The organism is bacterium endosymbiont of Bathymodiolus sp. 5 South (assembly GCF_900128535.1).
GTDB lineage: Bacteria > Pseudomonadota > Gammaproteobacteria > PS1 > Pseudothioglobaceae > Thiodubiliella.
On sequence record NZ_FQTR01000004.1, the window covers coordinates 1 to 47,047 of the forward strand.

A 47,047-nucleotide genomic window follows, 5' to 3' on the forward strand; every position below is an offset into this window, starting at 1 on the left:
GGTGATAATGTGAAAATGGAAGTAGAGCTTCTGTCTCCAATCGCTATGGAAGAAGGTTTGCGATTTGCTATTAGAGAAGGTGGGCGCACTGTTGGTGCGGGTGTTGTTTCTAAGGTGACGGATTAAGGGTAATTTAGTTGCAGAAAGACCGAATATTATTGTATAATGCTCGGTTTTTCGCTAAAAGACACAAGTCAATTATTAATAGGATTTATTAAAGATGAGTAATCAAAACATTAGAATTAAATTAAAGGCATTTGACCATCGTTTAATCGATAAGTCGGCTATTGAAATTGTAGATACTGCTAAGCGTACCGGTGCAAGTGTTAGAGGTCCAATCCCTTTACCGACAAAGAAAGAGCGTTTTACTGTATTGACTTCTCCGCATGTTAACAAGAAGGCGAGAGACCAGTATGAATTAAGAACATATGTTAGATTAATGGATGTTATTAGCCCAACTGATAAAACAGTTGATGCGTTAATGAAACTAGATTTAGCAGCAGGTGTTGACGTAGCGATTAAGCTTAATTAACAAATATAAGTAATAGGAATAGAATCATGGCAATTGGTTTAGTAGGACAAAAATTAGGAATGACGCGTATCTTGTTTGACGATGGTTCGTCAACTGCGGTAAGCGTTATTAAGATTGAGTCCAATCGTGTTGTTCAAACAAAAACAATGGAAGTAGATGGTTACAGTGCTGTACAAGTGACTACTGGCGCTAAAGTCAATAAGAAAGGCGAAGCAAAATTGCGTCGTGTTTCATCAGCGACTAAAGGTCATTACGCTAAGGCTTCACAAGATATCGGTTTAGGCCTTTGGGAATTTAGCGCAGATGCCGATGAAATTTCTGGCAGCACAAGTTTTGATTTGTCTATTTTTGGTGCAGGTCAATATGTTGATGTTACTGGACAATCTAAAGGTAAAGGTTTTCAAGGTGGTGTAAAGCGTCATAATTTTTCGATGCAAGATGCAACACACGGTAACTCAATTTCTCACAGAGCAATTGGTTCTACTGGACAGTGTCAAGATCCTGGTCGTGTATTTAAAGGCAAGAAAATGGCGGGTCACATGGGCGATGAGCAAGTGACTGAAGAATGCCTAGAGATTATTAGAGTGGATAGCAACAGAAATTTATTATTAGTTAAAGGTGCAATTCCTGGTTCTAAGAGTGGCTTTGTTAAAGTAAAGTTGTCTGCCAAGAAAGACAAAGTGAATGCTGGCATTAGTAAGCAACTCCAAGAGCAAAAAGATGCAGCAGTAGCAGCAAAAGAAGCAGAAAGCATAGCGTCAACTGAAGATAACACTGCAGAAGAAACTAAGGCAGAAGAATAAGGTTTAAGATGAAATTACAAGTATTAAACATAAGCACAAACAAATCTAGCGCTACTGAAGTTGCAGAGTCTGTTTTTGCAAGAGATTATAACCCATCATTGGTTCACCAAGTGACAACAGCCTATATGGCTACTGGTCGTCAAGGCTCTAAAGCGCAAAAAAATCGCAGCGCTGTTAGCGGTGGCGGTAAGAAACCTTGGGCGCAGAAAGGTACAGGTCGTGCTCGTGCTGGTACTTCTCGTGGACCTATTTGGCGCTCAGGTGGCGTAACATTTGCTGCGCAACCAAGAAGTTACGCACAGAAAGTTAACAAGAAAATGTACAAAGGTGCCATTAGTGTTATCTTTTCTGAATTAGTGCGCACTGATCGCTTAAAAGTGGTTGCGGCCTTTGATGTTAAAGATGCAAAAACAAAGAATATAACTGCCTTGCTTAAAGCATTAGATGTAAAGGATGCTTTATTAATGACTGATGAGTTAGATGAGAATTTATATCTTTCTTCACGCAATTTATACCATGTTGGTGTTTGTGACACACAGAGCATTGACCCAGTTAGTTTGATTGGTTATGAGAATGTTGTTATTACTGAAGCAGCATTAAAGAAAGTGGAAGGTATGTTATGAATCAAGAAAAAATATTAAAAACCTTATTGGCGCCAATTGTCTCTGAAAAGGCATCGATATTGTCAGCACAAAATCAATATGCATTTAAAGTGCGTGTTGATAGTAATAAGAAAGAAATTAAAGCAGCTATTGAGTCACTATTTGGTGTGACGGTAGAAAATGTAACAACTTCTATTGTGAAAGGCAAGAAGAAAGTATTTAAAGGTAAGATTGGTCGTCGTGTCAATTGGAAGAAGGCAATGGTAAAAGTGTCTGAAGGTCAAATGATTGATGTGACGGCATCTTAAAGAGAGAGATTATGGCACAAGTAATTAAAAGAAAACCAACCTCACCTGGCAGAAGATTTGTTGTTAGTGTTGTTGATAAAGACTTACACAATGGCGCACCTTATGCACCATTGACACAAAGCAAGAACAGAATTAGCGGTCGCAATAACCGAGGTAAGATTACAGTTCGCCATAAAGGTGGTGGACACAAGCGTCGTTACCGCATTATTGATTTTAGACGCAACAAAGATGATATTACTGCAAAGGTTGAGCGCCTAGAATACGATCCAAATCGTAGTGCTAATATTGCTTTGGTTTTGTATGCAGATGGTGAGCGCAAATATATTATTGCACCAAACGGTTTGAAAGTAGGTGATGAGATTATTTCAGGCAGTAGCGTTGCTATTAAAGCAGGCAATGTAATGCCTTGTGCAAACATCCCGTTAGGTAGTGTTATTCACTGTATTGAGCTTAAGCCAGGTAAGGGTGCACAAATGGCACGCAGTGCCGGCACCTCAGCGCAATTAATTGCAAAAGAAGGTATGTATGTCACTTTAAGATTGCGTTCTGGTGAAGTGCGTAAAGTTTTGGCAGAATGTCGCGCAACGATTGGCGAAGTGTCTAAGAAAGAACACAGTTTAAGAAAATTAGGTAAAGCGGGTGCAACACGCTGGAGAGGTGTTAGACCTACTGTTCGTGGTGTTGTTATGAATCCAGTTGATCACCCACATGGTGGTGGTGAAGGTAAAACCAGTGGTGGTCGTCATCCAGTTTCTCCTTGGGGTACACCAACTAAGGGTTATAAAACACGCAGTAATAAACGCACTGATAAGCTTATCGTGCGTCGTAGAAATAAATAAGGGTAATTATGGCTAGATCATTAAGAAAGGGTCCATTTGTTGACGAGCATTTAATCAAGAAAGTATTAACAGCTCAAGAAAATAAAGATAGAAAACCAATTAAAACTTGGTCTAGGCGTTCGGTAATTGTGCCTGAAATGATTGGGTTAACAATCGCAGTACACAATGGCAGAGCACATGTGCCAGTGTCAATTAACGAACAAATGATTGGTCATAAATTAGGTGAGTTTGCAGCAACCAGAACATTTGTTGCACATTCAGGCGACCGTAAAGCATAATACAAGGGTGATTGAGAAAATGAAAGAAGTTAAAGCAGTGCATAAATATGCAAAAACCTCGGCTTTTAAAGCACGATTGGTAGCGGATCAAATTCGTTCAAAGTCGGTAGAAGAGGCACTCAACATTTTATCGTTTAGTAACAAGAAAGCGTCAGTACTTGTTAAGAAAGTATTAAATTCAGCGATTTCAAATGCTGAGAACAACGATGGTTTAGATATCGATGAATTAAAAGTGAGTAGTGTTTATATTGATGAAGGCTCAACAATGAAAAGAATTCGCCCTAGAGCAAAAGGTAGAGCGAATCGTATTTTAAAAAGAACAAGCCATATTACAGTTGGCGTAAGTGCAGGATAGGGTATAAATTATGGGTCAAAAAGTAAATCCAAAAGGTATTAGATTAGGCATCGTTAAAGATTGGGATTCTAAGTGGTATGCGAATTCTCAAGATTATTCTAAGTACTTGTTATCTGATATTGAAGTGAGAGATTTCTTATTTGAGAAGCTAAAATCTGCTTCTGTTAGTCGCGTTCAAATTGAGCGTCTAGCCAACAACGCTAAGATAACTATCCACACTGCCCGCCCAGGTATTGTGATTGGTAAAAAAGGGGCTGATATTGAAGCGTTGAAATCTATTGTTACTAAAATGATGGGTATGTCAGCACATATTAATATTGAAGAAATTAAAAAGCCAGAGTTAGATTCACGTCTAGTGGCAGAAAATATTGCACAACAGTTAGAAAAGCGTGTAATGTATCGTCGTGCAGTTAAGCGTGTATTGGGTAATGCAACGCGTTTGGGTGCACAGGGTATTAAGATTATGGTTAGTGGTCGCTTAAATGGTGCGGAAATTGCACGCTCTGAATGGTATCGTGAAGGTCGTGTGCCATTACATACATTTAGAGCAGATATTGATTATGCACATTATGGTGCAAACACACAATATGGTGTGATTGGTATCAAAGTTTGGATTTTCAAAGGTGAAATTCTAGACCATAAGAAAGGCACATTAGATGAGGTTGCTCGTCGTGGTGCTACTAACCAAATCGCTAAGAAATAAAGGATTGACAAATGTTACAACCTAAACGTACAAAATTTAGAAAAATGATGAAAGGTCGCAACCGTGGTTTAGCAACGGGTCATAAGGTGAGCTTTGGTGAAATTGGCTTGCAAGCTGTCGGCAGATGTCGCATGACTGCAAGACAAATTGAATCTGCTCGTAGAGCGATGACGCGTCATGTAAAGCGTCAGGGTAAGATTTGGATTCGTGTATTTCCAGACAAACCTATTACTAAGAAGCCACTAGAAGTGCGTATGGGTAAAGGTAAAGGTAGTGTTGAATATTGGGTTGCACAAATCAAGCCGGGTCAAATGTTGTTTGAAATGCAAGGGGTTGATGAGACCATTGCAAGAGAAGCATTCCAACTTGCCGCAGCGAAATTACCAGTAAAGACAAAAGTTATTAAAAGGATGGCAATGTAATGGATGTAAAAGAATTAAGAGGGCAAGACGCCCCTGCGCTTAACGACACTTTAATGCGTCTTCTAAAAGAGCACTTTGAGTTGCGTATGCAGCATAAAAGTGCACAGTTAGAGGACGGTTCAAAGTTGAGAAAAGTTAAAAAATCAATTGCACAAGTTAAAACTATTATTAAAGAGAAACAAGCATGAGCGAGAATAAAGTAGAACGCGTATTGACAGGCAAAGTTGTTAGCAACAGTCGTAACAAAACCATTGCCGTTATGATTGAGCGTAAAGTTCGTCATCCCATTTACAAGAAATATATTAAGCGTAGCACTAAGGTTCATGCGCATGATGAAAAGAATGAATGTAGTGTAGGCGACACAGTAAGAGTCGTAGAAGCGAAGCCGTTTTCTAAGACTAAGTGTTGGGCATTGCTAGAAGTCCTTGAGAAATCAGCGGCTGTTGATTCCATAGCATAATTAAAAGAGAATAAGATATGATTCAAATGCAAACAAAACTTCATATTGCTGACAACAGTGGTGGTGTCAAAGCAATGTGTATTAAAGTATTAGGTGGTTCTAAGCGTCGCTATGCAAACATTGGCGATGTGATTAAAGTCAGCATCAAAGAAGCTGCACCGCGTGCTAAAGTAAAAAAAGGTGATGTATATGACGCTGTTGTTGTTCGCACAGCACAAGGCGTTCGTCGTGCTGATGGTTCGCGTATTCGTTTTGATGGCAATGCCGTTGTATTATTAAATACAAAGCTTGAGCCAGTAGGCACACGCATCTTCGGACCTGTGACTCGTGAATTACGCAGCGCACAATTTATGAAGATTGTTTCACTAGCCCCAGAGGTGTTATGATGAATAAAATCAAAGTAAAAGATGAAGTCATTTTGATTGCTGGCAAGGATAAAGGATCTATAGGTACAGTAACGAAAATCACTAATAATAAAGTTGTAGTTGAGGGTTTAAATATTGCTAAGAAGCATGTTAAGCCAAACCCAAATGCTGGCGTAACAGGCGGTATTATTGATACAGAAATGCCAGTGGCAATTTCAAATGTAGCAATCTACAATGCAAAAACAAAAAAAGCAGACAGAGTTGGACTGCGCAGTGACAAAGAAGGCAACAAAGAAAGATTTTTTAAATCAAACGGCGATTCAATCGTTTGAGACAGTTAAAGGAAAAGAACCGTGGCTAGATTACAAGAACAATATAGAAAAGAAATTTTACCCGCTCTACAAAAAGCGTTAAATCAGAAAAATCCAATGGCAGTGCCTAAGATTGAAAAGATTACTATTAATATGGGTTTGGGTAGTGCATTAGGTGATAAGAAAATTTTGCAAAGTGCTCTAGAAGAGATGAGTTTAATTGCGGGTCAAAAACCAATGACATGTATGGCGCGTAAATCGGTGGCGAGTTTCAAATTAAGAGAGGGCAGTGCAATTGGTTGCAAAGTAACACTTCGCAAGGAAAAGATGTATGAATTTTTAGACCGTTTGGTTAATATTGCAATCCCCCGTATTCGTGATTTCCGTGGTTTAAACCCGAAGTCATTTGATGGTCGTGGTAACTATAATATGGGTTTAACCGAGCAAATCGTATTCCCTGAAATTGATTTTGAAAAGGTAACAAGAGTGCGTGGTATGGATATTGCTATCACGACCACCGCACAAAATAATGAAGACGCTAAGAAACTATTGGCAATGTTTAATTTCCCATTTAAGGATAAAGAAAATGGCTAAAAAGTCTATGATAAATAGAGACATCAAGCGCACTAAGGTGGTTGAAAAATACCGCACTAAACGCCTTGAGTTAAAGAAAATTATTAAGAGTGTAAACTCTTCTGATGAAGAGCGCTTCCAAGCAACGATTAAGTTGCAAGCGTTACCGCGTGATGCTTCACCGACAAGACAACGTTCTCGTTGTGGTTTGACGGGTCGTCCACATGGTTTTTACCGTAAGTTTGGTTTGTCTAGAATCAAATTGAGAGAGCGCACCATGAACGGCGAAGTTCCTGGTTTATCTAAAGCAAGTTGGTAGGAGGTAGTAGATTATGAGTATGTCTGATCCAGTGGCTGATATGTTAACCCGCATTCGTAATGCACACATGGTTGAAAAGAAAGAAGTTAACATTCCAGCGTCAAATTTAAAATCTGCTATTGCAAGCGTGATGCAGCAAGAAGGTTATATTGAATCATTTAGTGTGGCAGGCGAAAAAGCTACTAAAACTTTAACACTTAAGCTGAAGTATTATGATGACAAACCTGTGATTGATTCATTAAAAAGAATTTCAAAACCAAGTTTGCGTGTGTATGTCAAAAGTACTGAAATGCCAAGTATCATGAATGGTTTAGGTATCGTTATTGTTTCAACACCCAAAGGTGTCATGACTGGACAAAATGCAGCCACCCAAAATGTGGGTGGTGAAGTTTTGTGTAGCATTTCTTAAAGGAGTTATAAGATGTCTAGAGTTGCAAAAGCACCAATCGAAATTCCAGCTGGCGTTGAAGTCTCAATAAATGATTCCACAATGGCAGTTAAAGGTAAATTAGGTCAAATGGAAATGGAAATCCACCCCTCAGTTGTTATCGCTAATACAGAAAATGTTTTGACATTTGATGTTATTAAAGTTAATAAAAAAGAGGAAAAGAAAGCCTGGGCACAAGCAGGTACTGCAAGAGCAAATACCGCTAATTTGATTAAAGGTGTGGCAGAGGGTTGGGAGAAAAAATTAACCCTTATCGGTGTTGGTTATCGTGCAAAAGCAATGGGCAAAGCCCTAGATTTAACACTGGGTTTTTCTCATCCAGTTAAGTATAACTTGCCAGAGGGTGTTAGCGCTGAGACGCCATCACAAACTGAGATTGTTGTCAAAGGCATGGATAAGCAAAAAGTAGGTCAAGTGGCCGCTGAGATTCGTGCTTATCGTCCGCCAGAGCCTTATAAAGGCAAAGGTGTGCGTTACACTGATGAATATGTGGTTCGCAAAGAAGCGAAAAAGAAATAGAGCGAAATAATTAAGGTAATAGTATGAAACTTTCAAAAAAACAAGCTCGTTTAAGAAGAGCAACTAAATTTAGAGCTAAGCATGCAGAGAAAGGCGTTGAGCGTTTATGTGTTCATAAGACATCTCAGCATATCTATGCACAAATCATTAGTGCCTGTGGCACCAAGACTTTGGTCAGCGCATCCAGCTTAAAAGAAAAGAATGGCGGTAATATAGCAGCAGCAACTAAGATTGGTGCTGAGATTGCCAAAGCAGCAAAGAAAGCAAAAGTAACAAAAATTGCTTTTGATCGTTCTGGTTTTAAATACCATGGTCGTGTGAAAGCATTAGCTGAAGCAGCACGAGATGGTGGTTTAGACTTTTAATAAAAAAATTATAAAAATAGGCGTAGAAAATGGCAGATTTTAGAAAAAATAATAAAGACGATGATGACGGCTTCATTGAAAAGTTGGTTAATATTCGTCGTGTTGTAAAAGTAGTTAAAGGGGGTCGTATTTTTGGTTTCTCTGCATTGGTTGTTGTCGGTGACGGCAATGGCAAAGTGGGTTACGGTACGGGTAAAGCGCGTGAGGTGCCTGCTGCTATTCAAAAAGCAATGGACAAAGCAAGAAAAGCAATGAAAAGTGTTCCATTAAAAGACGGTACACTTTATTATCCTATCACTTCAAGTGTGGGTGCTGCTAAAGTTTATATGCAACCTGCATCAGAAGGTACAGGTGTGATTGCTGGTGGTCCAATGCGTAGTGTATTAGAAGCGGTTGGTGTGCATAATATCTTGGCGAAATGTAACGGTACGCGTAATCCTATTAGTGTTGTTCGCGCAACAATTGAAGGCTTGACATCAATGTCATCTCCACAATTAGTGGCTAGTAAGCGTGGCAAAACTGTTGAAGAGATTACTGGAGAAGTATAATGGCTGAAGAGAGAAAAGTGGCATCTGAAAAGCCTGTGGCAAAAAAGACGCCTGTTAAGAAGGGAGCAGTTAAAAAATCACCGACTAAAGTGACAGCTACAAAAGTAGCATCTGCTAAAAAGCCTGCTGCTAAGAAAGTAGCAGCAAAGAAAAACACGGTAAGTGTGACATTGGTTAAGAGTTTTTATGGTCGTCTTCCATCACATCGTGCAACGATAACAGGCCTTGGTTTAAAGCGTATTAATCACACAGTAGAGTTACTTGATACACCTGAAGTGAGGGGTATGATTAATAAGGTTTCTTACCTACTTAAAGTAGAGGGTTAAGATTATGAATATTATGCAATTAAATACATTAGCACCTGCAGAAGGTGAAAAAAGAACCAGAAGACGCGTTGGTCGTGGTATCGGTAGTGGTTTTGGTAAAACTTGTGGTCGTGGTCATAAGGGCCAGAAAGCTCGTTCAGGTGGTTTTACTAAAATCGGTTTTGAAGGTGGTCAAATGCCCCTTCAGCGTCGCCTGCCCAAGGTTGGTTTTTCATCGCGTGTTTCGATTATTACTTCTCAAGTAACTTTATCTGAGATTGATAAGTTAGAAGAAAAAGAAATCACGCTTGAGGTGTTAAAGCAACACAACTTGGTGACAAAAAATATTAAGCGCGTTAAGGTAATGCTTTCTGGTGAGATTAATAGAGCAGTAACATTAACAGGTATCAAGGCAACTAAAGGCGCAAAAGTAGCCATTGAAGCTGCCAAAGGAACCATTAACGAGTAATAAGATGAGTCAAACACCCTCCCTAGGCCTTTCTCAAGATTTATTAAAGCGTATCCTTTTTTTATTGGGGGCGTTGATTGTTTTTAGAATGGGTACACATATTACCATTCCATTTATTTCGCCAACTGCACTGGCTTCATTAGTGCAAGACCAGCAGGGTACGATTTTGGATATGTTTAATATGTTTTCTGGTGGCGCACTAGAGAGGTTGTCTATTTTTACTTTGGGCATTATGCCTTATATTTCGGCATCAATTATCGTACAGTTGATGACATCAATAGTACCAAAGTTTGAACAACTTAAGAAAGAAGGTGAGAGTGGTAAGCGCAAGATTACACAATACACGCGTTTGGGTACTGTCGTTTTGGCAGTGTTTCAATCTTACGGTATTTCAATTGCCTTACAATCACAAAATGCTGGCGGTGTGGCATTGGTAACAAACGCTGGCTTCACTTTTAGTTTGGTAACGGTAATAACATTAACCACAGGCACATTGTTTTTGATGTGGTTGGGTGAGCAAATTACAGAAAAAGGTATTGGTAATGGTATCTCGATGATTATTTTTGCTGGTATTGTTTCAGGTTTGCCATCGGCAGTAGGTTCAACATTATCGTTAGTCTCCACGGGTGAATTGGCGGTTATTTTGCTTGTCATATTGTTGGCAATGACTTTGTTAGTGACTGCTTTTGTGGTGTTTATGGAGCGTGGACAACGCCGTATTACGGTGAATTACGCCAAGCGTCAGCAAGGTCGTAAGATGGTTGGCGGTCAGAGTTCATACTTGCCACTTAAAATTAATATGGCAGGTGTGATTCCACCAATTTTTGCCTCTTCGATTATTTTATTTCCAGCAACATTAGGTGGCTGGTTTTCACAATCAGAAGGCATGGGTTGGTTGGCTGATTTGACTGCGGGTATTTCTCCAGGTCAGCCATTATATGTATTGTTTTATGGTTTGGCGATTGTATTTTTTACATTTTTCTATACAGCACTCACTTTTGATTCAAAAGACACAGCAGATAAGCTGCGTAAGTCTGGTGGTTTTATTCCGGGTATTCGTCCAGGTAAGAACTCAGCAGATTATATTGACTCTGTTGTGTCGCGTTTGACAGCCTCAGGTGCGCTTTATATTACCGCAGTTTGTTTGTTGCCAGAGTTTTTGATTTTGTATTGGAATGTGCCATTTTATTTTGGCGGTACCAGTTTATTAATTATCGTTGTTGTGGTGATGGACTTCATTGCACAAGCGCAATCACATTTAATGTCTAATCAGTATGAGTCATTAATGAAAAAATCAGGTTTAAATTAGAAGGGTAGTATTATGAAAGTAAGAGCATCAGTTAAAAAGATTTGTAACAATTGTAAAATTATTAAGCGCCATGGTGTGGTGCGTGTAATTTGTAAAGAGCCTAGACATAAACAAAGACAAGGTTAATTGACATTGACATTGCACGACCAGCAAAGTATAATTGCTCGTTTTGCAAATTTTAAAGTTGTGAATTTAAGTAAGAGAAAGACAAACATTCATGATTGATTTTATAGAAATAAAGGATATATAGATGGCTAGAATAGCGGGAATAAATATTCCAACACATAAACATATTGTTATTGGCTTGCAGTCAATTTTTGGTATTGGCGATACGCGCGCAAAAGCAATTTGCAACGAGCTTAAATTAGATCCAGCAACAAAAGTATCAGATTTAGCTGAAGACCAGTTAGAGTTAATTCGTAGTGCGATTGCTCAGTTTGAAGTTGAAGGTGACCTTCGTCGTCAAATCGCAATGGATATTAAACGCTTGAGGGATTTAGGTTGTTATCGTGGTATCCGTCATAGAAAATCATTACCACTTCGTGGTCAAAGAACCAAAACAAATGCTAGAACTCGCAAGGGTCCTCGTCGTTTAATTAAATAATCATAGGTAGATATTATGGCTCAAGCACCAACAAAGAAAAAATCAAAAAAAGTCGTTACTGACGGTATTGCGCATATTCATGCAACATTTAACAATACCATAGTGATGATTACAGACCGTCATGGCAATGCAGTTTGCTGGGCCACTTCAGGCGGCTCTGGTTTTAGAGGTTCAAGAAAATCTACCCCATTTGCAGCACAAGTAGCAGCAGGAAATTGTGGTGAAAAAGCATTGGCTTTTGGCATGAAGAATTTAGAAGTTCGTGTTAAAGGTCCCGGTCCCGGTAGAGATTCAGCCATTCGTGGTTTAAATGCACAGGGCTTAAAAATTCAATCAATCACAGATGTAACGCCAATCCCTCACAATGGTTGTCGTCCTTCTAAAAAACGCAGAGTATAAGGATAAATTATGGCTAGATATACTGGACCTACTTGTAAATTAGCCCGTCGCGAAGGCACGGACCTATTTCTAAAAAGTGGCATTAGATCATTAGATTCTAAATGTAAAGTGTCGCAACTACCAGGTATGCACGGTGCAACTGCCCGTCAACAGAAAGGTACTGAATATGGCTTACAATTGCGTGAAAAGCAAAAAGTTAGGCGTATTTACGGTATTTTAGAAAAGCAATTCCGCTCATATTATAAAAAAGCCTCTCAAAAGAAAGGTTCAACAGGTGAAAACCTATTGTCTTTATTGGAGTGTCGTCTTGATAATGTTGTTTACCGTATGGGTTTTGGTTCTACGCGCGCTGAAGCGAGACAATTGGTTTCTCACAAGGCTATCTTGGTGAATGGTTCGGCGGTTAATATCCCTTCTTACCAGGTTGGCGCTAATGATGAAATTTCTATTAGAGAAAAAGCAAAAAAACAAAGCCGCATTCAATTAGCAATGGAATTAGCTGAGCAAGGCAACTTGCCAGAGTGGGTTGAAGTTGATAGTAAAGCACTAAAAGGTGTATTTAAGAATGTTCCTGCACGCGATGACTTGTCATCTGATATTGCAGAGCATTTAATTGTTGAATTGTATTCAAAATAAAGGACATATTATGCAAGGAAATGCAAGAGATTTTTTAAAGCCAAAGTTGGTTGAATCAAAAGAAACAGCGAATAATGAGTATAGAGTTATTCTTGAGCCTTTAGAAAAAGGCTTTGGACATACACTGGGTAATGCCTTAAGAAGAACATTGTTGTCTTCTGTTTCAGGATCTGCAATTACAGAAGTAGCAATTGACGGTGTGATGCACGAGTTTTCAACGATTGAAGGCGTTCAGGAAGATGTACTAGACATCTTGTTAAACCTTAAAGAAGTTTCAGTTGCGCTAAATACTTCTGATTCAGCAGAAGTTGTTATTGACAAGAAAGGCCCTTGTGAAATCACAGTCGCTGATATTGAAGCAAATGCAACAGATGTGTCAGTATTCAACAAAGATAAAGTGATTGCAACGGTAAATGCCGGTGGTCATATGCGACTAACGCTTAAGATCAGCACAGGTATTGGTTATGATGCAGCAGTTGCACGCGACGATGAAGCAACAACAATTGGCGGTATGCAACTAGATGCAAGTTTCTCACCTATTAGGCGTGTGAGCTTCACAGTTGATGCAGCGCGTGTTAATCAAAAAGTGAACCTTGATAAATTAAACATTGTCATGGAGACAAATGGCTCGGTTAATGCTGAAGAAGCGATTAAGCGTGCAGCAACAATCTTACAAGACCAATTGTCTTCATTTGTTGAATTAGAGTTGGTTGAAGAAGAAGAGGCTTTGCCAACTTCAGATGATTTTGACCCGCAATTATTAACAGCAGTAGATGAGTTGGAATTAACGGTTCGTAGTGCAAACTGCTTGAAAGCTGAACAAATCTACTACATTGGTGATTTAATTGGGAAGTCTGAGCAAGACTTGTTGAGAACACCTAATTTAGGTCGTAAGTCGTTGAACGAAATTAAAGAAGCATTAACTGAGAAGGGTCTAGATTTAGGCACAGCCATTGAGAACTGGCCACCAGTTGATTTAATGAGTGAATAAGGAAATATCATGAGACATAGAAAGTCAGGTAGACAACTAAACCGTAATTCTTCTCATCGTAAGGCGATGTTTAAGAACATGGCAAATTCATTGTTTGAGCACGAGACAATCAGAACCACTTTACCAAAAGCAAAAGAGCTTCGTCGTGTTGTTGAGCCATTAATTACTAAAGCCAAAACAGACAGCGTTGCTAATCGTCGTAATGCATTTTCAAAATTACGCGATGATGCATCAGTGGCTAAATTATTCACTCAGTTAGGTCCCTTCTACAAAGACCGCCCTGGTGGTTACATTCGTATTCTTAAAGCTGGTTTTCGTACTGGTGATAAAGCGCCAATGGCGATTGTTCAATTGGTTGATTTCGATAGCACACCCGCTGACGATTCTACAGATTCATAAAGGAAAAAAACTATGCCTTCAATTAAAGTAAGAGAGAATGAACCCTTTGATATTGCACTTAGACGCTTTCGTCGTACTTGTGACAGAGCGGGTGTTATTACCGATGTTCGCAAGAAAGAATTTTACGAGAAGCCAACATGGGTTAACAAGCGCATGAAAGCAGCAGCCGTCAAACGCACCCATAAGGAAATGGCTAAGAATCGTATTCATCGCAAGAGAATGTATTAAAGTAGTCTCATTTGATCATTCATATACAATGAGACCTTTGCATAAATAGGAATAATCATCAAAAACCCACTTTTCACCCACTTGGCGATTTTTTAAACCCAGCCTTAGCCCTGCCAGGACAAGGTTTAAAGAAATCACCAATTGGGCAAAAATTGGATTTTGTTAATCATCCCTATTTATGCAAAGGTCTCACAATAATAAAATCTCAGTTTTTACTGAGATTTTTTAATTTAGGAGTAGCTTAACAATGTCAAAACTAAAACAACGCATTATCGAAGATATGAAATCGGCAATGAAAGCCAAAGATAAAGAGGGGTTAAAAGCCATTCGTATGATTTTAGGCGCTATCAAGCAAAGAGAAGTTGATGAGCGTATTGAGCTTGTTGATGAGCAAGTATTAGCCGTCATCCAGAAGATGGTTAAGCAACGCAAAGACTCTATTTCACAATTCAAAGACGCAGGTCGCACTGACCTTATCGAAATTGAAGAAGCAGAGTTGGTGGTCATCAACAACTATATGCCTGCACAACTTTCAGAAAATGATATAACCAAAGTTGTTGATAAAGCAATTGCTGAGTCTGGCGCATCTTCTATGCAAGATATGGGCAAGTTAATGGGGTTACTCAAGGCTCAACTTGAAGGTAAGGCTGATATGGGTGTTGTCTCTACTATTATCCGCTCTAGACTTTCTTAAAAAGAAGTTTACATGAAGCTCGCATTAATTTTATTACTGATCAGTAATTTTGCATTTGCACAGGTTGTGCTAAATTACGCTAAAGAAAAACGCTGGGCAGCACAAGTTGAAGATGGCTTAATGGATGGTGAGGTAGTTTGGTTAAGTGCTAATAAACAACAGTTTATGTCGCTTTATACACCTAGTGAAACCAACACCAAGCGTGTAGCGGTGATTGTTCATGGTTTAGGGCTACACCCTGATTGGGCGCAAGTTATTCAACCTTTGCGCGTTGCACTTAGTGAAAAAGGCTGGCATACTTTATCCATTCAAATGCCAGTATTGGCAAATGATAAAGATGCAGTTCAATACATGTCTTTACTGGCTCAAGCTGATAATCGTATTAAAGCTGCAATTAATTATTTACAGCAACAAGGATTAAGTGCAGATGCCATTGTATCTCATAGTTTAGGTAGTGTGATGAGTGCGCATTATTTAGACAATCAGCAGCACCCATTCAAATATTTTGTTGCGGTTGGAATGCCAGATTTGGCGGTTAAATACTTGGGTAAAATTCGTATCCCAATACTGGATTTGTATGGTGTGGATGATATTGAACCCGTGCTTAAATCCGTTAAAGAGCGAGCACAAGCCGCTAAAGAAAATATACATTACACACAAAAAAAAGTGAATGCCGATCATTTTTTTAATGACAAGGATGCCTTGTTAATCAATGAGGTCGGCAGCTGGTTGAAATAGCGCCCTTATTATTACTCGGTGCATTTTCTGGCTTTATTGCTGGATTACTGGGTGTAGGCGGCGGTTTGATTATTGTGCCAGTATTGTTGTATATATTGGCATTTGAGGTTCAGGAAGCGGTGTTAATGCATACAGCAATTGGCACTGCACTTGCAGTGATTGTTTTTACCTCTATATCCAGTGTTTGGGCACATCACCATCATGGTGCCATTCAATGGCAATATTTTACAAAACTCACCCCGACTATTTTATTAGGTGCTTTTAGCGGAGCGATTATTACCCAATATTTGAGTTTTGATTTCTTGCGAATTTTATTTGCAATCTTTGAAATAATGGTGGCAATGATTATCTGGTTTGGCATCAGTGCTTCTGGACATGCAGATAATTTAAACAAAGGGGTTTGGTTAATAGCAGGCTATATTATTGGATTGGTTTCAGCCATAGTTGGTATTGGTGGTGGCACAATGACCACACCATTTCTAACTTACAATAAGGTTGATATTAAAAACGCTATTGCCACTTCAGCGGCTGTGGGTATGCCGATTGCGATTGCAGGCAGTGTGGGTTTTATTATGATTGGCACTGAGATTGAAGGCGCTACTAGTGGGTTAGGCTTTATCCATATAAAGGCATTACTCAGTATTGTTATGACCAGTATTTTTTTTGCACCACTCGGTGCTAAGGTTGCGCATAATATTAATGGCAAGAGATTAAAAAAAGGCTTTGCTTTATTTTTGCTTTTATTAGGTGCGTTTGTTTTAAGTTTCTAGTGTTATAATTTGGCGATGATTTTGTTAAAAATATCATCAAAATCAGCGTTGGACATGACGACAAAATGCCCTTGTTGGATGCGGCTGAGCTCGGCAACAATGTCCTCAACACAGACAAATAAACTATCCTTGCTAAACAAGGTGTCAATATCCCAATCTTGATTTTCTGGTTTTAGAATTAATATTTGGTTGGCCTCACTTAGCGCATCAACCAAACTTTGTTGATGTACGCCAGATTTCATCGTGTTAGAACGCAGTTCTAAAATTGCAACGATATTTTTATTGCCGACTTTAGCACGCAAACCACAAAGTGTGGTCTGAATGGCGGTTGGATGATGAGCAAAATCATCATATAGCGTGATATTATTGGTTTGGTACTTGATCTCTAAACGACGCTTCACCCCTTGAAATGTATTAAGCGCCTCGCAAGCAGTTTTAATTTCTACGCCAATATGGTGTGCAGCATAAATGGCACAAAGTCCATTTTGCATATTGTGCTCACCCAATAGATTCCAATTAACGGTATTATCTTCAACATCAAAGGTAGTGCCAATATCACTGATTTCCAATTTGGAAGTAGGTAAGGTTTGTTGTTGTGAGTATAACCCCATCTCAATGACTTGTTCAATCGCTGCTACATTTTGTGGATGGATAATAAGCCCATCATTTGGCAGAGTGCGAAGTAAATAATGGAATTGTTTTTGAATGTCTTTGAGAGAGTCAAAGATATCAGCATGGTCAAACTCAAGATTATTAATCACCAAAGTTTTAGGGTGGTAATGCACAAATTTTGAGCGTTTGTCAAAAAAGGCAGTGTCATATTCATCGGCTTCAATCACAAAGAAGTTAGAGTCAGTTAGACGCGATGATACGCCAAAGCCTTCAACCACACCACCAATTAAGAAACTTGGGTTATAGCCTGCAACTTCTAAAATCCAAGCTAACATACTTGCAGTGGTCGTTTTCCCATGCGTGCCACTAATAGCAAGCACCCATTTGTCGTGTAATACATTTTCACTGAGCCACTGTGCCCCTGAAGTGTAGGCGTATTGTTTGTTTAAAATTTCTTCCACACATTCATTACCACGCGGTAAGGCATTGCCAATAATATAAACATCAGCCTTAGGTAAGTCTTTAGCGTGATAGCCCTGTGTATAACTGATACTTTGCTTATCAAGCTGGGTGCTCATGGGTGGATAAACGCCTTGGTCTTGCCCAGTAACGCTGTGTCCAAGTTGTTTGGCGATTAAGGCGAGTGAGCCCATAAAAGTGCCAGCGATACCTAAAATATGAATGTGCATTTACTTAGTGAGAGCTGTTATTTTAAATAAGGTCATTCGTGTATTATAGATTTATTTATTCTAGTTTGTAACGACTATGAAAATATACTTGGTTGGTGGTGCTGTTCGAGACCAATTATTGGGCATTGCTGATGAAAACACCGAAAGAGATTGGGTGGTCGTTGATTCATCGCCTGATGAAATGTTGGATTTGGGTTATCGTCAAGTAGGGCAATCCTTTCCTGTGTTTCTACACCCTGGCACACAAGAGGAATATGCGCTTGCTAGGGTTGAGCGAAAAATTAGCAAAGGCTATAAAGGTTTTGAATTTGATACGGCTAACACGGTTACCCTTGAGCAAGATTTGTCTCGTCGAGATTTAACCATTAATGCTATTGCGCAAACAAAAGACGGTGATTTGGTTGACCCGTTCAATGGACAACAAGATTTAGACAATGGATTACTTAGACATGTATCTGATGCGTTTAGCGAAGACCCTGTGCGTGTATTGCGTGTGGCGCGTTTTGCTGCACGGTTTAAGCCCTTTGGCTTTAAGGTGGCACATACAACGCATCAGTTAATGAAACAAATGGTGATCTCTGGCGAGGTAGATGCGCTCATCTCTGAACGAGTTTTTAAAGAATTAGAACAATCCCTATCTTACGAAATGCCGTCAGCATTTTTTAAAGTATTGTTGGCTTGTGGTGCTTATGACAGAGTTTTTGCTGGGCTTAAAACTGGTGACAAGCAAAGCCACAAAACTACATTTGAGATTTTAGATAATTTAAAAACCGATGCGATGCCTATCAAGTTTGCCATATGGTTAAAAGACGAAAAGGCAGAGGCAATCATTGAGTTATGCAATCGTATTAAGTGTCCAAAAAAATACGAACAATTGGCAAAACTGGTGAACAAAACTTATCAGTTTGCCACAAACTTTGATACCCAGTCTAGCGATGCAGTGTTTAACTTTTTTGCTAAAACTGATGCGCTTAGACGACAAGAGCGATTTGCAGAGTTACTGATGACTTTTGAGTTATTGGGTATTGATGTGAGTCGCATCATTGAACTTAGAGACCTACTAGATATGATGGATATCTCTAGGTTGAATAAAGAGAATATTGGTGCTGAGATTCAAATTGAGAAACAACGCATTATCGAGTCATTTCTCAACGCGACATAGCGAATCAAATTCGCAATATTGACAAGCGGTTTTATTTGGCAAAACTTGAGCCTTGCCCTGCTGAAAATCCTGACTGGCAGTGTTTAGTATTTTCTCCCAACTGATAATTTGTTCATCCCATTCCTTGCAGAAACTTCTAGCAGATTGCTTGGGTAATGACGCTTTGTTTTTTGATAAGCCTTTAATGCTAACTTTATTGGCGTTTAGTTGGATGAATGCTGTGCCTTGAGCAGTATTGCTGATAGCGTAGATAGGCAGTTGCGGCTCTTTAATTGCTTCGCTACACCAATCGTTAATAGAAGGGTTTCCAATTTTATAATCAAAAATAATCTGATCACCCCCTACTGTCTCATCAAGTCTATCTAGACGGGTATTGAATTTAAGCCCAGCAATATTAACATCAACACTTTGTTCGGTTGATAATACGGTGAATGGCTGTCTTTGTTTTTCGATTTCAACCAACGAACGAATAATTCTTGAAATTCTTTTTTTCTCATTTTTTGTAAAGCCAGTATCGGCGTAATATTTGATGGCAGTATTTATATTTTTTTCAATTAGAGACGCTAATTTTTCTTTGCTAAGAGACAATAGTTTGTCTTGTGAGGTGATTTCTTGGTAGAAGTATTGTAAGGTGGTGTGAATAATAGTGCCCTGCTCCATTCTGTCTAAACCGATATGTGGGCCATTAAATGATTGAATGTTTAATCGGCGTGCAAAACCACTAAAGGCACATGCCATTTGATTTTTCAAGATACCTACACCACCATGCACTTGTGTGTGTTTTAATGGATTGGCTTTTGCGTCATCCACAGTTTCTAATGCTGTGTTTTGATAGCTATGTGTGAGTGTGGGTGTTTTGTGATTAAATGTCAGTAAAGGAGAGGGTCGCTGTTCGCTACTCAAATGTACTTTGGCGTAGGAGAAAACAACCTCAGTAGATAGATTAACAAGGTTGTTGAGCGTGTCTTGCGCATCTGTGGCAATTAATTCAAAACTTGTTCGTGGAATTTGGTGTGTTATAGCGATATCATGAGGAATAAAGCGCGGCACATTGAGCATGGCAGGTAAGAATCCATCCGTCATCCCCAATACCCAGGCGGCATCAAAGTACAAGCCCTCTGCTTCTAAGCTACCCAATATTTGAATTGGGGTTTTGGCAGATTGTGCTTGAAAAACAACTTGCGAGAGCCAATCTTGCAAATCCTTGGCGGCACGAGTGGCACTCACTTGAGTATTTATTTGTGCCAGTTGATTAAGTCCAGCAGCAGCACTTTGATATTTGTTGAACAATTGATATTCGGTGCTGGATAATGTTCTGTCAGTAGCGAAACCCCAAATTTGTAAGTAGGCATTGAAATCTAATAACCATGCATCGTGTGTTTGTTGTCTTTTTGTTGCCTGTGCTATGGTTGTTTCAAGCAGTGTTTTTATCTGCAGTGTGTTGTTGAGGTGTTTCTCTAAATGGGAAAATTTAAAATGTGTTTTTGAAAAATCTAAGGTGCGGTTAACTAGCAAAGCACGAGCCGATTGTTCTTTTTGTGCATGGGCAATATAAGGCGAAGTGATAACAGTGTTAAAGGTTTCAGTCTTGATGCGATTGCTTTTTAGTTGTTGACAGAGATCCAATAGTGTAATAATATGGCGAATCAACGGATACTCAGTTAATGAAAAACCCAAGGAAATATTATAAGATTTTTGCCCAGTTTCCATGAGTGTATCGGCAAATACTTGGTCAAAAACAGATTGAATTTGATAATGCTCATTATTCAATGTTGGACAGATAATGGCAATGTGTTTATTGGGATGTTGCGCATTCAAATCCTTTGCCCAATGGGCAGCAGACAAGAGTTCATTTTGAGTAGTTTGAAAAACTTGATTGTTGCTTTGTGTATTTTCTTGTTCAGACTCCAGTACTTGATACCCAGTCTTATCAAATAATGACGATTGCACGGGTGTGAGTGTTTTAAAGCCATAAATATAAGGTTTTGCTAGCTTAGTAGAGTGTGCAATAATTAACCCAGATAAGTCATTGGCGTCCAATAAGTTGTAGGCTGATTTGGTCTTTTGATAATCTTTCAGCCAAGTGGCAAATAGCCTGTAATTTTCAACACCTGATTTTGATAATTGCGTGTACTTAATGAGATGGGCGCAACAATAATCGTTATTTTTTATGACTTCATCTAGCAAGCGATTATCAACTTTTTGCCCTGATTTCTGTATTGATTGCTTAATCAATGTGCGAGATTCAATATTTGAAATTAAGCGTTTTTCTGTATTGGCTTCAAGCGATTGCCAAGTTTCTTGTAAATATTGATCCCAAGATAGGATTTTTGGTAGCGCAGCATTGCCTTTTTGTACGCCCCAAGTTTTTTTAAATGCTAATACTTGACGATTGTTTGCCAAGATAATTGAGTCATCTTTAGTAATTGTCTTTAATTGGGCATTAATCCACATAACCAAAAAAAGTATCAAGTCTTGAACCTAATGCCTCTAAGCCTTGTTTTTTTAAACTGGAAAATAATTGCACATCAACATAAGGATATTGCCCAACTTCGCGTTTGACTTTAAGTAATGCATTGCTGGCAGCGCCTTTTTTGAGTTTGTCAGATTTGGTTAGGATGATTTGCGTGGGTAAGTTTGCACCCACACACCAATCTAACATCATTTGATCAAACTTGGTTAGTGGACGACGCGTATCCATGACCAATACTGCACCTGCTAAGCATCGGCGTTGTGCGAAGTATTCACCCATATCTTTTTGCCATTGTTGTTTGATGTGCTCAGGAACTTTGGCATAACCATAGCCAGGCAGGTCCACCAAACGACGATTTTCATCTAATTCAAAGAATACCAAATGTTGCGTTCTGCCTGGTGTGCGAGATACTTTTGCCAATTTTTTTTGCAAGGTAATGGTGTTGATCGCACTTGACTTACCCGCATTAGAGCGTCCAGCAAAAACCACTTCATAGCCTTGGTCTTCTGGGCACCCTTTGAGTGATGGACAAGAGAGTAAAAATTTTGCTTGATGATAAATATTGCTCATTTAGTTCAAAAAAAGGTATAATTCCAACCCATGGTTAAAGTGACCATTATATATTTTTTTAAAAATTTAAGGAGCAGAGTATGTTTTCAACAGGAAAAAAAGTTTTAGTAGTAGCGGCAGCAGTAATGTCATTGAGTTCTTTGGTTCAAGCAGACGGTAAGGCGGCTTTTACTGCTGGTGGTTGTGGTGGGTGTCATGGTGCTAATGGTAAATCAGCCATTCCAACTTACCCTCACCTTGCTGGACAACAAGCCGCTTATATTGTTAAACAATTGAAAGACTTCCAATCTGGTGCACGCAAAGACCCAACAATGAGTGCAATGGCTGCTTTGGCTGCTGGTAAAGAGCAAGCAATTGCTGACTGGTTAGCTAAGCAGTAAAGCTGGCATCTGCCATTTCAATATAGAATTTAATGTTTAAATTCTATATGATGATAAGCCAATATTAAACCTATTTATTTAGGTATAATATTGGCTTATTTTTTTGTAAAAAAGGAAAACCTTATGAATAAATTAGTGCTAATCTTTGCCACAGTATTAACTTTAATCTCAACCCATACTTTGGCTACAGGCGATGCAGCAAAAGGCAAAATTAAAGCAGCAACTTGTATAGGCTGTCATGGTGCTAATGGTAATTCAATGGTACCTACTTTTCCAAAATTAGCCGGACAAGATGAAGGTTACTTATTAAAACAACTTAAAGACTTTAAATCAGGTGCTCGTGTTGATGGCATAATGAAAGGCTTGGTTGCATCATTAACAGAAAAAGAGATGGCTAATTTAGCGGCATATTATGCGACTCAAAAAGTTTCTAAAGGCGTGGCTGTGCAAGGCGCTAATCTAGCACTGGGTGAAAAAATCTATCGTGGTGGCAAGAAAGAAACAGGCGTTACTGCCTGTATTGCCTGCCATGGTCCAACAGGTCAAGGCATCCCATCAGCAGGCTTCCCAGCATTAGCATCACAGCATTCAATGTATACTGTTAAGCAGCTTAAAGCTTTCCGCCAGCATTCAATCAATGCACAAACGGGTGCAGTTAAGCCTAGTAGAACAAACGATTATGAAGGCATGATGATTAACTTTACTAAGAGCCTAACTAACCCAGAGATTGACGCAGTTTCCGCTTATATTTCTACCTTATAAAACTTAAATATTTATGCAAAAGGCAGTGTTTACTGCCTTTTTTATTGCCTATTAAAATGCCACCCTATCAGGTATAATTTACTCCTTTTTAAAGTATAGAATCGGATTTACAAACAATGAAAACTTCACTAGAAAAATTAGACGGTCTAAAAAGAGCACTAGCAGTTGACTTATCTATTGACATATTTAGACAAAAAACAGACAAAATCCTGAGGGGTATGGCGTCTAAGGTAACCGTTGATGGTTTTAGAAAAGGCAAGGTGCCTTTATCTATTATGCGTAAACAGTTTGGCGATCGGGCTAGCTCAGAGGCAGTCAATGAAATTGTCAATGATACTTTGGTTGAAGCATTAGCAGATGCGAAAGCAACACCCGCCTCACGACCAGCGATTACCAAGATTGACTCACAAGACAAAGATACTTTCTCATATACGGTAACATTTGAAGTTTTTCCAGACGTTAAAGTTGAGGACTTTTCTAAGTTAAAAGTTGAACAAATAGAAGCTAAAATTACCCAGGAAGATGAAGAAAAAACTTTGGAGGGGTTGATCAATCAGGCAACTGAATATAAAGCAGTTGAACGCAAGTCTAAAGCAGGCGATCAAGTTACCATTGATTTTAAAGGTATGCTGAATGGCGAAGTCTTTGAAGGTGGTATTGCTAGTGATTTTAAGATGGTATTGGGTAAAGGCTCAATGATTGCTGGTTTTGAGGATGGGCTTTTGGATATTGCTGCTGGAAAGTCCGTCACTTTGAATTTGACTTTCCCGAAAGAATACCATGCGCCTCAACTGGCAGGCAAAGATGTGGTGTTTGAAGTTGAGATGAAGGAAGTAGCAGCTCCTCAATCACCAAAATTAGATGATGAGTTTGCAAAGAAATTTGGTGAAAAAGATATAGATAGTTTGAAGAAGAGCATGAAGGTACGAATGCAAGTTGAACTTGATAATCGTTTGGCTAATCAAAATAAAGACGATTTATTTGGTGCATTATTAGCAGCGAATAACTTTGAAGTACCACAAGCAAGTATTGATGACGAAGCACAAAGTTTAAAACAAGAAATGGAGCAGCGCTTACAACAACAAGGCATGCCTGCTCAAGGCAATATGCCTGCCGCTACTTTTAATCCTGAAGCGCAGCGTCGTGTTAAATTAGGTCTATTGGTTGATCAAATTTCTAGTGATCATAAATTTAACGCTAGCAAAGAACAGATTGATATAAAGCTTAATGAAATGGCAGCAACTTATGGCGAGGAAGCGCAACAGCTGTTAGATTACTATAAGGCTGATCCTTCTAGATTGGCAGCGATTGAGTTGATGGTGGTGGAACAAATGGTACAGGATTTGATTTTAGCAAGTGCCAAAGTTACCATCAAGAAAAAGACATTCGAAGAAATCACTCAACAGCAATCATGATAGAAAATCTAAATCAAATACCAATGGTCATTGAGCAATCTGCTCGGGGCGAGCGTGCTTATGATATTTATTCGCGCCTTTTAAAAGAACGGGTTATTTTTATGGTGGGTCCAGTTGAAGATTATATGGCCAATGTCATTGTTGCACAAATGCTATTCTTAGAATCTGAAAATCCTGATAAAGACATTCACTTATATATCAACTCCCCAGGGGGGTCAGTTTCTGCAGGTTTGGCAATTTATGACACCATGCAGTTTATCAAGCCTGATGTTTCAACATTGTGTATTGGTCAAGCAGCAAGCATGGGTGCTTTGTTATTGACTGCTGGTGCTAAGGATAAGCGTTATGCATTGCCAAACGCCAGATGTATGATTCATCAGCCATTGGGTGGTTTTTCTGGTCAGGCAAGTGATATTGATATTCATGCGCAAGAAATCCTTAAAGTTAGGGAAAAACTTAACACTATTCTTAAATCACACACAGGTCAATCTATTAAAACCATTCAAAAAGATACCGATAGAGATAACTTTATGTCGGCGGATGAAGCCGCTAAATATGGTTTGATTGATAAAGTTTTAAAACAACGCTAGAAATTAGACTTATTATGGCAAAAAATCCAGAAGAGCTCCACTGTTCATTTTGCGGCAAAGCAAAATCTGAAGTTGATCGCCTTATTGCAGGTCCTGGCGTCTATATCTGTAACGAGTGTATTGAATCGTGTTATGGTTTGCTTGAAGAACAAGCGCTAAAAGAAATTGACGATACTTATCAAGATTGGGACTACACGCCTAAGCAATTGCGTGATTTTTTAAATGAGTATGTGATTGGTCAGGAGCATGCAAAGAAAGTTTTATCGGTTGCTGTTTATAACCACTACAAGCGTTTGCAGAGTGGATACATATCAAATAATGTAGAATTGGATAAATCCAATATTCTCATGATTGGACCCACAGGTTCGGGAAAAACCTTATTAGCACAAACCTTAGCACGACTTTTGGATGTGCCATTTACCGTAGCAGACGCAACCACTTTGACTGAGGCAGGTTATGTCGGTGATGATGTTGAGAATGTGATTAAGAGTTTGTTGTCAAAATGTGATTTTGATGCGGATCGTGCAGAGCGAGGCATTATCTTTATTGATGAAATTGATAAAATTTCTAGGCGTTCAGACTCCCCTTCAATTACTCGCGATGTGTCTGGCGAAGGTGTGCAACAAGCCATGTTGAAATTGATTGAAGGTACCATCGCATCAGTGCCACCACAAGGCGGACGCAAGCACCCTAATCAAGAAACCATTGATGTGGACACTTCAAAAATTTTATTCATTTGTGGCGGTGCATTTGATGGTTTGGATAAAGTCATTGGTAGGCGTGTTGAAAAAGCCACAGGTATTGGCTTTAGTGCCGATGTTAAAGATTTAAGCGAAGAGAAAAATCTAACAGAGTTATTCAACCTTATTGAGCCGGAAGACTTGATTGGATATGGTCTAATCCCAGAATTAGTGGGTCGTTTGCCAGTACAAACTGCACTGAGTGAGTTAGATGAAGAGGCGCTTATTCAAATTTTAACCAAGCCAAAAAATTCAGTGGTTAAACAATTTCAAGAAATTTTTGCAATGGAGGGTGTTAAATTAAGTTTTAGAAAACCTGCCTTATCAGCGATTGCTAAGTTGGCCATTAAGCGCAAAACAGGCGCCAGAGGATTACGCTCTATCTTGGAAGATATGTTATTAGATACCATGTTTGAGTTGCCATCGCTTAGCGATATCAAAGAAGTTGTGATTGATAAGTCCGTCGTTGAAAAGAAGAAATCACCATTAATGGTGTATAAAACAACTCAGAAACAAAAAACGATTAACAAAAGTAAAAAAGCCTCTTAGTCACCATGCAAGCCCTTGGAATTATTTGACCGTCAAAAAGCTGCAGTTGGGCAAGGCGAGCGAACACTATTAGTCTATATAGACCTCCCCACCAATCGACACATCCAAAACGGCGCAGATGAATTTGGCGAATTGGCAAAATCCTCTGGACTAAATGTTGTACAGAATCTAAGAGTTTCTCGCAATAATGTGAATGCCAAATATTTTATTGGCTCGGGCAAGGTGGAGGAAATAGTAGCGCTGGTTAAAGAGACGAATTTAGAGTTGGTTATTTTTTCCTCGGAGTTGTCGCCTTCGCAAGAACGCAATCTAGAGCAACAATTGGAATGCCAAGTGATGGACCGCACTGGCTTGATTTTGGATATTTTTTCACTTAGGGCACGCTCATTTGAGGGTAAGTTACAAGTAGAATTGGCACAACTTAGACATTTATCTACACGATTAGTAAGAGGCTGGACGCACCTTGAGCGCCAAAAAGGTGGTATTGGTCTTCGAGGTCCAGGTGAAACGCAATTAGAAACGGATAAACGCTTGATTGCCATACGCATTAAAAACATTAGTAAGCGTTTAGAAAAAGTCCATAAACAACGCGATTTGGGCAGAAAATCACGCCTTAAAAATGAGCTGCCAATGATTGCTTTGGCAGGCTATACCAATGCTGGTAAATCCACACTGTTTAACACTTTAACACAGGCAGAAGTGTTTGCCGATGAGCAATTATTTGCCACGCTTGATGCGACCATTAGGCGGGTGATATTGCCTGCCTCTGGAGAGGCAGTCATTGCCGATACAGTGGGTTTCATTCAAGACCTACCCCATGATTTGGTGGCTGCCTTTAAATCAACTTTGGAAGAAACTCGACGCGCTAATGTATTGCTACATATTGTTGATGCAGCTGATGAATACAATCTAGAAAAAATTGAGCAAGTACAAGATATTATTTTTGATATTGAGGCTCACCAAGTCCCGAGTATTTTGGTCATGAACAAAATTGATTGTTTGGCAGATTTCAAACCAAGATTTGACAGGGATAAAGAGGGTAGAATTTTCCGTGTATGGATTTCAGCACAATCGGGTGATGGCATTGATTTTCTTTATCAGGCATTAGCAGAGCAACTCAGTGGTATGATGACGCGTGCTAAAATACAACTGGATGTGACCAGTGCCTATATTCGCAGTGAAATTCATAATATTGGCTACATTCACAATGAAAAAGTGAATGATTTTGGACAATGGGTACTTGAAATTAATGTAACTCATCACTATCTATCTAAATTACTAAGTTTAAAAGGTGTAACACTATTATGGGAACAGAAGTCACAGCAGAAGTAATTGATCTTGAGCGGGAATTAGTGCCGTTATTGCCACTACGAGATGTGGTGGTTTTTCCACATACAGTGATGCCACTTTTTATCGGTAGAAAAAGTTCTGTTAATGCAATTACTCAAGCGATGGGTACGAATAAATATATATTCTTAGTGGCACAAAAAGATGAAAAAACCGAAGACCCAAAGAACGAAGACTTACATAGTATTGGTACTTTAGCGACGATTTTGCAAATGCTTAAATTACCTGATGGCACTATCAAGGTGTTGGTTGAGGGAGTGAAGCGTGCCAAGATTGAAGAATTTTTTCAGGCAGATGACTATACCGAAGTTAAAGTTAGCGAGTTTGTACTAGAATCGGGTCAAGACACTGAGATTAAAGCAATGATGCGCTTAGCATTAGAAAGCTTTGAATCCTATATCAAGCTCAATAAAAAAATTCCTGAAGAGGTGCTTGGTATATTGAAAGAGGTGAGTGATGTTGAGCGTTTTAGTGATATTATTATTGCTAACCTATCGCTTAAAACCGCTGAAAAACAAGAGCTTCTAGGGGGTATTAATGCACAAACGCGACTGGATAAAATTCTATCAGTGATTCAAGGTGAGATTGATGTTTTAGGCACTGAGAGAAAAATCCAATCACGCGTACGCAAGCAAATGGAATCCAATCAAAGAGATTATTATTTGAACGAGCAAATGAAATCCATTCAAAAAGAATTGGGTCAGGCAGAAGACGAAGATGAAATTGAAGATTTACAGGCAAGCATTAAAAAAGCAAAAATGCCAAAAGCCGCTAAGGAAAAAGCCGAGTCTGAACTAAAAAAACTCTCGCGTATGTCATCACAATCTTCCGATGCATCAATTATTCGTACTTATATTGAAAATCTATGCGATGTACCATGGAAAAAACAAACACATATCAATAAGGATTTAGCAAAAGCACAGCAGATCTTAGATGATGACCATTATGGTTTAAATAAGGTGAAAGAGCGTATTTTAGAGCATCTTGCAGTGCAAACACGCGTTACCCATAATAAGGCTAATATTTTGTGTTTGGTGGGGCCTCCAGGTGTGGGTAAAACCTCGCTTGGCGAGTCAATTGCCAAAGCGGTTAATCGTAAGTATGTGCGTATGGCACTTGGCGGTGTTAGAGATGAAGCGGAAATTCGTGGGCATAGGCGTACTTATATTGGCGCAATGCCAGGCTCTATTATCCAAAAAATGCAAAAAATTAAGGTTAAAAATCCACTTTTTTTATTAGATGAAATTGAAAAAATGGCATCTGATTATCGGGGCGATCCTTCTTCGGCAATGTTGGAGGTGTTAGACCCTGAGCAAAATCATACCTTTAATGATCACTATTTAGAGGTTGATTACGACCTTTCACAAGTGATGTTTGTAGCAACCGCTAACTCACTAGACTTGCCACAGCCGTTATTAGACAGAATGGAAATTATTGAATTGGCTGGTTACACCGAAGATGAAAAGCTGCAGATTGCTAAGCGTCATTTAATTAAAAAAGCAATGGAAAACAACGGCATTAAAACCAGTGAAATCTCATTCAAAGACTCAGCTATTCTCGATATTATTCGTTACTATACGCGTGAAGCAGGTGTGCGGGGTTTGAGCAGAACGATCAGCACCATTTGCCGTAAAGTGGTCAAAGAAGTGGTATTGAAAAAACGCAAAACCAAAGCTATGATTAGTGATAAAACATTAGAAAAATACCTTGGTGTGCGCAAACACCGCTTTGGCTTAGCAGAAGAAGAAAACCAAGTTGGCGAAGTAACAGGTTTGGCGTGGACATCAGTAGGCGGTGACTTACTAACGATTGAGGCCACTGCTTATAAAGGCAAGGGCAAACTTAACTACACGGGGCAACTTGGCGATGTGATGAAGGAATCTATTCAAGCAGCCATGAGTGTTACTCGCACGCGTGCAAAGGCGCTTAAAATTGCGAATGATTTTCAAGAAAAATTAGACATCCATATCCATGTTCCTGATGGCTCTACCCCGAAAGACGGACCCAGTGCAGGTGCAGCAATGTGCACTGCATTAGTGTCAGTACTAACAGGGCGTAAAGTCAAAGCCGATGTAGCCATGACAGGTGAGATCACCCTTCGTGGAGAAATTACCCCAATCGGTGGCTTAAAAGAAAAAATGCTTGCCGCATTACGCGGCGGCATCAAAACTGTTATTATTCCTAATGACAACGAACGAGAACTCTCCGAAGTGCCTGAAATAATCAAAGGTAAGCTTAATGTGATTAAAGTTAAGTGGATTGATGAAGTATTGGATATCGCCTTAGAAAAGTAAAAAAAATAATCACTCACTCAATAAAATAGGCACTTTAAGCGCCTATTTTATTGGACAGTTTACTATTTTTTAAGGTCGGATATATGCATAACCTTGTTGTTGTAATTCGCCAATTCGAACGACGCCAGCAGGTGTTTTATCAACACCATCAGTTAATGTTGGGAAATGACCCGTCCTTTTCTTAAAACCACGCATGGTATTTTGACAAGCGCTAAATTTAATATTATTTAACGCCATTTCCTCTACGCGACTGGAATTTTTATTGCCTGTTGTTAAGATGCCCAAACCTGGACCAAAAGCAACAATTTCAATATCTACCTTGTCTGCACCACCATAGTACTTTTGTAAGTTAGCTGCATTATTAAGTGCAATTTTTTGTGTTCTGGCATTATCCGTGCTGATTTGAATGACATATTTTGGATTAGCCGCTTCGACATTGAGTGTTAGTAATATTAAGGTAGTAATACTTAGTAGTATTTTTTTCATTTTCTTCCCCGAGAGTTATATAAAAATACCCTTCAAATAAAAGGTATTGAGTTATTCTACATCAATTTTTTGAGTGTAGCATAATAAAAGCCATCAAATTCATAACAAGGTATTTGCTGTTTGCCATGAGTGGCATCAAGCCCCCAATCAAGCGTGATTTTCTCTTCTATTGCATCTAAGTGGTTGTGTAAAAACTGCGCAATTTGGTCTTCATTTTCATTTTTTAGGATGGAGCAGGTGGCGTAGAGCAATGTGCCACCTGGTTTAAGCATTGTCCATAAATTATTTAAAATGTCTTTTTGTAGGGCAACTAAAGCACTAATATCTTTGGGCTTGCGTAGTAATTTGATATCAGGATGACGACGAATAACGCCAGTGGCTGAACAAGGTGCATCCAGCAAAATTTTGTCAAAATGTTGACCACCCCACCAATCTTGTGTTTGTGCTTTGCCCTGAAAAAGCGTGATATTCTTAATGTTAAATCGTTCAATATTTTCTTGCACGCGTTTGAGTCTATCAGCGTCACTGTCTAATGCAACAATCTTAGATAAAGGCGCTAACTCACTTAGGTGTGTGGTCTTTCCACCTGGCGCACAGCAGGCATCTAAAATTAAGTCGGTGTTTTTTGGATTGAGTAGTGGTGCGGCTAATTGCGCTGAGCCATCTTGTACAAAACACGAGCCTTTATCAAAATCTTGAATGTGATAAACATCAATGGCTTGATTTAACACTCGCGCCTGTGGTGCAACTTTAAGGTTAGTGGCATCTAGGTATGTATCAATATTATGCTGTGGATGCAAGCGAAGTGTCATGGGTGCTTGGGTGTTATTTTGGGTAAATATTTGCTCAAAATTATCAGGGTAAGTTTGCTTGATTTTTTTGAGTAGCCAAGTTGGGTGTGAATAATGTGTTTGCGTTAATATTGTATCTTTATCACGCTGGATTTGTCGAAGGACGGCGTTGACTAATTTTTTTGCCCAAGGCTTGTCAAGCCCATCAGCAATATTAACAGTTTCATAAATGCTGGCGTGCTGCGCAATATTAGAATGAAGTATTTGGTAAGCACCAAGTAACATTAGACAATGGATATCTAAGTCTTGTTTTTCAAGTGAATGTTTTAATAATCCAGAGACAACATCGTTAAGTTGATGATAAAAACGAATGGTGCCAAAAACCAAAGACTTGGTTAGTGCACTAACCTCTTGCGGATAAGCAAAAGCAGAGAGTGATTTTTTTTCTAAAACAACCCAAATAATCGCCTTTAAAGCGAGTACTCGGGTGTTATTTTCCAAGTCTTTGTTTGATTGTTTTTAAGAGTTTAGTGGCGGATAAATAGCCTGGCAGATGCGTGCCGTCAGACAAAAAGATAGCGGGCGTGCCTCGGACACCTAATTGCTGTGATAATTTCAATTGCTGTTTAATAGGATTGGCGCAGTCGCTTGAATTAGGCACAATATTCTTGGCTTGGTAGTCATCCATTGCCTTGACTTTGTCTTTTGCACACCAGATTTTTTCCATTTTTCCTTGCGCTTTTGGGTGTAGCGACGCTATTGGTGAAGCAAGATATTTGACCGTAATACCCAGTTCGTTCATTTTTGGGACTTGTGCGTGGAGTCTTTTACAAAATGGACAATCTACATCGGTAAATACATGTACCACATATTTTTCCTTGTTTGCTGGGTAGATAATCTTATCTTTGTCAGCAATAGCGTTAATTAAAGATTGTTTGAGCGTATTAACGCGAGTGCTAGGCTTTAAGAGAGCAAGTGTCTCTAAGTTAAGAACATCACCTTTAATTAAGTATTTTCCGTCAGCTGAAACAAACAGTGAATCAATAGGGTTATGGAGGATTACCTCATATACGCCATTAAAAGGTGTTTTCACAATGTCTTCGTGTTTGACCTCTCCAAAAAAACGCTTGAGTCCATCTGCGATATCAGCCTTATTAGCAAAAGAAGTGTTGGTAATTAGGAGTGAAACAATGAATAATAATTTAAACATACAATTAAGGAGGGTGTGAAAATGATAAAATTATACGCACTTTATAAAACGGATTACAATAATAATGAAATTTAATATTAATAAATTGACGACAAACACACAAACACAAGTTATCTTTGACAAGATGCTGACATTAAACAAAGTAGAATTTGAGAGTGCCAATCAACTAAAAATTGGACTAGGGGAGCAGACGCTTAACGGAAAAATGGTGCAAAAGTTGGCAACAACTTTGGCAAATACTGCCAATCAATTTAATTTAAAAGCGTTATTTTTACCTGTGCTTATCTCTGAAATTGAAGTTGATGATTTTGTTTATATCGTCACGCAAGCAATCGCGAATAATGATTATCAAGTACAAAAAATTGAGATAGAGGCACCTGAGGAAAACGCACTGCAAAGCGTAACCTTTGAGCGTGGCGCGCAAAGTAGTATTGATAAGGCGTTGGCAGTGGTCAATGGGACAGCACTTGCTCGTACATTGGGTGATATGCCTTCTAATATTTGTACCCCAACTTATTTAGCACAAACAGCGCAGGCATTGGCAAAAGAATTTAGGCTTGACTGTGTGGTTTTGGAAGAATCTGATATGTCAGCATTTGGCATGGGTTCGTTGTTGTCAGTTTCTAAGGGTTCAATTGAACCGCCAAAATTGATTAGTTTGAGTTATCAAGCTAACGGTAATGCTAAGCCAATTGTTTTGGTGGGTAAGGGGGTAACTTTTGACAGTGGCGGCATTTCTTTAAAACCTGGCACAGGTATGGACGAGATGAAATACGATATGTGTGGTGCAGCTTCTGTACTTGGGGCGATGCGTGCGGTGGCTGAGATGAAACTTCAAGTTAATTTAACCATCGTGGTGCCAGCGGTTGAGAATATGCCAGCGCACAATGCATCAAAACCAGGGGATGTGGTTAAAAGTATGTCAGGGCAAACCATTGAAATTCTCAATACCGATGCCGAAGGGCGTTTAATCTTGTGTGATGCGCTCACTTACGCACAAAAATTTGACCCAGCAGTGGTGATTGATGTTGCAACTTTAACAGGGGCAGTCATTATGGCACTAGGTAAGCATCACTCAGGTGTGATGGCGAATGACCAGAGCTTGGCTGATGATTTGATTGCAGCAGGTGAGAGTGCGATGGACACCGCGTGGCAGTTGCCCCTTGATGATGAGTATGATGAATTATTAAAATCTAACTTTGCTGATATGGCAAATATCGGCGGGCGTGAAGCAGGCAGTGTGACCGCTGCTTGTTTCTTGTCTAGATTTACCAAAGATTATCGTTGGGCACACTTAGATATTGCAGGCACTGCATGGGTGAGCGGCGCTAAAAAAGGCGCAACAGGCAGACCCGTTGCTTTATTAACGCAATTTGTTTTAGATTATGTTTGGCAGGCAGGTGTCAAAAAATGAGATGGCTTGAGCGGCGGCGTAAGCTCGGATAAAAATTATTTCAACTTGTTGAAAATCGCAATAAAGGGAAGCCGATGAGTAAAAAAACCATGGTTAAGATGGTTAAGGATGCCCTGCTTTTTTTGGTGTTAAATTGTATAAAAGTTGTTTGAGATTTTTTTGGTAATGTAGTGTGTTATTAAGAAGTGTTTGGTAATAACGGTGTTTTACAAAAAAAATGTCGAAAAAGTGCATTAAGTCTGTTTTGAAAATAATTTTGATTGGTAATTGTATATAATTAAGAATTGCCTAAGTTTTTTGTTTTTTTTGTTTCTTGTTTTCACGCATCTCCTTATGGCGTAAGTCACGCTTTACTTCTTTTACTTTAGCTGGACATTTATGCTGATCTTTGTATAATACTTGGCAATGCAAACATTGCATACATTCATTGTCATTAATATTGCCTTCAGGGTGAATGGCGTCTACCATACATTCATTGGCACAAGTTTGACAAGGTGTGCCGCAATCTTTTGGGTATCTTTTTAGCCAATCAAATATTCTTAATTTAGCGGGAATTGCTAATGCTACACCAAGTGGACATAAGTATCGACAGTAGAAACGCTCAATAAATAGCCCAATAAATAATAGAATTAAAGCGTAGACAACAAATGGCCATGTGCGATTAAAATTTAAAATAACAACTGTTTTAAATGGTTCAATTTCACTAAAGTGTTCTGCCAATTCAAGAGAATAAAAAGAAATGCCAAGCAATCCTAAGAATACTAAATATTTAATCGCCCATGACCTTTCATGTAATCCCCAAGGGAGTTTAACTTGTGGTACTTTGAAATATTTTGCAACCTTATTTAAAAGTTCTTGTAGTGCACCAAAAGGACATAGCCAGCCACAATATACACCTCGTCCCCACAATAGTACAATAGCAGCAACGGATGCCCATGAAATAAATATTAACGGATCAAGTAAAAAGAAATCCCAATTAAATTTATGCATAAGCACATTGATAAAAGTTAAAACATTAACAACTGATAACTGATCATTTGATATAAAACCAATCCATATCAATGTAAATACAAGAAATGAATTGCGAACAATAGAGGTTGCTCTAGCAGATGAGGTTAATCTATCTTGTTCAAAAAATATAACTGTCAGCGCTAATAAGGCGATAAATAAGATGATGATGTCCACTTTTCTATCTTTCCATATGTCTTTAATTAAACTATTTTTATTGGATTTTATGTCGTTTCTAGTTTTCTGAATATTGGTTTTTTCATAGTAATATTCAGGCAGCTGATATTTGACAATATGATTGTAGAATTTCTTTTCATCAACATTGATTGCACGATTAATCAATAAGTTGAATTTCCAAGATGCACTCGGATCAAAATTAGATTTTTTAGGAAATCTGAATAACCCAATTTCAGTAAATTTTGGCGATCCATCGGCATAGGATTTGGCTAGTCGTTTATATTGCATATCTCTAAATCTAAAGATATTTGTACCTTGTTCAACTGCAAACCTATCAAACAGACCACCACGAACAAACCCTGTTCCTCTAAATGAGTATAAACCACTTGCCATAACTAAAATGGCATGCTGATCTTTTGATAGCTTACTAATTAAATTTTTATATTCTGCCTTACCTAAAATATTTTGACCAATTTCTTTTATACTAACCAATGCAAGGTTGAGATCAATAAAGGTATCTTTTAAATTATTTGATTCTGTAATATTTGCTGCAATATTGTAATTATTTTTTAAATATTGTGCATTAACATCTCCAACACTAATTGCGCTATGGGAAATAGCGCCAGAAGATAGCAGTTGCTGCCAACTTTTTTTCTGGATAGGTAAATTTTTATTAATTGTTCCAACCTTGCTATTAGAAAAATTATTTGCAAAACCAGATAAATTAATTTTCTTTGCAAATTTTAATACCGTGTGTAAAACACTGTCGTCAATTATTCGATCAGTTACTGTTGCTCCACTAACAGCATCAATTTTCCGATTATCAAATTGATCTTTGAGCCAAGTTTTAATTACATTAAAATTTTTATATCGAATGAATTTATCTGTTAATCTTTTTTCTGGAATGCCAGTTAGAACAATAGGCTCTGAATGTTTTAAAATTTGAACACCTTGGATTTGACCATTATTATCAATGCCAATAGCGATATGAATGGGTTTGCCAGAATAACCAATTGTTTCGTTAAAATCAGTGTTGATAATTATATAACCAATAGGTTTCTGACCTTGAAAGATACGCAATGCAGGAACATTGCTCATTTTTTGAGTAGTTATCAAACCTGAATAGAAAATAGATAAGTCAATTTTATTTCTAAATTTATCTAGTTGAACATCTCCATGAACAATAAAAGATAGCGACATGAATAATGTAAGAAATAATTTTTTTATTGTATTTTCTATTAACATGTATTTGTATTAAAAAAATTTAAATATGACACAATTTTATATTAACCTGTGTATATTTAATTGACCTATGTCAATGATTATTGTGATTAATCCATTTAAAATTGGCATTTCTTTATAACTTAAGAGGGCGGGAACAATGAAAAAAACAGAAAAAACAGAGGGTTGCGTTCAAACTAGCGTTAGTCGCCGTAATTTTTTAAAAGGTGGTGCTGTGATTGGTGCCAGTGCTGCGGTCGTTCCTGTAGTTGGTGGATTGAGCATGCTAGGTTCAACTAGCACGCAAGCCTCCTCAGGTAAAGGTTCTGTTGCACCAGGCGAATTAGATGATTATTATGGTTTTTGGAGTAGTGGTCAAGCGGGTGAAATTCGTATTATTGGCGTCCCCTCTATGCGCGAACTTTCGCGTATTCCTGTATTTAACAGATGCAGTGCAACGGGTTGGGGGCAAACCAACGAAAGTTTAAAAATTCTAACAGAAGGGTTGACAGAAAAAAGTAAAAAAATGCTTAAAAAGCGAGGTGTGAAATCTTGGGATAATGGCGATCTTCATCATCCCCATATGTCTTTTACTGACGGCACTTATGATGGCAGGTATATTTTTGCTAATGATAAATTAAATTCAAGAGTTGCTAGAATTCGTTGTGATATTATGAAAACTGATAAGATTATTGAGATTCCTAATGCCGCTGATATTCATGGACTTAGACCACAAAAATATCCTAGAACAGGTTATGTGTTCGCTAATGGCGAGCACAGGGTTCCACTGCCTAATGATGGGTCAATCCTAGATGAGCCAGAAAAATATCATGCCATTTTTACTGGCATTGATGGTGACACTATGAAGATTGAATGGCAAGTTATTGTTGATGGAAACTTAGATAATAATGATGCTGATTACCAGGGTTTGTATGCCTTTTCAACCAGTTACAACTCTGAAGAAGGTGTTACATTAGCTGAAATGACATCAGGTGAGCAAGATCATGTTGTTGTATTTGACATTAAAGCCATTGAAAAGGGTGTAAAGAATGGCGACTATAAAATTATGAATGGCGTTAAAGTATTGGACGGCAGAAAGGGATCTAAATATACGCGTTATATTCCTATTTCTAAATCACCACACGGCATTAACACGGCGCCAGATAAGAAACATGTTGTAATTAATGGTAAATTGTCTCCTACAGTGTCAGTAATGGATGTAAGAAAACTACCCGATTTGTTTAAAGACAATATCAAGCCAAGAGATGTTATTGTTGCAGAACCAAAATTAGGTCTAGGTCCATTACATACTTCATTTGATAACCGTGGTAATGCATATACAACGTTGTTTCTTGATAGTCAAGCGTGTAAATGGAATATTAAAAAGGCAATTAGACAATATAATGGTGAAAATGTTAATCCCATTATTCACAAGATTGATACAGCTTATCAGCCAGGACACAACCATACTTCCATGGGGGAGACGGTAAATGCTGATGGAAAGTGGCTGGTGTCTCTTAACAAATTCTCTAAAGATCGATTTATTAATGTTGGACCACTAAAACCTGAAAATGATCAATTAATTGATATTTCAGGTCCAAAAATGAAACTTGTACACGATGGTCCTACTTTTGCTGAGCCACACGATTGTATTATGGTAGACACTTCAATTGTCAACCCTTCAAATATTTATAAGCGCGACGATCCAATGTTTGCTGATGCAGTGGCACAGGCGAAAAAAGATGGCGTTAAATTAGAAGGGGACAGTAAAATTATTCGTGATGGGAACAAGGTTCGTGTTTATATGTGGTCTGTTGCTCCCACTTATAGTATGAATAAATTTACTGTTAATGAAGGCGATGAAGTGACAATCTATGTGACAAATTTAGACAAAGTTGACGACCTAACACATGGTTTTGCAATGGGTAAATATGGTATTGCTATGGAGGTAGCGGCACAAGCAACTTCATCAGTCACTTTCATTGCTGATGACCCAGGTGTGCATTGGTGGTATTGCCAATGGTTTTGCCATGCACTGCATATGGAAATGCGTGGTAGAATGTTAGTGAAACCGGCATAATAAATACTGCATATGTTATTTTCAGGAATAATCACATTAACCAAGTGTTCATCTTTATGATATTTTGACTGATAAAAAGTATCCGTTTTATCGGTTAATAAAGTTAAATTTTTTACCAACTGATTGTTCGTTGAAAATGGTTTTAATTAGAATGGCATTAAGATTATCGGTGTGTGCTTATAGTAGTTTTTTATATGCACAGCCTATTATTATCACGCCAGATAAAAATCTATCCAGTATTATTACCAGTGCTTCTGATGGTGATGTCTATCTATTAAAACCTGGTGAGTATCTAGGTAATTTTGTTGTGAACAAGGAAATTACCATTAGAGGTGAAGATAGTGTAAAAATAATAGGATCTAAAAAAGGCAGTGTTATTACGGTTAACGCCTCTAATGTTACGATAGAAAATCTTATTATCGTTAATTCAGGTATAAATTTAGCCTCCCAAGACAGCGCTATTTTTGTAAACAAAAATGTAAACAATACTTTAATTCAAAACAATACTCTAATAAACAATTTGATTGGCGTATATCTTTGGGGCTCAACAAACTCAAGTGTTATTAATAATAAAATTGTTGGCAAGAAAGATTTGCGTGAAAATGAGCGTGGGAACGGTATACAACTTTGGAATTCCCCTGGTTCAAAGGTAAGTTTTAACGATATTAGTTATGGAAGGGATGGAATTTTTGTAACGACTAGTAAAGACAATATTTTTAATAATAATATTTTTCACAATTTGCGTTACAGTATCCATTATATGTACACCAATAATAGTAGTGTAAAAAATAATGTCTCTATTGGTAACGATATAGGGTATGCATTAATGAGTTCCAATAAGCTTAATATTAATAACAATATATCTATCAACGACAAAGAACACGGTCTATTTTTTAATTATTTGAACGACTCCAAAATCAATGGCAATGTGGTAATTAACGGAAAACATAAATGCTTATTTGTCTATAATTCTAACTTCAATATTATTATTAATAATTATTTTCGAGGGTGCTTAATTGGTGTCAATTGGACTGCAGGATCTGATGAAAATGAGTTTTATGATAATGCCTTTATTGGTAACTACAAGCAAGTTAAGTATATCAGCACAAAGAATATAGAATGGTCGTATAAGGGGAAGGGCAATTATTGGAGTAATCACCATTCTTATGACATGAATAATAATGGCATTGCCGATAGCGCTTATAAACCTAATGATATTACTGATAAAATTTTATGGAATTACCCAAATGCAGCTATTTTATTAAATAGCCCTATTATGCAATTACTTAAATATTCTAGTCGACATTTTCCATCGTTATTACCAGGAGGAATTCTTGACTCATACCCATTGATGAGCGCATCTAAAATCGCAATAGGAACATTAAAAAATGCCAAAAAATATATTGATTAACTATAAAAATATAAATTTTTCCTATAAGGATGTGCAAATACTTTTTGATATTAATATAACCATCAAAAAAGGAGAAAGTGTTGCTATTGTTGGGCATAATGGTGCGGGTAAAACCACATTAATTAAACTACTGATTGGTGTATTAGAGCCAAACTCAGGCACGATTAATTCAACACACTATATTCAGACTAATAAACTGAGTTTTATGCCAGAACATAGTGCGTTGTATGGTCATTTAAGTGGTATTGAATTAATGCATTATTTTGCAGAACTTAAAGGCGTTGGCTTTAAGGATATTGATAAAATACTTAAATTAGTGAAAATAGATTTTGCCATGTATAAAAAAATATCGCAATATTCAAAGGGCATGAAACAACGATTAATGCTTGCGCAGGCGTTATTGTCCGACCCTGAAATACTGATTCTTGATGAGCCTTATTCTGGACTTGATCCTAGTAGCAGACGCTTATTTAGTTATATTTTGCAAGACTTGAGTGCCAAAGGTAAGAGTATTATTTTATCTTCACATACATTAGAAGGCTTGACAGATATTGTTGATAATGTTATTTTTATGAAAAAAGGCAGAGTTGCTCTTTCGGGTAAAATTAAGACAGTTATTGATAATTTAGATCTGAATGATAAAATAAAACTAACTCTCGATAAAGAATCTTCAGCAGATAAAATTATAAAATCTATACAGCATTTAATTACATCGCACATGCTATCTCACAATAAGCTAACTCTATTTTACAAAACAACCAACAATATAGAAATATTGAGAACCATTGTTAATATTGCATCTATTCAAGATATTGATATTAATAAAGCAAATGTCAATGATGCTTATTATCTTATATACGATAAATTATAATGTCTAATCCAATTTTAACTATCTGCGTAAGAGAAATAAAAAATACGATAAATAATCACTACCTACTTGGTATGACGCTACTATTGGCTACTTTGTCATTATTTCTTGTATTGCTCAGCGATACATCCTTTAGTGGTTCAGGTGTTAACAACCTTAGTATGCAAATTACCAGTTTGTCTAGCTTAAGCATTTTTTTTATTCCGCTTATGGCACTATTTTTAAGTTACGACTCAATTGTTGGAGAGAGTGAACAGGGGAGCTTGTTGTTAATGTTGTCTTATCCAATCAAGCGTCATCAGTTTATTCTTGGAAAATTTTTTGCTAATTGGATAAGTCTATCTATTGCTATTGTATTAGGGTACTGTTCTATTCTCTTGCTATTGTCATTTGGTAGCAATTTAACAATAAAGTTCACTTATGCATCATTTGGTTTGATTTATACTTCTATTTTATTAGGCGGTATATTCACAGCAATGGCACTATTGGTTAGTGTGGTTGTGGTGCAACGAAGTACAGCAATTATATACTGTATTGCAATTTGGCTATTTTTTGTAATATTCTTTGATATGCTGTTATTAATTGTTTTAACAAGTGAATACGGTTATATTATTAGTGCTGATATGCTGAGTAATATACTGCTATTTAATCCAATTGATATGTTTAGAATTATTAGTGTTGGCGATCAAGGTAATAATCTTTTACCTTTGCATTCCCTGTCTAATGTAGTTGTATTTTCTCAGTTCATACTCACATTATCAATGCTGATTTGGATAATTGCACCACTAATATATGCTATTTATTTACTGAGGGGGAAAAATTTGTAATATTGTATCTATCTCCAGAATGGATAAATGGAAAAATAATTTTCCAAATACCCGCATCAGTATGGATCATGAAATTGGCAGTCCATTTTGTTTTTTGCAGCGTGCATAATGACAAAAATATTTTTCCATTAAATTTTTTATCGCTAATTCTGCTCAAATGAATCTTTGGTGGGCTGTAATCTAGGTCTGTCGCTATAAAGGTTGCTTCAATTTTTTTTACTTGTGTGTTACTTAACTTGACTGTGATTGTTGCCTCTTTAGTTGGAGGTAAGCCCTTGGGGTTAATATCAAAAGAAAGGTTAAATAAATCGTCAATTTGAACATTACAAGCGCTCAACATTATAGAACAATCGTCAACAATGATCACTCCTTTTTTTATCGGATCATCCTTGTTAAGGAAAATAAAAAATAGAGTTGCGAGCACAACTAAAAGTGTGATTATCTTTTTCAAAGCTTTTTTATTATACATCGTCCTAAAACCTCAAATAACTTTTAAAAATTTCTTATAGCAAACCTCAAGAAGCCCTTGCTGGTGTATTGGCAAGAGAATAGGGTTGCTTTAGTGACAGAGTATTTAAGTTTAAATAAAAAATATCTGACCTTGTTAAAGATAGCAATCAAGGGTGATCTTTGAGTAAACAAGTTGCCAATCAGAGTGTCTTGCTTTTGAAGGCGTTTGATTGACACGCTGCATTTTTAATCTGTATCTAACCAAACACCCAAGCCTTGGGCACAGATTTCTAAATCACCTTTAAAAATCTTAATTTTCTGTGTTTTGTCTAAAGTAACACCATGTTGCCCCGCAATCTCTAATAAGTAATCAAGCAAAGCTTCTTTAATGGCTTTATGGCGACTGACATGGCCTTGCATTTGTTTGGCAATGTTAGTAAAGCCATCAATATGTGTTGCCAACATAGCAGCAGATTTTTGCGTGAATTCAATGCGGTTAAAATGCGTTAAGTAAGCGTATTTTGGTTGTAATGTCATCAGTTGTTGAATAGTATTTTTCCAAGCATCAGGGTCAAATTGAATCGGTGTGGTAGGCGGGAAAATCAACACACCTTGCTCAGTGTCAAACTCTCTGTAACTCACGCCCAAGGTATCACCACTAAAAATACCGCGCGATTTTTCATCCCAAATGCACACATGATGGCGAGCGTGCCCAGGGGTGTCAATAAATTTTAAGACTCGGCTTCCCAGTGTGATTTCATCTTTGTCTTTAGCGATGATAATTTTATCTTTAGCGATTGGGATTAAATCGCCTAAAAATTGCTTAAAAAACAATTCGCCATATACGCCAATCACACCAGCACGCAGTTTAGAGGGATCAATTAAGTGATTTGCTCCATATTCATGCACATAAACTTTAGCATTGGGCAGGTGTTTAATAAGCGCACCCGCACCTCCTGCGTGGTCTAGGTGAATATGTGTCAAAATAATATAATCTACTTGTTCTCGTTTAATATTCTTTTCATCAAGCGTTGCAAGTAGCGTTGGCACAGATAAATAACAGCCAGTATCAACAAAGGCGACACATCCGTTGTCTTCAATTAAATAAGCAGCAACAAAATCATCACGCATATGCCGTGTGTCAATGCAAGTAATGCCAAAATCAAGGTCGAAGTAAATAGGTTTCATAAGCGACTCCTTAAGCGATAAAAAACCACTCAGAAGAGTGGTTTTTTGTATAACACGGTGAGAATAAATTTATTCGTCATCCACCTCTTTGCCCGCGCCTGCTTTTTGGATGGCAGTCATGGTTGATTTTACCTCTAATGCTAATTTAAGTAACTCTGGTGGGAGTGGTGCGCCACCGTAAATCATCATATCCATATTTAAAGAATACAGCCATTTTTCACCTTTTTGGTCTTCAATCAAAGCGATGCGACAAGGCAAGTAAGCAGAAAATGCATCTGAATGATCAACCATTACCATTGCAGTTGTTGGTTTGCAGTATTGGTAAATCTTGAGGAACCGTTGTTTTTTGTCAAGTTGCAGTTCAACCTGTTCAGAAAGAGGCAATTGACCTACATCTTTAATATTTCTTTCAATAGCAACTTCTGCCATTGCCTCTTCAATATCTTCAATGGACATTTCAGGATCAACTTTATCACGCACAATAGATGCCATGGTAATATCATGTGTATCAAGCAGTATGTTGGTCATTGGCATATAGACTTTTTCCATTGCTTCTGGATGCAGCTTCGGAGAAATCATTTCACTGATAACCTTGGTGGTTACGCCGTATTGCACTTGCAATGACACCATATAATAAGCTGCGATTGCACCGATAATTATTAGTATGTTTTTAATTATTTTCATCTTATTTCCTCTCGTTAAAGTTAAAACAGTGGTAAATTTTAACAGTTTGCCTATATAGTGCAAATGTATCACTATATGATAATTCTCTTATATTAACTCGGTATTTTAATGCCGAGTTAATACAGATAACCTTAAAACTATACTATATGCAAGCCATTTAGCACAATATTAGTCAAACTCACCACCCCAACTATTTTCCCGTTGTCTAACACTGGACAACGCGATAATCCAAGGCGAGTCAACAGTCTTGCACAATAACGAATATCCATATCAGGATGGACAGAAATAATAGGTTTGGTCATAATTTCATAGACATTAACACGCTCAAGCGCTCGGTCTTTAGCAATAACTTTAGAGGCAATGTCAGCAATTAAGACGACACCATATTCATCGTAATCATGAGATTTATCAACTAAAAGCATTTTGGTTTTTTTGTGTTGCATATCATTTAGTGCATTTTGTACACTACATTTTGAATCAACAATATCGACTTGCGTCCACATAATATCTTTGACTAAGGTGGGTGTTGTATTATTCATCATTATATTTTCTCCTTTACTGTGTGTGTTAGTGCTTGAATTTGATGCGCCACGCCAAGTGCATCCTCTACATCAATTTGAAAGGCAATGCCTTCTTGAGCATTACGCTCAAAATCTCCCGCTTGTGCAATAGTCTCTAAAATATCTCTGGCGAGATGTTGCTCAACCAATAGCAATAAAACATCTCTTGGCGTTTCTAGGCTTAAGCCTAGAAATGTTTTATTATGTTTTAAGCCCTCACCTCGCGCTTGAGAAATGATGGTTGACCCTGTGGCGCCCTTGTCTCTCGCTGATTCAAGGATCAAGTCAGTTTTGTTGCTATCAACAAAGGCAATAATCAGTTTAAAGTGCATTATTTTTTCCTCCTAGTTAAAAAATCTGTTATTTGTGCATATGCCAGCACGCTCATAATCGGGAACAATGAAGCAAAGGCAATCAGTCCAAAGCCATCAATAATTGGGTTTCTCCCCTCAATTGTACTCGCCAAACCCAAACCTAGGGCGGCAACCAAAGGTACAGTAACGGTAGAGGTGGTAACGCCTCCTGAGTCATACGCTAAGGCAATAATACTTTTTGGTGCAAAATAAGTTTGTATTAGCACAACAGCGTAGCCGGTGATAATAAAATAGTGGATGGGTATGCCAGTTACAATGCGATAGCTACCTAGAGAAATACCAACAGCCACACCGACAGCCACGGTAATACGCAACGACCAAGTCTTGATAGAGCCACCTGATACTTGGTGCGCCTTGATTGCCACTGCTAACAACGAAGGCTCGGCAATGGTGGTGGAGAATCCAACAGCAAAGGCGAAAATATACACCCAATAGTAATCTTCCCAACTGGCATTACTACCGATAAAATCAGGACTGGTAAGCTGGTTTGCCATGAGTTTTCCTAGTGGAAAAAGTGCTTTTTCTAATCCAGCAATAAATAAAGTCAGCCCAATCCATACCAAAACAAAGCCAATAATAACCTGCTTCAAATGCGGAATTTTCTGTTTAAGGATAAGCAGTTGAAAGCCAAATAATACCGAAGCAATGGGCGCTACATCCCAAAGCATATCAACAAAGGGTTGAAATAAATCTACCACAACATTCCAAAAATCATCACAGCAACAATCGGTAATAATGAGGCAATGGCAATCATACCAAAGCCATCAGTCATTGGATTTCTGCCACGAATTGAGCTTGCCAAACCCACGCCCAATGCAGTAACGAGTGGCACGGTAATGGTGCTAGTGGTAACACCGCCAGAATCATAAGCGATACCAATAATATTGTCAGGTGCAAAAGCGGTGGTAATAATAACCAGCAAATAGCCGCCAATAATTAAAGTGGTTAGTGGCCACCCCTTGATGATGCGTAGCACCCCTAATAATACCGAGAGTCCAACGGATATTGCCACTGTGTAACGAAGTATTTGTGCATAAGGTTGTAATTCTATTTCTTGTATTAAGCCACCGAGTTGTGCAACACTGGCAGCTTCATTGGCAACGGCAATGAGTGCGGGCTCTGCTATCGTGGTACCAAAGCCTAGGGCAAAGGAAAATATCAGTAACCATATTATTGAGCCTTTTTTAACCAATGCAAATGCCAAGACCTCACCCATTGGAAAGAGTCCTAAATTCAAACCATAAACAAACAGGGTTAAGCCAAGTAGCACAAAGCCTGTGCCAAGGACGATGTCAAACAGGTTAGGAATGCTTTGTTGTAGCACAATGAGTTGAAAAAAACCAATAACCAACACAATCGGTGCTAAATCTTTAGCACTGTCCAGCAAGTTGTGACCAAACACTTTGAGTATTTTTTTCATGAAGGTCTCATTATAATACAAGGTATGAAAGAAGTCGTTTTAATTAATGGAAAGCAACAATCTACGCTGAGCGTTTTTAATCGCCTGACCCAGTTCGGTGATGGTTTGTTTGAAACCTGTCTCGCTGAAAATACCCACTTATTATTTTGGTCACAACATTTTGAGCGATTAGAAAAAGGGCGCATGCAGCTAAAAATCAATCCCGTGAGTGAAAAAGTATGGCTAGAAGATGTTAGTACAGCACTGAGAATTGCCAAGATGACCCATGCAGTGGTAAAAATCATCCTGTCTCGTGGTGAAAGCATGAGGGGTTATGGATTTGAAAACAATATTGAGCCAACACGACTTGTTATGGTCTCTATGATGCCAAAAATACCGAGTGAATATACACTGAGTATTTGTCACAGTGGTTATGCCAACAATCAATTATTGGCTAATATCAAGCATTGTAATCGTCTTGAGCAAATATTGGCGCGCAGTGAATTGCACTGTGATGAGTGCATTATGTTAGATGATAATGATTGTGTTATTTCAGTGACGCAAGGCAATATTTTTGCCGTGAAGCATCGTGTATTATTAACACCGAATTTAGACAAATGTGGTATTGCAGGTACGCGTCGTGCTAGGGTGTTAAAAATTGCCAAGGAAATAGGTTTGCAGGTGAGAGTAGAGACATTAATGTTGCAAAAATTACTAGAATGTGACGAGGTGTTTATTACCAATAGCGTGATTGGCATTCAACCAGTTATCTCTATTGGTGAAAAGATTTTTACACAACAAGTCATCACGCAAAAATTAAGACAAACTTTTAAAAAAGTCAGGTGAGACCTTTGCATAAATAGGGATGATTAGCAAAATCCAATTTTTGCCCAATGGGTGATTTTTTTAAACCTTGTCCTAGCAGGGCTAAGGCTGGGTTTAAAAAATCGCCAAGTGGGTGAAAAGTGGGTTTCTGATGATTGTTCCTATTTATGCAAAGGTCTCTATTAAAAGGTCTCTATTA

At 38.1% G+C, this 47,047-nt stretch carries 60 protein-coding genes and 1 pseudogene; 47 read left to right on the top strand and 14 right to left on the bottom strand.

What is annotated here, in order from left to right; all coding sequences use genetic code 11:
- The 33 genes and pseudogenes from tuf to BBROOKSOX_RS01095 all read left to right on the top strand — a co-directional run.
- A pseudogene (tuf, locus tag BBROOKSOX_RS00935) lies at positions 1-126 on the top strand (elongation factor Tu); the annotation flags it as partial.
- A 94-nt stretch (positions 127-220) separates the two neighbouring features.
- Positions 221-532 (top strand): 30S ribosomal protein S10, encoded by a 312-nt coding sequence (gene rpsJ, locus BBROOKSOX_RS00940; RefSeq protein ID WP_010646263.1) that lies wholly within the window; start codon positions 221-223, stop codon positions 530-532.
- Between the two features lie 26 nt (positions 533-558).
- Positions 559-1,335, top strand: coding sequence for a 50S ribosomal protein L3 (gene rplC / locus BBROOKSOX_RS00945; RefSeq protein ID WP_139659288.1), 777 nt, complete (start codon positions 559-561; stop codon positions 1,333-1,335).
- 8 nt (positions 1,336-1,343) lie between these two features.
- Positions 1,344-1,958 (top strand): 50S ribosomal protein L4, encoded by a 615-nt coding sequence (rplD, locus tag BBROOKSOX_RS00950; protein WP_139659289.1) that lies wholly within the window; start codon positions 1,344-1,346, stop codon positions 1,956-1,958.
- Positions 1,955-2,245, top strand: a complete 291-nt coding sequence (gene rplW, locus BBROOKSOX_RS00955) for a 50S ribosomal protein L23 (protein WP_139659290.1) — start codon at positions 1,955-1,957, stop codon at positions 2,243-2,245. The genes rplD and rplW overlap by 4 nt, the downstream gene beginning before the upstream one ends.
- 11 nt (positions 2,246-2,256) lie before the next feature.
- The gene (gene rplB / locus BBROOKSOX_RS00960; RefSeq protein WP_139659291.1) at positions 2,257-3,084 is read left to right on the top strand and encodes a 50S ribosomal protein L2; all 828 of its coding nucleotides are present in this window, start codon (positions 2,257-2,259) and stop codon (positions 3,082-3,084) included.
- Between the two features lie 8 nt (positions 3,085-3,092).
- Entirely contained in the window at positions 3,093-3,362 is a 270-nt protein-coding gene (rpsS, locus tag BBROOKSOX_RS00965) for a 30S ribosomal protein S19 (RefSeq protein WP_010646258.1), read from the top strand.
- A gap of 19 nt (positions 3,363-3,381) precedes the next feature.
- Positions 3,382-3,717 (top strand): 50S ribosomal protein L22, encoded by a 336-nt coding sequence (gene rplV / locus BBROOKSOX_RS00970; RefSeq protein WP_010646257.1) that lies wholly within the window; start codon positions 3,382-3,384, stop codon positions 3,715-3,717.
- 10 nt (positions 3,718-3,727) lie between these two features.
- Entirely contained in the window at positions 3,728-4,420 is a 693-nt protein-coding gene (gene rpsC, locus BBROOKSOX_RS00975; protein ID WP_139659292.1) for a 30S ribosomal protein S3, read from the top strand.
- 11 nt (positions 4,421-4,431) lie between these two features.
- On the top strand, positions 4,432-4,842 hold the full coding sequence (gene rplP / locus BBROOKSOX_RS00980; protein ID WP_010646255.1) for a 50S ribosomal protein L16: 411 nt from the start codon (positions 4,432-4,434) through the stop codon (positions 4,840-4,842).
- Complete coding sequence (rpmC, locus tag BBROOKSOX_RS00985; protein WP_139659293.1) at positions 4,842-5,030, top strand: 50S ribosomal protein L29; 189 nt, start codon at positions 4,842-4,844, stop codon at positions 5,028-5,030. The genes rplP and rpmC overlap by 1 nt, the downstream gene beginning before the upstream one ends.
- Positions 5,027-5,302: a 30S ribosomal protein S17 gene (rpsQ, locus tag BBROOKSOX_RS00990; protein ID WP_139659294.1), complete on the top strand. Its 276-nt coding sequence runs from the start codon at positions 5,027-5,029 to the stop codon at positions 5,300-5,302. The genes rpmC and rpsQ overlap by 4 nt, the downstream gene beginning before the upstream one ends.
- A 17-nt stretch (positions 5,303-5,319) precedes the next feature.
- Entirely contained in the window at positions 5,320-5,688 is a 369-nt protein-coding gene (gene rplN / locus BBROOKSOX_RS00995) for a 50S ribosomal protein L14 (protein WP_139659295.1), read from the top strand.
- On the top strand, positions 5,688-5,999 hold the full coding sequence (gene rplX, locus BBROOKSOX_RS01000) for a 50S ribosomal protein L24 (protein ID WP_139659334.1): 312 nt from the start codon (positions 5,688-5,690) through the stop codon (positions 5,997-5,999). The genes rplN and rplX overlap by 1 nt, the downstream gene beginning before the upstream one ends.
- A gap of 21 nt (positions 6,000-6,020) precedes the next feature.
- Positions 6,021-6,572, top strand: coding sequence for a 50S ribosomal protein L5 (gene rplE / locus BBROOKSOX_RS01005; protein ID WP_139659296.1), 552 nt, complete (start codon positions 6,021-6,023; stop codon positions 6,570-6,572).
- Positions 6,565-6,870, top strand: coding sequence for a 30S ribosomal protein S14 (rpsN, locus tag BBROOKSOX_RS01010; protein ID WP_139659297.1), 306 nt, complete (start codon positions 6,565-6,567; stop codon positions 6,868-6,870). The genes rplE and rpsN overlap by 8 nt, the downstream gene beginning before the upstream one ends.
- Before the next feature lie 13 nt (positions 6,871-6,883).
- Positions 6,884-7,279 (top strand): 30S ribosomal protein S8, encoded by a 396-nt coding sequence (rpsH, locus tag BBROOKSOX_RS01015; RefSeq protein WP_139659298.1) that lies wholly within the window; start codon positions 6,884-6,886, stop codon positions 7,277-7,279.
- 12 nt (positions 7,280-7,291) lie between these two features.
- Entirely contained in the window at positions 7,292-7,837 is a 546-nt protein-coding gene (gene rplF, locus BBROOKSOX_RS01020) for a 50S ribosomal protein L6 (protein WP_139659299.1), read from the top strand.
- A gap of 23 nt (positions 7,838-7,860) precedes the next feature.
- Positions 7,861-8,202 carry a 50S ribosomal protein L18 gene (rplR, locus tag BBROOKSOX_RS01025; protein WP_139659300.1) on the top strand — a complete coding sequence of 114 codons (342 nt, stop codon included), beginning with the start codon at positions 7,861-7,863 and terminating at the stop codon, positions 8,200-8,202.
- A gap of 29 nt (positions 8,203-8,231) precedes the next feature.
- The gene (rpsE, locus tag BBROOKSOX_RS01030) at positions 8,232-8,750 is read left to right on the top strand and encodes a 30S ribosomal protein S5 (protein ID WP_139659301.1); all 519 of its coding nucleotides are present in this window, start codon (positions 8,232-8,234) and stop codon (positions 8,748-8,750) included.
- Positions 8,750-9,076 carry a 50S ribosomal protein L30 gene (gene rpmD, locus BBROOKSOX_RS01035; protein ID WP_257607714.1) on the top strand — a complete coding sequence of 109 codons (327 nt, stop codon included), beginning with the start codon at positions 8,750-8,752 and terminating at the stop codon, positions 9,074-9,076. Before rpsE ends, rpmD begins: the two co-directional genes overlap by 1 nt.
- A gap of 13 nt (positions 9,077-9,089) precedes the next feature.
- A complete protein-coding gene (gene rplO / locus BBROOKSOX_RS01040) occupies positions 9,090-9,524 on the top strand; it encodes a 50S ribosomal protein L15 (protein ID WP_139659336.1) in 435 nt (144 codons plus the stop codon).
- Between the two features lie 4 nt (positions 9,525-9,528).
- Complete coding sequence (secY, locus tag BBROOKSOX_RS01045; protein ID WP_139659302.1) at positions 9,529-10,833, top strand: preprotein translocase subunit SecY; 1,305 nt, start codon at positions 9,529-9,531, stop codon at positions 10,831-10,833.
- Positions 10,834-10,845: 12 nt separating this feature from the next.
- Positions 10,846-10,959, top strand: coding sequence for a 50S ribosomal protein L36 (gene rpmJ / locus BBROOKSOX_RS01050; protein ID WP_010646235.1), 114 nt, complete (start codon positions 10,846-10,848; stop codon positions 10,957-10,959).
- A 124-nt stretch (positions 10,960-11,083) separates the two neighbouring features.
- Positions 11,084-11,437 (top strand): 30S ribosomal protein S13, encoded by a 354-nt coding sequence (gene rpsM / locus BBROOKSOX_RS01055; RefSeq protein ID WP_010646232.1) that lies wholly within the window; start codon positions 11,084-11,086, stop codon positions 11,435-11,437.
- A 15-nt stretch (positions 11,438-11,452) separates the two neighbouring features.
- A complete protein-coding gene (gene rpsK / locus BBROOKSOX_RS01060) occupies positions 11,453-11,836 on the top strand; it encodes a 30S ribosomal protein S11 (RefSeq protein WP_010646231.1) in 384 nt (127 codons plus the stop codon).
- 9 nt (positions 11,837-11,845) lie between these two features.
- Positions 11,846-12,472, top strand: coding sequence for a 30S ribosomal protein S4 (rpsD, locus tag BBROOKSOX_RS01065; protein ID WP_139659303.1), 627 nt, complete (start codon positions 11,846-11,848; stop codon positions 12,470-12,472).
- Between the two features lie 10 nt (positions 12,473-12,482).
- Positions 12,483-13,463 carry a DNA-directed RNA polymerase subunit alpha gene (locus BBROOKSOX_RS01070; protein WP_139659304.1) on the top strand — a complete coding sequence of 327 codons (981 nt, stop codon included), beginning with the start codon at positions 12,483-12,485 and terminating at the stop codon, positions 13,461-13,463.
- Positions 13,464-13,472: 9 nt separating this feature from the next.
- The gene (gene rplQ / locus BBROOKSOX_RS01075; RefSeq protein WP_010646225.1) at positions 13,473-13,862 is read left to right on the top strand and encodes a 50S ribosomal protein L17; all 390 of its coding nucleotides are present in this window, start codon (positions 13,473-13,475) and stop codon (positions 13,860-13,862) included.
- 12 nt (positions 13,863-13,874) lie between these two features.
- A complete protein-coding gene (rpsU, locus tag BBROOKSOX_RS01080) occupies positions 13,875-14,090 on the top strand; it encodes a 30S ribosomal protein S21 (protein ID WP_010646224.1) in 216 nt (71 codons plus the stop codon).
- Between the two features lie 247 nt (positions 14,091-14,337).
- On the top strand, positions 14,338-14,784 hold the full coding sequence (locus BBROOKSOX_RS01085; protein WP_139659305.1) for a GatB/YqeY domain-containing protein: 447 nt from the start codon (positions 14,338-14,340) through the stop codon (positions 14,782-14,784).
- 12 nt (positions 14,785-14,796) lie between these two features.
- A complete protein-coding gene (locus BBROOKSOX_RS01090; protein WP_139659306.1) occupies positions 14,797-15,522 on the top strand; it encodes a DUF3530 family protein in 726 nt (241 codons plus the stop codon).
- Positions 15,519-16,292 (top strand): sulfite exporter TauE/SafE family protein, encoded by a 774-nt coding sequence (locus BBROOKSOX_RS01095; protein WP_257607719.1) that lies wholly within the window; start codon positions 15,519-15,521, stop codon positions 16,290-16,292. The genes BBROOKSOX_RS01090 and BBROOKSOX_RS01095 overlap by 4 nt, the downstream gene beginning before the upstream one ends.
- Positions 16,293-16,294: 2 nt before the next feature.
- Here BBROOKSOX_RS01095 and mpl read toward each other — a convergent pair whose 3' ends face one another.
- On the bottom strand, positions 16,295-17,593 hold the full coding sequence (mpl, locus tag BBROOKSOX_RS01100; RefSeq protein ID WP_139659308.1) for a UDP-N-acetylmuramate:L-alanyl-gamma-D-glutamyl-meso-diaminopimelate ligase: 1,299 nt from the start codon (positions 17,591-17,593) through the stop codon (positions 16,295-16,297).
- Between the two features lie 76 nt (positions 17,594-17,669).
- Here mpl and BBROOKSOX_RS01105 point away from each other — a divergent pair, with 76 nt between their 5' ends.
- Positions 17,670-18,755 carry a polynucleotide adenylyltransferase gene (locus BBROOKSOX_RS01105; RefSeq protein ID WP_139659309.1) on the top strand — a complete coding sequence of 362 codons (1,086 nt, stop codon included), beginning with the start codon at positions 17,670-17,672 and terminating at the stop codon, positions 18,753-18,755.
- Here the strand turns inward: BBROOKSOX_RS01105 and BBROOKSOX_RS01110 are convergent.
- The gene (locus tag BBROOKSOX_RS01110; protein WP_139659310.1) at positions 18,735-21,209 is read right to left on the bottom strand and encodes a PD-(D/E)XK nuclease family protein; all 2,475 of its coding nucleotides are present in this window, start codon (positions 21,207-21,209) and stop codon (positions 18,735-18,737) included. The two genes, BBROOKSOX_RS01105 and BBROOKSOX_RS01110, sit on opposite strands and share 21 nt — an antisense overlap.
- Positions 21,199-21,798 (bottom strand): ribosome biogenesis GTP-binding protein YihA/YsxC, encoded by a 600-nt coding sequence (gene yihA / locus BBROOKSOX_RS01115; RefSeq protein ID WP_139659311.1) that lies wholly within the window; start codon positions 21,796-21,798, stop codon positions 21,199-21,201. The genes BBROOKSOX_RS01110 and yihA overlap by 11 nt, the downstream gene beginning before the upstream one ends.
- Before the next feature lie 80 nt (positions 21,799-21,878).
- Between yihA and BBROOKSOX_RS01120 the strand changes: the two genes are divergently transcribed.
- The 7 genes from BBROOKSOX_RS01120 (at position 21,879) to lon (ending at position 29,875) form a co-directional block, all read left to right on the top strand.
- Entirely contained in the window at positions 21,879-22,178 is a 300-nt protein-coding gene (locus BBROOKSOX_RS01120; protein WP_139659312.1) for a c-type cytochrome, read from the top strand.
- Positions 22,179-22,301: 123 nt separating this feature from the next.
- Entirely contained in the window at positions 22,302-22,940 is a 639-nt protein-coding gene (locus BBROOKSOX_RS01125; RefSeq protein WP_139659313.1) for a c-type cytochrome, read from the top strand.
- A 116-nt stretch (positions 22,941-23,056) separates the two neighbouring features.
- On the top strand, positions 23,057-24,355 hold the full coding sequence (gene tig / locus BBROOKSOX_RS01130; RefSeq protein ID WP_139659314.1) for a trigger factor: 1,299 nt from the start codon (positions 23,057-23,059) through the stop codon (positions 24,353-24,355).
- Positions 24,352-24,945: an ATP-dependent Clp endopeptidase proteolytic subunit ClpP gene (gene clpP, locus BBROOKSOX_RS01135; protein ID WP_010646207.1), complete on the top strand. Its 594-nt coding sequence runs from the start codon at positions 24,352-24,354 to the stop codon at positions 24,943-24,945. The genes tig and clpP overlap by 4 nt, the downstream gene beginning before the upstream one ends.
- Before the next feature lie 14 nt (positions 24,946-24,959).
- A complete protein-coding gene (gene clpX, locus BBROOKSOX_RS01140; RefSeq protein WP_139659315.1) occupies positions 24,960-26,234 on the top strand; it encodes an ATP-dependent Clp protease ATP-binding subunit ClpX in 1,275 nt (424 codons plus the stop codon).
- A gap of 15 nt (positions 26,235-26,249) precedes the next feature.
- A complete protein-coding gene (hflX, locus tag BBROOKSOX_RS01145) occupies positions 26,250-27,566 on the top strand; it encodes a ribosome rescue GTPase HflX (RefSeq protein ID WP_139659316.1) in 1,317 nt (438 codons plus the stop codon).
- Positions 27,539-29,875, top strand: a complete 2,337-nt coding sequence (gene lon / locus BBROOKSOX_RS01150; RefSeq protein WP_139659317.1) for an endopeptidase La — start codon at positions 27,539-27,541, stop codon at positions 29,873-29,875. Before hflX ends, lon begins: the two co-directional genes overlap by 28 nt.
- Positions 29,876-29,944: 69 nt before the next feature.
- Here the strand turns inward: lon and BBROOKSOX_RS01155 are convergent, their stop codons facing one another.
- Genes BBROOKSOX_RS01155 through BBROOKSOX_RS01165 form a run of 3 tightly spaced genes read right to left on the bottom strand, consistent with a single transcriptional unit; the run spans position 29,945 to position 32,362 of the window.
- Complete coding sequence (locus BBROOKSOX_RS01155) at positions 29,945-30,361, bottom strand: DsrE family protein (RefSeq protein WP_139659318.1); 417 nt, start codon at positions 30,359-30,361, stop codon at positions 29,945-29,947.
- Positions 30,362-30,417: 56 nt separating this feature from the next.
- Positions 30,418-31,653: a 16S rRNA (cytosine(967)-C(5))-methyltransferase RsmB gene (gene rsmB, locus BBROOKSOX_RS01160; RefSeq protein WP_139659319.1), complete on the bottom strand. Its 1,236-nt coding sequence runs from the start codon at positions 31,651-31,653 to the stop codon at positions 30,418-30,420.
- Entirely contained in the window at positions 31,643-32,362 is a 720-nt protein-coding gene (locus BBROOKSOX_RS01165; RefSeq protein ID WP_139659320.1) for a DsbC family protein, read from the bottom strand. Before BBROOKSOX_RS01165 ends, rsmB begins: the two co-directional genes overlap by 11 nt.
- Before the next feature lie 64 nt (positions 32,363-32,426).
- Here BBROOKSOX_RS01165 and BBROOKSOX_RS01170 point away from each other — a divergent pair, with 64 nt between their 5' ends.
- A complete protein-coding gene (locus BBROOKSOX_RS01170) occupies positions 32,427-33,776 on the top strand; it encodes a leucyl aminopeptidase (protein ID WP_139659321.1) in 1,350 nt (449 codons plus the stop codon).
- A 288-nt stretch (positions 33,777-34,064) separates the two neighbouring features.
- Here the strand turns inward: BBROOKSOX_RS01170 and BBROOKSOX_RS01175 are convergent, their stop codons facing one another.
- Entirely contained in the window at positions 34,065-36,206 is a 2,142-nt protein-coding gene (locus BBROOKSOX_RS01175) for a NosR/NirI family protein (RefSeq protein WP_139659322.1), read from the bottom strand.
- 136 nt (positions 36,207-36,342) lie between these two features.
- Between BBROOKSOX_RS01175 and nosZ the strand changes: the two genes are divergently transcribed.
- From nosZ to BBROOKSOX_RS01195, 4 genes are all read left to right on the top strand, one after another.
- Positions 36,343-38,262, top strand: a complete 1,920-nt coding sequence (gene nosZ, locus BBROOKSOX_RS01180) for a TAT-dependent nitrous-oxide reductase (RefSeq protein WP_139659323.1) — start codon at positions 36,343-36,345, stop codon at positions 38,260-38,262.
- A gap of 136 nt (positions 38,263-38,398) precedes the next feature.
- A complete protein-coding gene (gene nosD, locus BBROOKSOX_RS01185; protein WP_139659324.1) occupies positions 38,399-39,673 on the top strand; it encodes a nitrous oxide reductase family maturation protein NosD in 1,275 nt (424 codons plus the stop codon).
- Complete coding sequence (locus tag BBROOKSOX_RS01190) at positions 39,651-40,544, top strand: ABC transporter ATP-binding protein (protein ID WP_139659325.1); 894 nt, start codon at positions 39,651-39,653, stop codon at positions 40,542-40,544. Before nosD ends, BBROOKSOX_RS01190 begins: the two co-directional genes overlap by 23 nt.
- Positions 40,545-40,615: 71 nt before the next feature.
- Positions 40,616-41,368, top strand: a complete 753-nt coding sequence (locus BBROOKSOX_RS01195; protein WP_257607718.1) for an ABC transporter permease — start codon at positions 40,616-40,618, stop codon at positions 41,366-41,368.
- Here BBROOKSOX_RS01195 and BBROOKSOX_RS01200 read toward each other — a convergent pair.
- From BBROOKSOX_RS01200 to BBROOKSOX_RS01230, 7 genes are all read right to left on the bottom strand, one after another.
- A complete protein-coding gene (locus BBROOKSOX_RS01200; RefSeq protein WP_139659327.1) occupies positions 41,337-41,837 on the bottom strand; it encodes a hypothetical protein in 501 nt (166 codons plus the stop codon). The two genes, BBROOKSOX_RS01195 and BBROOKSOX_RS01200, sit on opposite strands and share 32 nt — an antisense overlap.
- Before the next feature lie 227 nt (positions 41,838-42,064).
- Entirely contained in the window at positions 42,065-43,006 is a 942-nt protein-coding gene (locus BBROOKSOX_RS01205) for an MBL fold metallo-hydrolase (protein ID WP_139659328.1), read from the bottom strand.
- Between the two features lie 69 nt (positions 43,007-43,075).
- The gene (locus BBROOKSOX_RS01210) at positions 43,076-43,690 is read right to left on the bottom strand and encodes a DUF302 domain-containing protein (RefSeq protein ID WP_139659329.1); all 615 of its coding nucleotides are present in this window, start codon (positions 43,688-43,690) and stop codon (positions 43,076-43,078) included.
- 137 nt (positions 43,691-43,827) lie between these two features.
- Entirely contained in the window at positions 43,828-44,232 is a 405-nt protein-coding gene (locus BBROOKSOX_RS01215) for a CBS domain-containing protein (RefSeq protein ID WP_139659330.1), read from the bottom strand.
- Positions 44,232-44,582, bottom strand: a complete 351-nt coding sequence (locus BBROOKSOX_RS01220) for a P-II family nitrogen regulator (protein WP_139659331.1) — start codon at positions 44,580-44,582, stop codon at positions 44,232-44,234. Before BBROOKSOX_RS01220 ends, BBROOKSOX_RS01215 begins: the two co-directional genes overlap by 1 nt.
- A complete protein-coding gene (locus BBROOKSOX_RS01225) occupies positions 44,582-45,292 on the bottom strand; it encodes a DUF1538 domain-containing protein (RefSeq protein WP_139659337.1) in 711 nt (236 codons plus the stop codon). Before BBROOKSOX_RS01225 ends, BBROOKSOX_RS01220 begins: the two co-directional genes overlap by 1 nt.
- Positions 45,293-45,315: 23 nt before the next feature.
- Positions 45,316-46,044, bottom strand: coding sequence for a DUF1538 domain-containing protein (locus BBROOKSOX_RS01230; RefSeq protein WP_139659332.1), 729 nt, complete (start codon positions 46,042-46,044; stop codon positions 45,316-45,318).
- A gap of 24 nt (positions 46,045-46,068) precedes the next feature.
- On the opposite strand from BBROOKSOX_RS01230, the gene pabC reads away from it, so the two are divergent.
- Positions 46,069-46,869 (top strand): aminodeoxychorismate lyase, encoded by an 801-nt coding sequence (gene pabC / locus BBROOKSOX_RS01235; RefSeq protein WP_139659333.1) that lies wholly within the window; start codon positions 46,069-46,071, stop codon positions 46,867-46,869.
- Positions 46,870-47,047: the final 178 nt, after the last annotated feature.

Bases quoted from the DNA above. Each gene is read 5' to 3' on its own strand.
- rpsJ (WP_010646263.1), top strand. From the start codon at position 221: ATGAGTAATCAAAACATTAGAATTAAATTAAAGGCATTTGACCATCGT.
- rplC (WP_139659288.1), top strand. From the start codon at position 559: ATGGCAATTGGTTTAGTAGGACAAAAATTAGGAATGACGCGTATCTTG.
- rplD (WP_139659289.1), top strand. From the start codon at position 1,344: ATGAAATTACAAGTATTAAACATAAGCACAAACAAATCTAGCGCTACT.
- rplW (WP_139659290.1), top strand. From the start codon at position 1,955: ATGAATCAAGAAAAAATATTAAAAACCTTATTGGCGCCAATTGTCTCT.
- rplB (WP_139659291.1), top strand. From the start codon at position 2,257: ATGGCACAAGTAATTAAAAGAAAACCAACCTCACCTGGCAGAAGATTT.
- rpsS (WP_010646258.1), top strand. From the start codon at position 3,093: ATGGCTAGATCATTAAGAAAGGGTCCATTTGTTGACGAGCATTTAATC.
- rplV (WP_010646257.1), top strand. From the start codon at position 3,382: ATGAAAGAAGTTAAAGCAGTGCATAAATATGCAAAAACCTCGGCTTTT.
- rpsC (WP_139659292.1), top strand. From the start codon at position 3,728: ATGGGTCAAAAAGTAAATCCAAAAGGTATTAGATTAGGCATCGTTAAA.
- rplP (WP_010646255.1), top strand. From the start codon at position 4,432: ATGTTACAACCTAAACGTACAAAATTTAGAAAAATGATGAAAGGTCGC.
- rpmC (WP_139659293.1), top strand. From the start codon at position 4,842: ATGGATGTAAAAGAATTAAGAGGGCAAGACGCCCCTGCGCTTAACGAC.
- rpsQ (WP_139659294.1), top strand. From the start codon at position 5,027: ATGAGCGAGAATAAAGTAGAACGCGTATTGACAGGCAAAGTTGTTAGC.
- rplN (WP_139659295.1), top strand. From the start codon at position 5,320: ATGATTCAAATGCAAACAAAACTTCATATTGCTGACAACAGTGGTGGT.
- rplX (WP_139659334.1), top strand. From the start codon at position 5,688: ATGAATAAAATCAAAGTAAAAGATGAAGTCATTTTGATTGCTGGCAAG.
- rpsN (WP_139659297.1), top strand. From the start codon at position 6,565: ATGGCTAAAAAGTCTATGATAAATAGAGACATCAAGCGCACTAAGGTG.
- rpsH (WP_139659298.1), top strand. From the start codon at position 6,884: ATGAGTATGTCTGATCCAGTGGCTGATATGTTAACCCGCATTCGTAAT.
- rplF (WP_139659299.1), top strand. From the start codon at position 7,292: ATGTCTAGAGTTGCAAAAGCACCAATCGAAATTCCAGCTGGCGTTGAA.
- rplR (WP_139659300.1), top strand. From the start codon at position 7,861: ATGAAACTTTCAAAAAAACAAGCTCGTTTAAGAAGAGCAACTAAATTT.
- rpsE (WP_139659301.1), top strand. From the start codon at position 8,232: ATGGCAGATTTTAGAAAAAATAATAAAGACGATGATGACGGCTTCATT.
- rpmD (WP_257607714.1), top strand. From the start codon at position 8,750: ATGGCTGAAGAGAGAAAAGTGGCATCTGAAAAGCCTGTGGCAAAAAAG.
- rplO (WP_139659336.1), top strand. From the start codon at position 9,090: ATGCAATTAAATACATTAGCACCTGCAGAAGGTGAAAAAAGAACCAGA.
- secY (WP_139659302.1), top strand. From the start codon at position 9,529: ATGAGTCAAACACCCTCCCTAGGCCTTTCTCAAGATTTATTAAAGCGT.
- rpmJ (WP_010646235.1), top strand. From the start codon at position 10,846: ATGAAAGTAAGAGCATCAGTTAAAAAGATTTGTAACAATTGTAAAATT.
- rpsM (WP_010646232.1), top strand. From the start codon at position 11,084: ATGGCTAGAATAGCGGGAATAAATATTCCAACACATAAACATATTGTT.
- rpsK (WP_010646231.1), top strand. From the start codon at position 11,453: ATGGCTCAAGCACCAACAAAGAAAAAATCAAAAAAAGTCGTTACTGAC.
- rpsD (WP_139659303.1), top strand. From the start codon at position 11,846: ATGGCTAGATATACTGGACCTACTTGTAAATTAGCCCGTCGCGAAGGC.
- BBROOKSOX_RS01070 (WP_139659304.1), top strand. From the start codon at position 12,483: ATGCAAGGAAATGCAAGAGATTTTTTAAAGCCAAAGTTGGTTGAATCA.
- rplQ (WP_010646225.1), top strand. From the start codon at position 13,473: ATGAGACATAGAAAGTCAGGTAGACAACTAAACCGTAATTCTTCTCAT.
- rpsU (WP_010646224.1), top strand. From the start codon at position 13,875: ATGCCTTCAATTAAAGTAAGAGAGAATGAACCCTTTGATATTGCACTT.
- BBROOKSOX_RS01085 (WP_139659305.1), top strand. From the start codon at position 14,338: ATGTCAAAACTAAAACAACGCATTATCGAAGATATGAAATCGGCAATG.
- BBROOKSOX_RS01090 (WP_139659306.1), top strand. From the start codon at position 14,797: ATGAAGCTCGCATTAATTTTATTACTGATCAGTAATTTTGCATTTGCA.
- mpl (WP_139659308.1), bottom strand. From the start codon at position 17,593: ATGCACATTCATATTTTAGGTATCGCTGGCACTTTTATGGGCTCACTC.
- BBROOKSOX_RS01105 (WP_139659309.1), top strand. From the start codon at position 17,670: ATGAAAATATACTTGGTTGGTGGTGCTGTTCGAGACCAATTATTGGGC.
- BBROOKSOX_RS01110 (WP_139659310.1), bottom strand. From the start codon at position 21,209: ATGTGGATTAATGCCCAATTAAAGACAATTACTAAAGATGACTCAATT.
- yihA (WP_139659311.1), bottom strand. From the start codon at position 21,798: ATGAGCAATATTTATCATCAAGCAAAATTTTTACTCTCTTGTCCATCA.
- BBROOKSOX_RS01120 (WP_139659312.1), top strand. From the start codon at position 21,879: ATGTTTTCAACAGGAAAAAAAGTTTTAGTAGTAGCGGCAGCAGTAATG.
- BBROOKSOX_RS01125 (WP_139659313.1), top strand. From the start codon at position 22,302: ATGAATAAATTAGTGCTAATCTTTGCCACAGTATTAACTTTAATCTCA.
- tig (WP_139659314.1), top strand. From the start codon at position 23,057: ATGAAAACTTCACTAGAAAAATTAGACGGTCTAAAAAGAGCACTAGCA.
- clpP (WP_010646207.1), top strand. From the start codon at position 24,352: ATGATAGAAAATCTAAATCAAATACCAATGGTCATTGAGCAATCTGCT.
- clpX (WP_139659315.1), top strand. From the start codon at position 24,960: ATGGCAAAAAATCCAGAAGAGCTCCACTGTTCATTTTGCGGCAAAGCA.
- lon (WP_139659317.1), top strand. From the start codon at position 27,539: ATGGGAACAGAAGTCACAGCAGAAGTAATTGATCTTGAGCGGGAATTA.
- BBROOKSOX_RS01155 (WP_139659318.1), bottom strand. From the start codon at position 30,361: ATGAAAAAAATACTACTAAGTATTACTACCTTAATATTACTAACACTC.
- BBROOKSOX_RS01165 (WP_139659320.1), bottom strand. From the start codon at position 32,362: ATGTTTAAATTATTATTCATTGTTTCACTCCTAATTACCAACACTTCT.
- BBROOKSOX_RS01170 (WP_139659321.1), top strand. From the start codon at position 32,427: ATGAAATTTAATATTAATAAATTGACGACAAACACACAAACACAAGTT.
- BBROOKSOX_RS01175 (WP_139659322.1), bottom strand. From the start codon at position 36,206: ATGTTAATAGAAAATACAATAAAAAAATTATTTCTTACATTATTCATG.
- nosZ (WP_139659323.1), top strand. From the start codon at position 36,343: ATGAAAAAAACAGAAAAAACAGAGGGTTGCGTTCAAACTAGCGTTAGT.
- nosD (WP_139659324.1), top strand. From the start codon at position 38,399: ATGGTTTTAATTAGAATGGCATTAAGATTATCGGTGTGTGCTTATAGT.
- BBROOKSOX_RS01190 (WP_139659325.1), top strand. From the start codon at position 39,651: ATGCCAAAAAATATATTGATTAACTATAAAAATATAAATTTTTCCTAT.
- BBROOKSOX_RS01195 (WP_257607718.1), top strand. From the start codon at position 40,616: ATGACGCTACTATTGGCTACTTTGTCATTATTTCTTGTATTGCTCAGC.
- BBROOKSOX_RS01200 (WP_139659327.1), bottom strand. From the start codon at position 41,837: ATGTATAATAAAAAAGCTTTGAAAAAGATAATCACACTTTTAGTTGTG.
- BBROOKSOX_RS01205 (WP_139659328.1), bottom strand. From the start codon at position 43,006: ATGAAACCTATTTACTTCGACCTTGATTTTGGCATTACTTGCATTGAC.
- BBROOKSOX_RS01210 (WP_139659329.1), bottom strand. From the start codon at position 43,690: ATGAAAATAATTAAAAACATACTAATAATTATCGGTGCAATCGCAGCT.
- BBROOKSOX_RS01215 (WP_139659330.1), bottom strand. From the start codon at position 44,232: ATGATGAATAATACAACACCCACCTTAGTCAAAGATATTATGTGGACG.
- BBROOKSOX_RS01220 (WP_139659331.1), bottom strand. From the start codon at position 44,582: ATGCACTTTAAACTGATTATTGCCTTTGTTGATAGCAACAAAACTGAC.
- BBROOKSOX_RS01225 (WP_139659337.1), bottom strand. From the start codon at position 45,292: ATGCTTTGGGATGTAGCGCCCATTGCTTCGGTATTATTTGGCTTTCAA.
- BBROOKSOX_RS01230 (WP_139659332.1), bottom strand. From the start codon at position 46,044: ATGAAAAAAATACTCAAAGTGTTTGGTCACAACTTGCTGGACAGTGCT.
- pabC (WP_139659333.1), top strand. From the start codon at position 46,069: ATGAAAGAAGTCGTTTTAATTAATGGAAAGCAACAATCTACGCTGAGC.